The organism is Citrobacter sp. MGH110, assembly GCF_001037515.1.
In the GTDB taxonomy this organism is placed as follows: Bacteria; Pseudomonadota; Gammaproteobacteria; order Enterobacterales; family Enterobacteriaceae; genus Citrobacter; species Citrobacter portucalensis.
In genome coordinates this window covers 403,699-461,369 of sequence record NZ_KQ089831.1, presented here as the reverse complement: position 1 = coordinate 461,369, position 57,671 = coordinate 403,699, and the positions used below count along the sequence as shown (strand labels likewise).

At 53.1% G+C, this 57,671-nt stretch carries 53 protein-coding genes, 1 tRNA gene and 1 other RNA gene (2 of these 55 only partly in view); 39 read left to right on the top strand and 16 right to left on the bottom strand.

Going from position 1 to position 57,671, the window contains the following annotated elements:
* Positions 1-183 carry the final stretch of an agmatinase gene (gene speB / locus SK38_RS18255; RefSeq protein WP_003027056.1) on the top strand. Its footprint begins 738 nt before the window's first position, so only the last 183 of its 921 coding nucleotides appear in the window; its start codon lies off the left edge, out of view; the stop codon is at positions 181-183.
* Between the two features lie 186 nt (positions 184-369).
* Here speB and SK38_RS18250 read toward each other — a convergent pair whose 3' ends face one another.
* Positions 370-1,128, bottom strand: a complete 759-nt coding sequence (locus tag SK38_RS18250; RefSeq protein WP_032944921.1) for a metalloprotease LoiP — start codon at positions 1,126-1,128, stop codon at positions 370-372.
* 279 nt (positions 1,129-1,407) lie between these two features.
* Here SK38_RS18250 and tkt point away from each other — a divergent pair, with 279 nt between their 5' ends.
* The 8 genes from tkt (at position 1,408) to srsR (ending at position 11,156) form a co-directional block, all read left to right on the top strand.
* The gene (gene tkt, locus SK38_RS18245) at positions 1,408-3,399 is read left to right on the top strand and encodes a transketolase (RefSeq protein ID WP_003825453.1); all 1,992 of its coding nucleotides are present in this window, start codon (positions 1,408-1,410) and stop codon (positions 3,397-3,399) included.
* A gap of 491 nt (positions 3,400-3,890) precedes the next feature.
* Positions 3,891-4,919: an erythrose-4-phosphate dehydrogenase gene (gene epd / locus SK38_RS18240; RefSeq protein WP_008785759.1), complete on the top strand. Its 1,029-nt coding sequence runs from the start codon at positions 3,891-3,893 to the stop codon at positions 4,917-4,919.
* 39 nt (positions 4,920-4,958) lie between these two features.
* Positions 4,959-6,122 carry a phosphoglycerate kinase gene (gene pgk, locus SK38_RS18235; protein WP_003027032.1) on the top strand — a complete coding sequence of 388 codons (1,164 nt, stop codon included), beginning with the start codon at positions 4,959-4,961 and terminating at the stop codon, positions 6,120-6,122.
* A 214-nt stretch (positions 6,123-6,336) separates the two neighbouring features.
* Positions 6,337-7,416, top strand: a complete 1,080-nt coding sequence (fbaA, locus tag SK38_RS18230; RefSeq protein WP_003027029.1) for a class II fructose-bisphosphate aldolase — start codon at positions 6,337-6,339, stop codon at positions 7,414-7,416.
* Positions 7,417-7,607: 191 nt separating this feature from the next.
* Positions 7,608-8,468, top strand: a complete 861-nt coding sequence (locus SK38_RS18225; protein ID WP_003825461.1) for a small-conductance mechanosensitive channel MscS — start codon at positions 7,608-7,610, stop codon at positions 8,466-8,468.
* A gap of 192 nt (positions 8,469-8,660) precedes the next feature.
* A complete protein-coding gene (gene argO / locus SK38_RS18220; RefSeq protein ID WP_003027005.1) occupies positions 8,661-9,296 on the top strand; it encodes an arginine exporter ArgO in 636 nt (211 codons plus the stop codon).
* A 93-nt stretch (positions 9,297-9,389) separates the two neighbouring features.
* A complete protein-coding gene (locus tag SK38_RS18215) occupies positions 9,390-10,136 on the top strand; it encodes an oxidative stress defense protein (RefSeq protein ID WP_003825465.1) in 747 nt (248 codons plus the stop codon).
* A 123-nt stretch (positions 10,137-10,259) separates the two neighbouring features.
* A complete protein-coding gene (srsR, locus tag SK38_RS18210) occupies positions 10,260-11,156 on the top strand; it encodes a LysR family transcriptional regulator SrsR (RefSeq protein WP_003026999.1) in 897 nt (298 codons plus the stop codon).
* Here the strand turns inward: srsR and SK38_RS18205 are convergent.
* From SK38_RS18205 to argP, 5 genes are all read right to left on the bottom strand, one after another.
* A complete protein-coding gene (locus tag SK38_RS18205; RefSeq protein WP_048236730.1) occupies positions 11,153-12,619 on the bottom strand; it encodes a succinyl-CoA:acetate CoA-transferase ScpC in 1,467 nt (488 codons plus the stop codon). The two genes, srsR and SK38_RS18205, sit on opposite strands and share 4 nt — an antisense overlap.
* A 24-nt stretch (positions 12,620-12,643) precedes the next feature.
* Complete coding sequence (gene scpB, locus SK38_RS18200; RefSeq protein WP_048236729.1) at positions 12,644-13,429, bottom strand: methylmalonyl-CoA decarboxylase; 786 nt, start codon at positions 13,427-13,429, stop codon at positions 12,644-12,646.
* A gap of 10 nt (positions 13,430-13,439) precedes the next feature.
* Positions 13,440-14,435 carry a methylmalonyl Co-A mutase-associated GTPase MeaB gene (meaB, locus tag SK38_RS18195; protein WP_048236727.1) on the bottom strand — a complete coding sequence of 332 codons (996 nt, stop codon included), beginning with the start codon at positions 14,433-14,435 and terminating at the stop codon, positions 13,440-13,442.
* Positions 14,428-16,572 carry a methylmalonyl-CoA mutase gene (scpA, locus tag SK38_RS18190; RefSeq protein ID WP_048236726.1) on the bottom strand — a complete coding sequence of 715 codons (2,145 nt, stop codon included), beginning with the start codon at positions 16,570-16,572 and terminating at the stop codon, positions 14,428-14,430. Before scpA ends, meaB begins: the two co-directional genes overlap by 8 nt.
* 233 nt (positions 16,573-16,805) lie before the next feature.
* Positions 16,806-17,699, bottom strand: coding sequence for a DNA-binding transcriptional regulator ArgP (gene argP / locus SK38_RS18185; RefSeq protein ID WP_003825477.1), 894 nt, complete (start codon positions 17,697-17,699; stop codon positions 16,806-16,808).
* Positions 17,700-17,869: 170 nt separating this feature from the next.
* On the opposite strand from argP, the gene rpiA reads away from it, so the two are divergent.
* A complete protein-coding gene (gene rpiA, locus SK38_RS18180) occupies positions 17,870-18,529 on the top strand; it encodes a ribose-5-phosphate isomerase RpiA (protein ID WP_003825479.1) in 660 nt (219 codons plus the stop codon).
* Between the two features lie 271 nt (positions 18,530-18,800).
* A complete protein-coding gene (gene serA / locus SK38_RS18175) occupies positions 18,801-20,033 on the top strand; it encodes a phosphoglycerate dehydrogenase (protein ID WP_003825480.1) in 1,233 nt (410 codons plus the stop codon).
* A gap of 118 nt (positions 20,034-20,151) precedes the next feature.
* Here serA and SK38_RS18170 read toward each other — a convergent pair whose 3' ends face one another.
* The 3 genes from SK38_RS18170 to zapA form a co-directional block, all read right to left on the bottom strand.
* Positions 20,152-20,748, bottom strand: a complete 597-nt coding sequence (locus tag SK38_RS18170) for a 5-formyltetrahydrofolate cyclo-ligase (protein WP_048236724.1) — start codon at positions 20,746-20,748, stop codon at positions 20,152-20,154.
* A 19-nt stretch (positions 20,749-20,767) separates the two neighbouring features.
* A non-coding RNA gene (ssrS, locus tag SK38_RS24305) (6S RNA) lies at positions 20,768-20,951 on the bottom strand.
* Between the two features lie 41 nt (positions 20,952-20,992).
* Entirely contained in the window at positions 20,993-21,322 is a 330-nt protein-coding gene (gene zapA / locus SK38_RS18165) for a cell division protein ZapA (protein ID WP_003026980.1), read from the bottom strand.
* Positions 21,323-21,489: 167 nt separating this feature from the next.
* Here zapA and SK38_RS18160 point away from each other — a divergent pair, with 167 nt between their 5' ends.
* The 8 genes from SK38_RS18160 (at position 21,490) to SK38_RS18125 (ending at position 31,695) form a co-directional block, all read left to right on the top strand.
* A complete protein-coding gene (locus tag SK38_RS18160) occupies positions 21,490-22,068 on the top strand; it encodes a YecA/YgfB family protein (protein WP_003026978.1) in 579 nt (192 codons plus the stop codon).
* Positions 22,069-22,092: 24 nt separating this feature from the next.
* The gene (gene pepP / locus SK38_RS18155; protein ID WP_032944905.1) at positions 22,093-23,418 is read left to right on the top strand and encodes a Xaa-Pro aminopeptidase; all 1,326 of its coding nucleotides are present in this window, start codon (positions 22,093-22,095) and stop codon (positions 23,416-23,418) included.
* Positions 23,415-24,593 carry a 2-octaprenyl-6-methoxyphenyl hydroxylase gene (ubiH, locus tag SK38_RS18150; RefSeq protein ID WP_032944902.1) on the top strand — a complete coding sequence of 393 codons (1,179 nt, stop codon included), beginning with the start codon at positions 23,415-23,417 and terminating at the stop codon, positions 24,591-24,593. The genes pepP and ubiH overlap by 4 nt, the downstream gene beginning before the upstream one ends.
* 115 nt (positions 24,594-24,708) lie before the next feature.
* On the top strand, positions 24,709-25,911 hold the full coding sequence (ubiI, locus tag SK38_RS18145) for an FAD-dependent 2-octaprenylphenol hydroxylase (protein WP_008785748.1): 1,203 nt from the start codon (positions 24,709-24,711) through the stop codon (positions 25,909-25,911).
* 452 nt (positions 25,912-26,363) lie between these two features.
* Positions 26,364-27,458: a glycine cleavage system aminomethyltransferase GcvT gene (gcvT, locus tag SK38_RS18140; RefSeq protein ID WP_048215585.1), complete on the top strand. Its 1,095-nt coding sequence runs from the start codon at positions 26,364-26,366 to the stop codon at positions 27,456-27,458.
* A 25-nt stretch (positions 27,459-27,483) separates the two neighbouring features.
* Positions 27,484-27,873: a glycine cleavage system protein GcvH gene (gcvH, locus tag SK38_RS18135; protein ID WP_003026965.1), complete on the top strand. Its 390-nt coding sequence runs from the start codon at positions 27,484-27,486 to the stop codon at positions 27,871-27,873.
* Between the two features lie 127 nt (positions 27,874-28,000).
* Positions 28,001-30,874, top strand: coding sequence for an aminomethyl-transferring glycine dehydrogenase (gene gcvP / locus SK38_RS18130; protein ID WP_003825499.1), 2,874 nt, complete (start codon positions 28,001-28,003; stop codon positions 30,872-30,874).
* A gap of 77 nt (positions 30,875-30,951) precedes the next feature.
* Positions 30,952-31,695 carry an SDR family oxidoreductase gene (locus SK38_RS18125; RefSeq protein WP_032944898.1) on the top strand — a complete coding sequence of 248 codons (744 nt, stop codon included), beginning with the start codon at positions 30,952-30,954 and terminating at the stop codon, positions 31,693-31,695.
* A 93-nt stretch (positions 31,696-31,788) separates the two neighbouring features.
* On the opposite strand, the gene bglA is transcribed toward SK38_RS18125, so the two are convergent.
* Positions 31,789-33,222: a 6-phospho-beta-glucosidase BglA gene (bglA, locus tag SK38_RS18120; protein ID WP_048236723.1), complete on the bottom strand. Its 1,434-nt coding sequence runs from the start codon at positions 33,220-33,222 to the stop codon at positions 31,789-31,791.
* A gap of 120 nt (positions 33,223-33,342) precedes the next feature.
* Positions 33,343-34,071, bottom strand: a complete 729-nt coding sequence (locus tag SK38_RS18115; RefSeq protein ID WP_048236906.1) for a MurR/RpiR family transcriptional regulator — start codon at positions 34,069-34,071, stop codon at positions 33,343-33,345.
* 52 nt (positions 34,072-34,123) lie between these two features.
* On the opposite strand from SK38_RS18115, the gene yqfB reads away from it, so the two are divergent.
* Both yqfB and trhA read left to right on the top strand, forming a co-directional pair.
* Positions 34,124-34,435 (top strand): N(4)-acetylcytidine aminohydrolase, encoded by a 312-nt coding sequence (gene yqfB / locus SK38_RS18110; RefSeq protein WP_048225466.1) that lies wholly within the window; start codon positions 34,124-34,126, stop codon positions 34,433-34,435.
* A 163-nt stretch (positions 34,436-34,598) separates the two neighbouring features.
* Entirely contained in the window at positions 34,599-35,261 is a 663-nt protein-coding gene (trhA, locus tag SK38_RS18105) for a PAQR family membrane homeostasis protein TrhA (RefSeq protein WP_048236722.1), read from the top strand.
* 131 nt (positions 35,262-35,392) lie between these two features.
* Here trhA and ygfZ read toward each other — a convergent pair whose 3' ends face one another.
* Positions 35,393-36,376 (bottom strand): tRNA-modifying protein YgfZ, encoded by a 984-nt coding sequence (ygfZ, locus tag SK38_RS18100; RefSeq protein WP_048236721.1) that lies wholly within the window; start codon positions 36,374-36,376, stop codon positions 35,393-35,395.
* Between the two features lie 257 nt (positions 36,377-36,633).
* Between ygfZ and sdhE the strand changes: the two genes are divergently transcribed.
* Entirely contained in the window at positions 36,634-36,900 is a 267-nt protein-coding gene (sdhE, locus tag SK38_RS18095; RefSeq protein WP_003825514.1) for an FAD assembly factor SdhE, read from the top strand.
* Entirely contained in the window at positions 36,881-37,288 is a 408-nt protein-coding gene (locus SK38_RS18090) for a protein YgfX (protein WP_048236720.1), read from the top strand. The genes sdhE and SK38_RS18090 overlap by 20 nt, the downstream gene beginning before the upstream one ends.
* A 101-nt stretch (positions 37,289-37,389) precedes the next feature.
* On the opposite strand, the gene fldB is transcribed toward SK38_RS18090, so the two are convergent.
* Positions 37,390-37,911: a flavodoxin FldB gene (gene fldB, locus SK38_RS18085; RefSeq protein WP_003026933.1), complete on the bottom strand. Its 522-nt coding sequence runs from the start codon at positions 37,909-37,911 to the stop codon at positions 37,390-37,392.
* Positions 37,912-38,024: 113 nt separating this feature from the next.
* Between fldB and xerD the strand changes: the two genes are divergently transcribed.
* From xerD to lysS, 5 genes are all read left to right on the top strand, one after another.
* Positions 38,025-38,921 (top strand): site-specific tyrosine recombinase XerD, encoded by an 897-nt coding sequence (gene xerD / locus SK38_RS18080; RefSeq protein WP_003825519.1) that lies wholly within the window; start codon positions 38,025-38,027, stop codon positions 38,919-38,921.
* 23 nt (positions 38,922-38,944) lie between these two features.
* Positions 38,945-39,658, top strand: a complete 714-nt coding sequence (gene dsbC, locus SK38_RS18075) for a bifunctional protein-disulfide isomerase/oxidoreductase DsbC (protein ID WP_003825520.1) — start codon at positions 38,945-38,947, stop codon at positions 39,656-39,658.
* Positions 39,659-39,663: 5 nt separating this feature from the next.
* Positions 39,664-41,397 (top strand): single-stranded-DNA-specific exonuclease RecJ, encoded by a 1,734-nt coding sequence (recJ, locus tag SK38_RS18070; RefSeq protein ID WP_048236719.1) that lies wholly within the window; start codon positions 39,664-39,666, stop codon positions 41,395-41,397.
* A 91-nt stretch (positions 41,398-41,488) separates the two neighbouring features.
* Positions 41,489-42,587, top strand: a protein-coding gene (gene prfB, locus SK38_RS18065; RefSeq protein WP_100194817.1) for a peptide chain release factor 2 whose coding sequence is annotated in 2 segments (ribosomal slippage) — positions 41,489-41,563 and positions 41,565-42,587 — 1,098 coding nt in all. Because the reading frame shifts where the segments join, the coding sequence is not laid out codon by codon here.
* A gap of 9 nt (positions 42,588-42,596) precedes the next feature.
* Positions 42,597-44,114, top strand: coding sequence for a lysine--tRNA ligase (lysS, locus tag SK38_RS18060; protein WP_005123357.1), 1,518 nt, complete (start codon positions 42,597-42,599; stop codon positions 44,112-44,114).
* A gap of 77 nt (positions 44,115-44,191) precedes the next feature.
* Here the strand turns inward: lysS and idi are convergent, their stop codons facing one another.
* A complete protein-coding gene (idi, locus tag SK38_RS18055) occupies positions 44,192-44,746 on the bottom strand; it encodes an isopentenyl-diphosphate Delta-isomerase (protein WP_048236718.1) in 555 nt (184 codons plus the stop codon).
* Positions 44,747-44,912: 166 nt separating this feature from the next.
* On the opposite strand from idi, the gene actS reads away from it, so the two are divergent.
* Both actS and SK38_RS18045 read left to right on the top strand, forming a co-directional pair.
* A complete protein-coding gene (gene actS, locus SK38_RS18050; protein ID WP_048236903.1) occupies positions 44,913-45,671 on the top strand; it encodes an amidase activator ActS in 759 nt (252 codons plus the stop codon).
* A gap of 79 nt (positions 45,672-45,750) precedes the next feature.
* Positions 45,751-45,824: transfer RNA gene (locus tag SK38_RS18045), tRNA-Gly, on the top strand.
* A gap of 33 nt (positions 45,825-45,857) precedes the next feature.
* Here the strand turns inward: SK38_RS18045 and SK38_RS18040 are convergent.
* Entirely contained in the window at positions 45,858-46,394 is a 537-nt protein-coding gene (locus SK38_RS18040) for a GNAT family N-acetyltransferase (protein WP_032944886.1), read from the bottom strand.
* An 816-nt stretch (positions 46,395-47,210) separates the two neighbouring features.
* On the opposite strand from SK38_RS18040, the gene pgaA reads away from it, so the two are divergent.
* The 6 genes from pgaA to SK38_RS18010 all read left to right on the top strand — a co-directional run bounded on the left by pgaA (position 47,211) and on the right by SK38_RS18010 (position 54,135).
* Complete coding sequence (gene pgaA, locus SK38_RS18035; protein ID WP_048236717.1) at positions 47,211-49,673, top strand: poly-beta-1,6 N-acetyl-D-glucosamine export porin PgaA; 2,463 nt, start codon at positions 47,211-47,213, stop codon at positions 49,671-49,673.
* Between the two features lie 9 nt (positions 49,674-49,682).
* A complete protein-coding gene (gene pgaB, locus SK38_RS18030; protein WP_048215612.1) occupies positions 49,683-51,704 on the top strand; it encodes a poly-beta-1,6-N-acetyl-D-glucosamine N-deacetylase PgaB in 2,022 nt (673 codons plus the stop codon).
* Positions 51,701-53,035 carry a poly-beta-1,6-N-acetyl-D-glucosamine synthase gene (pgaC, locus tag SK38_RS18025; protein WP_048236716.1) on the top strand — a complete coding sequence of 445 codons (1,335 nt, stop codon included), beginning with the start codon at positions 51,701-51,703 and terminating at the stop codon, positions 53,033-53,035. Before pgaB ends, pgaC begins: the two co-directional genes overlap by 4 nt.
* Positions 53,032-53,538 (top strand): poly-beta-1,6-N-acetyl-D-glucosamine biosynthesis protein PgaD, encoded by a 507-nt coding sequence (gene pgaD, locus SK38_RS18020; RefSeq protein WP_003825542.1) that lies wholly within the window; start codon positions 53,032-53,034, stop codon positions 53,536-53,538. The genes pgaC and pgaD overlap by 4 nt, the downstream gene beginning before the upstream one ends.
* An 82-nt stretch (positions 53,539-53,620) precedes the next feature.
* On the top strand, positions 53,621-53,851 hold the full coding sequence (yjdI, locus tag SK38_RS18015; protein WP_003825544.1) for a 4Fe-4S mono-cluster protein YjdI: 231 nt from the start codon (positions 53,621-53,623) through the stop codon (positions 53,849-53,851).
* 11 nt (positions 53,852-53,862) lie between these two features.
* Positions 53,863-54,135, top strand: coding sequence for a GNAT family N-acetyltransferase (locus SK38_RS18010; RefSeq protein ID WP_003033869.1), 273 nt, complete (start codon positions 53,863-53,865; stop codon positions 54,133-54,135).
* A 42-nt stretch (positions 54,136-54,177) separates the two neighbouring features.
* Here SK38_RS18010 and SK38_RS18005 read toward each other — a convergent pair whose 3' ends face one another.
* The gene (locus tag SK38_RS18005; protein WP_003825551.1) at positions 54,178-55,107 is read right to left on the bottom strand and encodes a LysR substrate-binding domain-containing protein; all 930 of its coding nucleotides are present in this window, start codon (positions 55,105-55,107) and stop codon (positions 54,178-54,180) included.
* Between the two features lie 390 nt (positions 55,108-55,497).
* Between SK38_RS18005 and SK38_RS18000 the strand changes: the two genes are divergently transcribed.
* From SK38_RS18000 to fdrA, 3 genes are all read left to right on the top strand, one after another.
* Positions 55,498-56,103 carry an ankyrin repeat domain-containing protein gene (locus SK38_RS18000; protein ID WP_038633392.1) on the top strand — a complete coding sequence of 202 codons (606 nt, stop codon included), beginning with the start codon at positions 55,498-55,500 and terminating at the stop codon, positions 56,101-56,103.
* Positions 56,104-56,229: 126 nt separating this feature from the next.
* Positions 56,230-57,018, top strand: a complete 789-nt coding sequence (locus SK38_RS17995) for an oxamate carbamoyltransferase subunit AllH family protein (protein WP_048236715.1) — start codon at positions 56,230-56,232, stop codon at positions 57,016-57,018.
* Positions 56,996-57,671 carry the start of an acyl-CoA synthetase FdrA gene (gene fdrA, locus SK38_RS17990; protein ID WP_048236714.1) on the top strand. 872 nt of this gene lie beyond the right edge of the window, so the window shows 676 of its 1,548 coding nt (coding positions 1-676); the start codon lies at positions 56,996-56,998; the stop codon falls past the right edge of the window. Before SK38_RS17995 ends, fdrA begins: the two co-directional genes overlap by 23 nt.

Genomic DNA, 57,671 nt, shown 5'->3' with positions numbered 1-57,671 from the left:
ATTGGCGGTCTGACTTCCGATCGCGCGATCAAGCTGGTACGTGGTCTGAAAGATCTGAATATCGTCGGGATGGACGTCGTTGAAGTGGCTCCGGCCTACGATCAGTCAGAGATCACCGCGCTGGCGGCGGCTACGCTGGCTCTGGAAATGCTGTATATTCAGGCGGCGAAGAAAGGCGAATAATAGTCGGACTATTTTACTCGTCATTTTGGGTCCGGGCAGTGCTCGCCATCCTCACGTACTACGTGTACGCTCCGGTGGCTGTGCGCTGGCCGGGCCCAAACTGACTTCGCCAATTACGTCCGATAATGGGATGAAATCTGTAGGCCGGATAAGGCGTTCACGCCGCCATCCGGCAGTGTTCAAGGGTTATTTGATCCCGTCTGCGCTCATGCGATCGCGAATATGTTGCGCACGTTCAGCGGATGCCGGGTGATCGTCAAACATTGAGCTTTGACGTCCAGCTTCCAGTTTGGCCAGTTTCTCAAAGCTGGTGGCTAAACCTGCCGGATTGATCCCGCGTTTGCGCAACAAATCATACGAGTAATCATCCGCCTCGGATTCCTGACGCTGGGAGAACTGCGAGTTCACCAGTTTCTCGCCAAGATCGCCCAGTTGCGACTGCGACAGGCTGCCGACAATACCGCCAGCGGATGCCGCCGCTGCACGTACGGCGTTGGTACCCAGCGCAACCTGCATACCTTTTTTCACGTGACCCAGCGCGACGTGGCCCATTTCATGGCCGATCACCGCTTCGACTTCGTTGTCGGTCATCATATCCATCAGGCCGCTGTATACGCGGATACAGCCGTTTGCCATGGCAAAGGCATTCACATCTTTCGCCATATAGACTTTGTAGTTCACCGGCTGGCCGTTAATGTTATCGCCAAGCGCGGCGGATATTTTGCCAAGACGCGTTGCGTACTCGCTGCTGGCCGGGGCGATAGTAGCCTTGCTGTCCATATCTTTACAGGCCTGATCGCTCAGCGCTTTTACCTGAGCATCGCTCAGACTGTAGGCCTGAAAAGCCTCCGCGCCAGAAGAAAGCAGTCCGTTGGAGTCCATGTTCTGGCAGCCGGTCAATGCCGCAGCCATGCTCGTAGCAAGCAGTAAAGCGCGAATTTTCATTTTTTCTCTTCCGCACAAAGTCAGGATTATTCTAAAAATTACGTCGTTTGCAGGTGAACCGACGCTCGGCCTAAGTATAAAGAAAAGAACAATACGCGGGCGAGAAGATTGCGCAACTTGCGCGCATGATCCAGAGATTTCTGAAGCGGCAAAAGGATGCTCCATGTACATGACACGCGGCTTGGGTTACATTGTTGGCACTTTTTTCCGGCGTAGCCCAAAACGCGCTGTCGTCAAGTCGTTAAGGGCTCAGCCTTCATTATCCGATCTGGAGTCAAAATGTCCTCACGTAAAGAGCTTGCCAATGCTATTCGTGCGCTGAGCATGGACGCAGTACAGAAAGCCAAATCCGGTCACCCGGGTGCCCCGATGGGTATGGCTGACATTGCCGAAGTCCTGTGGCGTGATTTCCTGAACCACAACCCGACTAACCCGTCCTGGGCTGACCGTGACCGCTTCGTGCTGTCCAACGGCCACGGCTCCATGCTGATTTATAGCCTGCTGCACCTCACCGGCTACGATCTGCCGATGTCCGAGCTGCAGAACTTCCGTCAGCTGCACTCCAAAACTCCGGGTCACCCGGAAGTGGGTTACACCGCGGGTGTTGAAACCACTACAGGTCCTCTGGGTCAGGGCATTGCGAATGCAGTGGGTATGGCTATCGCTGAAAAAACGCTGGCGGCGCAGTTTAACCGTCCAGGTCACGACATCGTTGACCACTTCACCTATGCTTTCATGGGCGACGGCTGCATGATGGAAGGTATCTCTCACGAGGTATGTTCCCTGGCTGGTACGCTGAAGCTGGGCAAACTGGTTGCGTTCTACGATGACAACGGCATCTCTATCGATGGCCACGTTGAAGGCTGGTTCACCGATGACACCGCGAAGCGTTTTGAAGCTTACGGCTGGCATGTGGTTCGTGGTGTTGATGGCCACGATGCTGACGCGATTAAGCGCGCAGTTGAAGAAGCACGCGCAGTAACCGACAAACCGTCCCTGCTGATGTGCAAAACCATCATCGGTTTCGGTTCTCCGAACAAAGCGGGTACTCACGACTCTCACGGTGCACCGCTGGGCGATGCAGAAATCGCACTGACCCGTGAACAGCTGGGCTGGAAATACGCGCCGTTCGAAATCCCGTCTGAAATCTACGCGCAGTGGGATGCGAAAGAAGCCGGTCAGGCAAAAGAAGCTGCATGGAACGAGAAGTTCGCTGCTTATGCGAAAGCCTACCCGCAGGAAGCGGCTGAATTCACCCGTCGTATGAAAGGTGAAATGCCGTCTGACTTCGACGCCAAAGCGAACGAGTTCATTGCTAAGCTGCAGGCTAATCCGGCGAAAATCGCCAGCCGTAAAGCTTCTCAGAACGCGATTGAAGCCTTCGGTCCTCTGCTGCCTGAATTCCTCGGCGGCTCCGCTGACCTGGCACCGTCTAACCTGACGCTGTGGTCTGGTTCGAAAGCGATTAACGAAGATACTGCCGGTAACTACATCCATTACGGTGTGCGTGAATTCGGTATGACCGCTATCGCGAACGGTATCTCCCTGCACGGTGGTTTCCTGCCGTACACCTCCACCTTCCTGATGTTTGTGGAATATGCCCGTAACGCGGTGCGTATGGCTGCGCTGATGAAACAGCGTCAGGTCATGGTCTACACCCACGACTCCATCGGTCTGGGCGAAGACGGCCCGACTCACCAGCCGGTAGAGCAGGTTGCTTCTCTGCGTGTGACCCCGAACATGAGCACATGGCGTCCGTGTGACCAGGTTGAATCCGCCGTTGCGTGGAAATATGGTGTTGAGCGTCAGGACGGCCCGACCGCGCTGATCCTCTCCCGCCAGAACCTGGCACAGCAGGAGCGTACCGAAGAGCAACTGGCAAACATCGCTCGCGGTGGTTACGTGCTGAAAGACTGCGACGGTCAGCCGGAACTGATCTTCATCGCTACCGGTTCTGAAGTTGAGCTGGCTGTGGCTGCGTGGGACAAACTGACTGCCGAAGGCGTGAAGGCTCGCGTGGTTTCCATGCCGTCTACCGACGCGTTCGACAAACAGGATGCCGCTTACCGTGAGTCTGTGCTGCCGAAAGCGGTTTCCGCTCGCGTTGCAGTGGAAGCAGGTATCGCTGACTACTGGTTCAAATATGTGGGCCTGAACGGCGCAATCGTCGGTATGACCACCTTTGGTGAGTCTGCTCCGGCAGAGCTGCTGTTTGAAGAGTTCGGCTTCACCGTAGATAACGTTGTCGCGAAAGCTAAAGAACTGCTGTAATTTCGATTACAGGTGAAAACGGGTCGCTCAGGCGGCCCGTTTTTTTTTGCTTTTCCGGAACGCGCCGCGCGTTGCGCAATCGCACGGCTCAGTCTGCTATCCAGACCGTCTGCGGCATCATTGAAGGGCTCCGGGACTCGGACCTCGCGCTGGTGATTAGATGCAGGTTAGGGGGCTTTCTGATTTAAATCAGGGTGTGTAACACGACAATGAAATAATTTTGCTACGGTTATTCGTCATTCTGGAATATGGAATAAATTTAGCGTTGAAGGGCGTTAAAATGTGACGCAAGTCAGATAACTGTGTTCTGTTGCTGGACAATCATTCCTTTTATTCCTCGTTTCGCTTATTCTAGCTGAAGCGTTTCAGTCGATTAAATGTTCGACAATTAACCAATTAGTCGCAGTTTGCGACAGGTAAGGTTTCCCTGAGCGATTTGCTGCATTACTCTGTCTGCCACATCGTTTCTGAGAAATCCTTGCAGGAGACCTATGACCGTACGCGTAGCGATTAATGGTTTCGGTCGCATCGGACGCAACGTGGTTCGTGCTTTGTATGAATCCGGGCGTCGGGCGGAAATCACCGTGGTGGCAATCAACGAACTTGCGGATGCTGCAGGCATGGCGCATTTGTTGAAATATGACACCAGCCATGGACGTTTTGCCTGGGATGTTCGTCAGGAACGTGACCAGCTCATCGTTGGCGATGACGCTATCCGCATTCTGCATGAGCGAACACTCGATGCACTTCCATGGCGCGAACTGGGTGTCGACATCGTGCTGGATTGTACGGGGGTCTTCGGCAATCGCGAACACGGCGAGGCGCATATTGCCGCTGGTGCAAAAAAAGTGCTCTTTTCACATCCTGGTAGTCACGACATCGACGCAACCGTTGTGTATGGCGTTAATCAGGATCAGCTGCGCGCTGAGCACCGGATCGTTTCCAACGCTTCCTGCACCACGAATTGCATAATACCCGTCATTAAATTGCTGGATGATGCTTACGGCATTGAGTCTGGTACCGTCACCACGATCCACTCCGCGATGCACGATCAGCAGGTTATTGATGCTTATCATCCTGACCTGCGTCGCACGCGAGCGGCCAGCCAGTCGATTATTCCGGTTGATACCAAACTGGCGGCGGGCATCACGCGAATTTTCCCGCAGTTTAACGATCGTTTTGAAGCGATAGCGGTGCGTGTACCGACCATAAATGTGACGGCGATCGACTTAAGCGTGACGGTGAAAAAACCAGTAAAAGCCAGTGAAGTCAACCAGTTGCTGCAAAAAGCAGCACAAGGTGCATTTCATGGTATAGTTGACTATACGGAATTACCGTTGGTCTCTGTAGATTTTAACCACGACCCGCACAGCGCCATCGTTGATGGTACGCAAACGCGTGTGAGTGGCGCTCACCTGATCAAAACGCTGGTCTGGTGTGATAATGAATGGGGCTTTGCTAACCGTATGCTCGACACTACGTTAGCGATGGCTGCTATTGGTTTCAGGCTCGACGCTTGAGCGTCGACAAAACTTTATGAATCAACGAGAGGATTCACCATGTCTGTAATTAAGATGACCGATCTGGATCTGGCTGGTAAACGCGTTTTTATCCGTGCGGACCTGAACGTACCAGTTAAAGAAGGGAAAGTAACCAGCGATGCGCGTATCCGTGCTTCTCTGCCGACCATCGAACTGGCCCTGAAACAGGGTGCGAAAGTGATGGTAACTTCCCACCTGGGTCGTCCTACCGAAGGCGAGTACAACGAAGAATTCTCTCTGCTGCCGGTTGTTAACTACCTGAAAGACAAACTGTCTGCTCCGGTTCGCCTGGTAAAAGATTACCTGGACGGCGTTGAAGTCGCTGCCGGTGAACTGGTGGTTCTGGAAAACGTTCGCTTCAACAAAGGCGAGAAGAAAGACGACGAAGCACTTTCCAAAAAATATGCTGCGCTGTGCGACGTATTCGTAATGGACGCTTTCGGTACAGCTCACCGTGCACAGGCTTCTACTCACGGTATCGGTAAATTCGCTGATGTAGCTTGCGCAGGTCCGCTGCTGGCTGCTGAGCTGGATGCGCTGGGTAAAGCACTGAAAGAACCTGCTCGTCCGATGGTTGCTATCGTTGGCGGTTCTAAAGTTTCCACCAAACTGACCGTTCTGGATTCTCTGTCAAAAATCGCTGACCAGCTGATCGTTGGCGGTGGTATCGCGAACACATTCGTTGCCGCTCAAGGCCACAACGTGGGTAAATCCCTGTACGAAGCTGACCTGGTTGACGAAGCTAAGCGTCTGCTGACCACTTGCGACATCCCGGTCCCGACTGACGTTCGCGTAGCGACTGAATTCTCTGAAACTGCACCGGCTACTCTGAAGTCCGTTAGCGATGTGAAAGAAGACGAGCAGATCCTGGACATCGGCGACGCTTCTGCACAGCAGCTGGCTGACATCCTGAAAAATGCGAAAACCATTCTGTGGAATGGCCCGGTTGGCGTGTTCGAATTCCCGAACTTCCGCAAAGGTACTGAAATCGTTGCTAACGCTATCGCAGACAGCGAAGCGTTCTCTATCGCAGGCGGCGGTGACACCCTGGCAGCAATCGACCTGTTCGGCATTGCTGACAAAATCTCCTACATCTCCACTGGCGGCGGCGCTTTCCTCGAATTCGTGGAAGGTAAAGTACTGCCAGCAGTAGCTATGCTCGAAGAGCGTGCTAAAAAGTAAGAATCTAATGGGCAGGGAAACCTGCCCAATTATTAGCGCGCTTTAGAGCACGCTTCAATTCTTTACACAAAATCATTCGAGTTGCATCAAGGCGGCAACAGAGTGAGTTCCCGGGAGCTTACTTACGTAAGTAACCGGGGCGAGCGAGGGCAGCCAACGATGAGGCGGCTTGAAGGATGATGTGTACAACGGCCGAAGATACAGGATTCGTAATATGTCTAAAATTTTTGATTTCGTAAAACCAGGCGTAATCACTGGTGATGACGTACAGAAAGTTTTCCAGGTAGCTAAAGAAAACAACTTTGCTCTGCCAGCTGTTAACTGCGTTGGTACCGACTCCATCAACGCCGTTCTGGAAACCGCTGCAAAAGTTAAAGCGCCGGTAATCGTACAGTTCTCCAACGGTGGTGCTTCTTTCATCGCGGGTAAAGGCGTGAAGTCTGACGTTCCTCAGGGCGCTGCAATCCTGGGTGCTATCTCTGGCGCGCATCACGTTCACCAGATGGCTGAACACTACGGTGTTCCGGTTATCCTGCACACTGACCACTGCGCGAAGAAACTGCTGCCGTGGATCGACGGTCTGCTGGACGCGGGTGAAAAACACTTCGCAGCAACCGGCAAACCGCTGTTCTCTTCTCACATGATCGACCTGTCTGAAGAGTCTCTGGAAGAGAACATCGAAATCTGCTCCAAATACCTGGCGCGCATGTCCAAAATGGGCATGACCCTGGAAATCGAACTGGGTTGCACCGGTGGCGAAGAAGACGGCGTGGACAACAGCCACATGGACGCTTCTGCACTGTACACCCAGCCGGAAGACGTTGATTACGCATACACCGAGCTGAGCAAAATCAGCCCGCGTTTCACCATCGCAGCTTCCTTCGGTAACGTACACGGCGTTTACAAGCCGGGTAACGTTGTTCTGACCCCGACCATCCTGCGCGACTCTCAGGACTATGTTTCTAAGAAACATAACCTGCCGCACAACAGCCTGAACTTCGTCTTCCACGGCGGTTCCGGTTCTACTGCTCAGGAAATCAAAGACTCTGTAAGCTATGGCGTAGTGAAAATGAACATCGACACCGATACCCAATGGGCTACCTGGGAAGGTGTTCTGAACTACTACAAAGCGAACGAAGCTTACCTGCAGGGCCAGCTGGGCAACCCGAAAGGCGAAGATCAGCCGAACAAGAAATACTACGATCCGCGCGTATGGCTGCGTGCTGGTCAGGCAACCATGATCACCCGTCTGGAACAGGCTTTCAAAGAACTGAACGCGGTTGACGTTCTGTAATTTACGCCGTTCTACGTGACATGAGGCCCGCAAATGCGGGCCTTTTTTATTGCCATTTCAATATGCTGCTGGCAGAGAATTCTGTGATCTGTTTGGCAAAATCCAGGTTTATTGTTTACCCTTGTCAGATTGCCAGTCCCGTTGGGACGGCTTTATTTTTCCCATTTGGGTAAGCAAAAAAGGAATATTGAATGGAAGATTTGAATGTTGTCGACAGCATAAATGGTGCGGGCACCTGGCTGGTCCGCAATCAGGAGCTGCTGTTAAGCTATGCCGTCAACATCGTTGCGGCCATCGCCATTGTCATTATCGGTATGATTGTGGCGCGCATCGTATCAAACACCGTTAACCGCCTGATGGTGGCACGTAAAATTGATGCAACCGTTGCTGACTTCCTCTCCGCACTGGTGCGCTACGGGATTATCGCGTTCACGCTGATTGCCGCTCTGGGTCGCGTTGGGGTACAAACCGCTTCTGTGATTGCCGTTCTCGGTGCCGCAGGTTTAGCCGTTGGTCTGGCGCTGCAAGGTTCGCTGTCTAACCTCGCCGCTGGCGTGCTGCTGGTGATGTTCCGTCCGTTCCGCGCAGGTGAGTATGTAGACCTCGGCGGCGTAGCGGGAACCGTACTCAACGTGCAGATTTTCTCCACGACTATGCGTACCGTAGACGGTAAGATTGTTGTGATCCCAAACGGTAAAATCATTGCCGGGAACATCATTAACTTCTCTCGTGAGCCGGTTCGTCGTAACGAATTTATCATCGGCGTGGCTTACGACTCCGATATCGATCAGGTGAAAAAAATCCTCACCGATATCATTCAGTCTGACGAGCGTATCCTTAAAGATCGTGAAATGACGGTGCGCCTGAATGAGCTGGGCGCTTCCTCGATTAATTTTGTGGTACGCGTCTGGAGCAACAGTAGCGATCTGCAAAGCGTCTACTGGGACGTACTGGAGCGTATTAAACGCGAGTTTGACGCCAACGGTATCAGCTTCCCGTACCCGCAGATGGATGTGAACTTCAAGCGTGTGAAAGAGAGCGCGGCAGAGTAATCGCGTGCCCGGTGGCGCTATCGCTTACCGGGCCCACAGGTTTTGTAGGCCGGATAAGGCGTCAGCCGTCATCCGGCATTTCCCCACCCTTGGTATTAATTCTTCTTATCCCTGATTAAAATTATCCATTTCCGCTAATGTTTTCCCCGCGCTATAGTCTGCTCCTAAGAGAAACAGTTCGGGATGATTAACGTGTTATCGTATTATTTTCAAGGGCTTGCACTTGGTGCGGCTATGATACTTCCGCTCGGTCCGCAAAACGCCTTCGTGATGAATCAGGGGATCCGTCGCCAGTATCACATCATGATTGCTTTACTCTGCGCTATCAGCGACTTAGTGCTGATTTGCGCGGGGATCTTTGGCGGTAGCGCCTTGCTGATGCAGTCACCATGGCTGATGGCGCTTGTCACCTGGGGTGGGGTGGCATTTTTACTCTGGTACGGTTTCGGGGCGTTAAAAACGGCGATGAGCAGTAACCTGGAACTGGCCAGCGCCGAGGTGATGAAGCAGGGCCGCTGGAAAATTATCGCTACTATGCTGGCGGTGACATGGCTAAACCCCCATGTTTACCTGGATACCTTTGTGGTGCTGGGGAGTCTGGGAGGCCAACTGGACGTTGAGCCTAAGCGCTGGTTTGCGCTGGGTACCGTCAGCGCTTCGTTCCTGTGGTTCTTCGGCCTGGCATTGCTGGCGGCCTGGCTCGCTCCGCGTTTGCGCACTGCTAAAGCACAGCGGATCATCAATACCCTGGTAGGATTGGTGATGTGGTTTATCGCTTTTCAGTTGGCAAAAGAAGGTGTTGCGCACGTTCATGCGTTGTTCAACTAAGTGTTGTCTGATGGACAACGCAGCGAGATCGGCTAAGCTTGCCTGCATGTGCCCTGAGTTTCGGGGTAATTAATGAAACATGGAGGAACGACCGTGAAGTTCAAAATAATGGCCCTGGCGGCATTAGTCGGATTCAGCGCACTATCGGTACAGGCAAATGAGTTGCCAAATGGACCGCACATCGTGACTTCCGGAACGGCAAGCGTGGATGCGACACCAGACATCGCTACTCTGGCGATTGAAGTGAACGTTGCTGCAAAGGATGCGGCTTCAGCGAAGAAGCAGGCAGATGAGCGCGTGGCGCAATATCTGTCCTTCCTTGAACAGAACCAGATAGCGAAGAAAGATATTAGCGCGGCAAACCTGCGCACCCAGCCGGACTACGACTACCAGAATGGTAAAAGCGTCCTTAAAGGCTATCGTGCGGTACGTACCGTTGAGGTCACGCTGCGTCAGTTGGACAAACTCAACGCGCTGCTTGATGGTGCGCTGAAGGCCGGTCTGAATGAGATCCGTTCGGTATCGCTTGGCGTTGCCCAGCCGGATACTTACAAAGATAAAGCGCGTAAAGCAGCAATTGATGATGCTATTCATCAGGCTGAGCAGTTAGCTGCGGGCTTTAACAGCAAATTGGGGCCCGTTTACAGCGTGCGTTACCACGTTTCCAATTATCAACCGAGCCCGATGGTACGGATGATGAAAGCAGATGCAGCGCCTGCGACATCCGCTCAGGAAACCTACGAACAGCCGGTTATTCAGTTTGACGATCAGGTTGATGTGGTCTTCCAGATTGAGCCGACGGCGGGGCAGCCAGCAGCAACGCCAGCCAAAACCCAGTAATCATTGCAGACCCGGCTTTCCAGCCGGGTTTTTTCTGTGAGCAACTGTAAAAATGAGACCCCACATCCAGTCTTTTTTTTCGCCGTAATGAGGATAGGCCATAGCGATTTTTAAGGGGACGCTATGGATATTTTTATCTCGAAAAAGATGCGTAATTTCATTCTGCTGGCGCAAACTAATAACATCGCCAGAGCGGCAGAAAAAATACATATGACCGCATCGCCTTTCGGTAAAAGCATTGCCGCACTGGAAGATCAAATCGGCTATACGCTGTTTACCCGCAAAGATAACAACATCAGCCTGAATAAAGCCGGACAGGAGCTGTATCAGAAGCTGTTTCCCGTTTATCAGCGCCTTTCTGCCATTGATAACGAAATCCATAACGCCTCTCGCCGCTCGCGGGAAATCGTCATCGGGATCGACAATACCTACCCAACGATTATTTTTGACCAGTTGATTAGCCTTGGTGACAAGTATGACGGCGTGACGGCTCAGGCTGTTGAATTCAGCGAGAATGGGGTGATTGATAACTTGTTCGATCGCAAACTGGATTTTATTATCTCGCCGCAGCACGTTTCCCCCCGCGTCCAGGAACTGGAGAATCTGGCGATTAGCGAGCTGCCTCCGCTGCGTCTGGGGTTTCTCGTTTCCCGGCGCTACGAAGAAAAACAGCCGCAGGATCTGCTGCGCGAGCTGCCCTGGCTGCAAATGCGCTTCCAGAATCGCGCCAACTTTGAGGCGATGCTGGATGCATACATGCGGCCCTGCGGGATCAACCCGACGATTATCTACCGTCCGTACAGCTTTATGGCCAAGATCAGCGCGGTAGAGCGCGGGCAGTTTTTGACGGTGATTCCTCACTTCGCCTGGCGGCTGGTGAACCCGTCGACGCTAAAGTATTTCGATGCACCCGGCAGCCCCATGTATATGCAGGAGTTTCTCTATTCACTGAAAAATCATCGCTATACCGCCACCATGCTCCAGCATATTGCTGAAGATCGTGACGGTAGCGCAAGTTAACCGAGCATCGATCCTGTTTCGAGAAGATTACGATGCAGATCGAACGCATGGCTGAGATCGTGATGGATATGTCCGCCGGGTGCTTTCTCCAGATAGCGGTGCAGATAATCCCGGTAAAGAGGGTGCGCACAGTTATCGATAATCGTGTGCGCCCGCTGCATCGGAGATAGCCCACGCAGATCGGCAATCCCTTGTTCGGTCACGATCACTTTAACGCTATGTTCGCTGTGGTCGACATGGCTGCACATCGGTACGATGGTGGAGATTTTCCCGCCTTTGGCAATCGACGGCGCCATAAAGATAGACAGGTAGGCGTTGCGCTCGAAATCCCCGCTGCCGCCGATGCCATTCATCAGGTTCACCCCCGCAACGTGCGTGGAATTGGCATGGCCGTAGATATCAAACTCCAGACCGACGTTGAGCGCAATAACCCCCAGCCGACGGATGATTTCCGGGTTATTGGAGATCTCCTGCGGGCGCAGCACAATCCGACTGGCGAAGAAGTCCATGTTGTCGTAAATCTTCTGTAGCGACGGGGCTGAAATGGTCAGGCTGGAGGCGCTGGCACCTGTTATCTTGCCCGTTTCCAGCAGATGCACCACCGACTCCTGCAACACCTCCGAATACATCATAAAGGGCGGGATATCCGGGTTCTCGCCCAGTCGCGCCATTACCGCGTTGTTGATATTGCCCACGCCGCTTTGTAAGGGTAGAAACTCAGCTGGAATACGTTTGTGATCCATTTCTGCCAGCAGGAAAGTGACGACGTTATCGGCAATTTGCTGGCTGACCGGATTGGTTTTATCCGCCGCATTTCCGGCATCGGGCAGCTCGGTATCCACCACCGCAACCACCTTTTTGGGGTCTATCTGTACGCACTGACTGCCTACGCGATCCATGGTATGAAAAATGGGTACGCTGTTACGCCGCGGCGGCGCACCGGGTATCACGATGTCGGCAAACTCCGCCACGCGCGGATTATGGTAATGATTCAATTCAATGATCACTTTTTTCGCCCGCAGCAGCCAGGTCGGCGCATTACCAATACCGCTGGAAAGCCAAATCCGGCCATCTGGCGCGATAGCGGAGGCTTCAATGACTGCAACATCGATCTCGCCAAAAAAGCCGTAATTAACCATTTGCGCCACTTCACTCAAATGGAGATCGACAAACCTCACCTGGCCCTGATTAATTTTCTCGCGCAGGCCCGATGACGTTTGATAAGGCGCCCGCCAGGAAACGGCATCCGCCGCGGATAGAACATCATCAGCGGCGGCGCCAATTGATGCTCCGGTCAGCAGGCGGATCTGAAAAGGCTGCCCGTTCTGATGCCGTTCGCAGGCGCGTTGGGCAATTGCGCTGGGTAACGCTTTGGGTGAACCCGCAGGGGTAAAGCCGCTAAACGCCACCATATCATCGTGCTGGATAATTTCTGCCGCCTGTTCGGCGCTCATCCGTTTCATGGCCGTCTCCTTCCTCGGACGTGATTAATGGCCAACAAAATTTGGTTTACGTTTTTCCATAAACGCGTTCATCCCTTCCTGATAATCCTCGCTGTCGTACACCGCGCGGCGCATGCCCTGAATACGCTCGAACTCATCGGAATTCATGGTGTGCGCTTCACCCAGCACGCGCAGTTCTTCTTTGATGACGGCGATGGCCAGCGGCGCTTTTTCCGAGATGTGGTGCGCCATTTGCAGAGTGAAATCTTCCAGTTCCTCGACGGGCACGACATGGTTAAGGATCCCGACCGCCATGGCGCGTTGAGCGGTGATGGGCGAAGCGGTAAAAATCAGCTCTTTCACGATGTGAAAACCAGCGTCGCGGGTCAGGTTGTGGATGCCTACCAGGTTATACGGCACACCGAGGTTGACCGGGGTCATCGAGAAAGTGGAGGTACTGGCTGCAATGATCAGATCGGAACTCATGATCATCTCAAACGCGCCGCCCCAGACGCTGCCTTCGACCATGGAGATCACCGGCTTCGGGTATTTTTGGATCATACGGGTTATCTGACGCAGCGGATCGTCATAAGAGAGCGGATCGCGACGTCCGGTCGGGAGTTCATGAATATCATGCCCGGCAGAAAACACTTTGGCCCCGCTTGGAGCGCGCAGAATGATGCAGCGAATGTCTGCACGATTGAGATCGCTCAGCGCCTGCATCAGATCGTCAATAAACATTTTACTCAGGGCATTGAGCTTGCGGGCGTAATTGAACTCAATAACCGCGACTTTCTGGATGATGACCACGTTGACGTATTGATAAGACATAATGTTCTCTTTATTGAAAGTAATGATGCTGAATAAATTCGCTGATGTGCCGCAGACCGGTGCGCGGCGAAAGATCATTGTTTTTGACGGCCTGTAGCGTCTGCTGGAAATAGTGGTCGAAATCAGTGCGGGCAAACAGCAGATGCAGGGCTTCTTCTTCAGCCTGCTGGTGTAACCAGTCCACCGCCTGCTGCTGGCGAACTTTTTCCAGTCGACCGCTGGCGGTCAGGCACGTTTTAAAGTCGCTAATCGCCTGCCAAACTTCCTCGATACCGCGTTTTTCCAGGGCGCTACAGGTCAGAACCCGCGGCTGCCACTCGTCATATTTGCGGCGCAGAATATGCAGGGCGGACTCGTACATATGGCGGGCAATGGCAACGCTGGTATGGTTATCACCGTCGTCCTTATTGATGACGACCAGATCCGCCATTTCCATCAGGCCTTTTTTGATGCCCTGTAAATCGTCGCCACCGCCAGCGATTTGCAGTGAGATAAAGCAATCCACCATGCCTGCGACTTCGGTTTCTGACTGCCCAACGCCGACGGTTTCCACAATCACCACGTCAAAGCCAGCCGCTTCGCACAGCAGCATTAATTCGCGGGCACGCTGGCTGGCACCGCCTAAATGACCGCAGGAAGGGACCGGGCGAATAAACGCAGATTCGGCGCGGGCCAGCTCCGTCATGCGGGTTTTATCGCCAAGAATGCTGCCGCCGCTGACCGGGCTGCTGGGATCGACGGCGATCACCGCTACCCGTAATCCGTGGTGGATAAGCAGCATGCCGAATGCTTCCAGGAAAGTGCTTTTGCCCGCGCCCGGCGTACCGGTGATCCCCAAGCGCAGGGCGTTACCGGTGAACGGCATAATCGCGTCTAGCAATTGCGTACTCAGCGGCTGGTGGCGCGGGTGGTTGCTTTCGACCAGCGTCATCGCCTGGGCGAGCGTAGCCCGTTCACCGAGTCGCAAACGGCGGACGGTATCTTCAAGCGTGGCGGCGTTAATCATGATGCTGACTGATACGGGTTAACACATCGCGGACGCTGTCGAGCATTGGCGTGCCGGGACCATAAATGGCTGCCACGCCATGTTCGTGCAGGAAGGCGTAATCCTGTGGCGGAATAACGCCTCCTGCTACCACGCAGATATCTTCACGCCCCCATTTTTTGAGTGCGGTAACCAACTCAGGAATCAGCGTTTTATGGCCCGCCGCCAGTGACGATGCGCCTATTACATGCACATCGTTTTCTACCGCCAGACGGGCGATCTCTTCCGGAGTGGAGAACATCGGGCTGAGATCGACATCGAAACCGAGATCGGAATAGGCGCTGGCGATTACCTTCGCGCCGCGATCATGGCCGTCCTGGCCCATCTTGGCGATCAGAATACGCGGGCGGCGGCCATTTTCCGCGAGGAACTGTTCGGTTTGCGCAACGATGGTATCGAACTCATCGGCGGATTTGTCTGACTGGTGATAGCTTTGCGCAATCACGCCGGTGACGCAGTGGCTGGGAACCAGATACCGATCAAAAGCGACTTCCAGCGCGTCGGAGATTTCACCGAGCGTGGCGCGAACGCGGGCGGCGCTGACGGCGGCGGCCAGCAGGTTTTCATTATGCTGCGCGGCGTGGGTCAGCGCGGATAGCGCGGCCTTGACAGCATCGTTGTCGCGGGTGTTGCGGATATGTTTCAGCGAGGCAATCTGCTCGTTGCGCACCTTCACGTTGTCGATCTCCAGTACCGACGTCTCGTCTTCTTTATCCAGCTTGTACTTATTGACGCCGACGATAACGCGCTTACCCTGGTCGATCAGCGATTGTTCGCGCGCGGAAGCTTCTTCGATCATCCGTTTAGGCAGCCCGGCTTCGATCGCCTTCGCCATGCCGCCTGCCTCATCAATCTGTTTGATGATCGTGCGCGCCTGCTTCACGATTTGATCGGTGAGTGACTCGACGTAATACGATCCGGCCAGCGGATCAACGGTGCGGCAGATCTCTGATTCTTCCTGAATGATGATCTGCGTATTACGCGCAATACGGGCGGAGAAATCGGTGGGCAGACCGAGCGCTTCATCAAAAGCATTGGTATGCAGCGACTGGGTGCCGCCAAGCGTAGCGCCGAGTGCTTCAATAGTGGTTCGTACCACGTTGTTGTACGGGTCCTGCTCGGTCAGGCTCCAGCCGGACGTCTGGCAGTGGGTACGCAGAGCGAGAGATTTCGGGTTGGTCGCGCCAAAGCTGCTGACCGCTTCACTCCACAAATAGCGCGCCGCGCGCAGCATGGCGACGTTCATAAACAGATCCATGCCGATGCCGAAGAAGAACGACAGGCGCGGGGCAAAATCATCAATTTTCAGTCCGGCGGAGAGTGCAGCTTTGATGTATTCAATACCGTCTGCCAGCGTAAACGCTACCTGCTGCACGCAGTTCGCTCCGGCTTCACCCATGTGATAGCCGCTGATGCTGATGGTGTTAAAGCGCGGCATGTTGCCAGAGCACCAGGCGATGATGTCGGCGATAATGCGCATGGACGGTTTTGGGGGATAAATGTAGGTGTTGCGGCACAGGTACTCTTTCAGAATATCGTTCTGAATGGTCCCGGTGAGTTGTTCCGGCGCTACGCCTTGTTCTTCTGCAGCGACGATATAAAACGCCAGCACAGGTAGAACCGCGCCGTTCATGGTCATCGATACTGACATCTTATCCAGCGGGATCTGGTCGAACAGTATCTTCATATCTTCGACGGTATCGATCGCCACGCCCGCTTTGCCGACGTCACCCGCCACGCGCGGGTTGTCAGAGTCGTAGCCACGATGGGTGGCAAGGTCAAAGGCGACGGAAAGCCCTTTTTGCCCGGCGGCGAGGTTGCGGCGGTAAAAGGCGTTGGACTCTTTGGCGGTAGAGAAACCAGCGTACTGACGAATGGTCCACGGCTGCGCGGTATACATGGTGGCGCGCGGGCCACGCACGTAAGGCGGCAGGCCGGGAAGGGTGCCCGTGACTTCCAGATTATCGAGGTCTTCTTCGGTGTACAGCGGCTTGATGGCAATCCCTTCCGCCGTCTGTCTTTCCAGCGACTCGACGGTTTTTTCCCGTCGACTGAGTTCTTTATTGGCGAGTGTTTGCCACTCCTGCACGTTTGCCATTTTTTGCTCCGTATTACGCAATAAGTTGAATCTTTGCGAATACGGTGAGCTTTTTCATTTGGCTTGTCGCCAGCAAAAAATAGCCAACAGGGCGTCGTTTTTTGCCGCGTGGCGTGTTTGATTTTGTGATTTATTTCAAAGACGTGGCGGGAATAGCATGAAAAGAGGGTAAAAGGCTTGTCGGCCGGATAGGGCGTTACGCCACCATCCGGCACTCAGAGGTTATGAGCGGTTTAATCCTGACGCAGTACGTTGTGACCATAGGCCAGCAGCGCATCGGTGACGTTGCGCATCATGCGGCTTTCCGGTGCAAAACGGTGCCAGTACAGCATCCGGCGCTGGAACAGGCCCGGTGTTAAGTCGATAAGTTCGCCGCTTTCCAGTTCTTTCTCAATCTGCAAGTGGGGGATCATGCAGCAGGTCGTTCCCTGACGCGCCAATTGAACAAAGGCTTCAGACGAGTTAACGATATGGCACGGCACGCTGCCCGGTGGCAGGTCGAAGTTTTGTTGCAGGAACGCCTGGTGCATATCATCAAGATGGTCAAACGCTACCGCTGGGGCTTTCAGCAGGGCAGAGCGGGTGACGCCGTTAGGGAAATAGCGCTCGGCGAAAGGTTTGGATCCAACAAACAGGTAGTCCAGCGCGCCGAGTTTATCCACCAGACAGCTTGGCAGCGCCTGATGCTGAATACTCACCGCACCGACCACCTCACCACGACGTAGACGCTCCTGAGTGCGCGTTTCATCCTCAACCTGCAGGTTCAGACGAATCGGTGAATTGGCCAGTACCGGAGCCAGCGCCGGAAGCAACCAGGTCGCCAGACTGTCGGCGTTCACCGCCAGTGAGAGCAGCAGCGGCGTCGAGCCGGTTTGTTCATCACCCAGCCACTCGTCTTCCAGCAGTTCAACCTGACGCAAAAGCGCCAGTAGTTTCTGCCCCTGTTCGGTTGGGCGTGGTGGTACGGTACGCACCAGCAGCGGTTGTCCGAACATATTCTCAAGCTGTTTTATGCGCTGTGAAACCGCGGATTGCGTGATGCACAGCTTTTGCGCCGCGCGCTCAAATCCTCGTTCACGAATAACCGCATCCAGTGCTTGTAGTGTTCTGTAGTCCGGACGTTTCATTGCTTTGACGCACTCCTGAAAATTTTGCTTGTTCTGCACTATGACACAAATTTAGGTTGGGTAAAGACGAAATCCGCCGCTTGCGAGCGGGTGTGGGAACATTTTTCTGCACAATGTTCTATAATGCGCGTGAATTTTCCCACCATATTCACACCACAGGCGAAACGATCATGACGCAGGATGAACTGAAAAAAGCAGTAGGATGGGCGGCACTTCAGTATGTACAGCCCGGTACCATTGTGGGCGTAGGTACAGGTTCAACAGCCGCACACTTTATTGATGCGCTGGGCACAATGAAAGGTCAGATTGAAGGTGCGGTATCCAGTTCGGACGCTTCAACCGAAAAACTCAAAAGCCTCGGTATCCACGTGTTCGATCTTAATGAAGTGGACAGCCTCGGCGTATACGTTGACGGCGCGGATGAAATCAACGGCCACATGCAGATGATCAAGGGCGGCGGCGCTGCGTTGACCCGTGAAAAAATTATTGCTTCCGTGGCGAAGAAATTTATCTGCATTGCCGACGCGTCCAAAGAAGTCGATATTCTCGGTAACTTCCCGCTGCCGGTTGAAGTGATCCCAATGGCGCGCAGCGCTGTGGCTCGCCAGTTGGTGAAGCTGGGCGGTCGTCCTGAATACCGTCAGGGCGTAGTGACGGACAATGGTAACGTGATCCTTGATGTACACGGTCTGGAGATCCTCGATGCCATCGCGATGGAAAACGCCATCAATGCGATTCCGGGCGTGGTAACCGTCGGTCTGTTTGCCAACCGTGGTGCGGATGTTGCGCTGATCGGTACGCCAGACGGCGTGAAAACTATCGTAAAATGATCTGACGGGAGTGTCTTCTCCCGTTAAAAAAATTTTGGCAGGGCAAATTTGGTGACTTGTGTCACGTTTATAATATTGTCCTGCCGATCTCTCCAAAGAAAAAGTTATCGCCAGTATTTTCCTCTGACATTTCTCTCTGAATGACATTTCTTCAGCACGGCGACGCAAACGTTCATATTGCCGCAATATTATTTTTTGATATGTTGAAGAGACGGATGAAAATCCCACACACAACACATCAGTTTGAACAAAAAAAGACAGGGTCGGGGAAATGGCAAAGGTATCACTGGAGAAAGATAAGATTAAATTTCTGCTGGTTGAAGGCGTGCATCAAAAAGCGCTCGAAAGCCTTCGTGCAGCAGGTTATACCAACATCGAGTTTCATAAAGGCGCTCTGGACACTGAACAACTGAAAGAGTCCATCCGTGATGCCCACTTCATTGGCCTGCGATCCCGTACCCATCTGACTGAAGATGTGATTGACGCCGCAGAGAAACTGGTCGCGATTGGCTGCTTCTGTATCGGCACCAACCAGGTTGATCTCAGCGCTGCGGCAAAGCGCGGTATCCCCGTGTTTAACGCACCATTCTCTAACACACGTTCCGTTGCGGAACTGGTGATTGGCGAACTGCTGCTGCTGCTACGCGGCGTACCCGAAGCAAACGCCAAAGCACACCGCGGCGTGTGGAATAAACTGGCTACCGGCTCGTTTGAAGCACGTGGCAAAAAACTGGGGATCATCGGCTACGGCCACATTGGTACTCAGCTGGGCATTCTGGCGGAATCGCTGGGGATGCACGTCTATTTCTATGATATTGAAAATAAACTCCCGCTCGGCAACGCCACGCAGGTGCAGCATCTTTCCGACCTGCTCAATATGAGCGACGTGGTCAGTTTGCACGTACCGGAAAATGCCTCCACCAAAAATCTGATGGGCGCGCGTGAGATTGCGTTGATGAAACCAGGCGCGCTGCTGATTAACGCCGCACGCGGTACAGTTGTTGATATTCCTGCGCTGTGCGACGCGTTAGCGACCAAGCACCTGGCAGGGGCAGCAATCGACGTATTCCCAACCGAGCCGGCAACCAACAGCGATCCTTTCACTTCGCCGCTGTGTGATTTCGACAACGTGATCCTGACGCCGCACATTGGTGGTTCAACGCTGGAAGCACAGGAAAACATCGGTCTGGAAGTGGCTGGGAAACTGACCAAGTATTCCGACAACGGCTCTACGCTGTCTGCTGTTAACTTCCCGGAAGTTTCGCTGCCGCTGCACGGCGGTCGTCGTCTGATGCACATTCACGAAAACCGTCCGGGCGTACTGACTGCGCTGAACCAGATTTTTGCCGAGCAGGGCGTCAACATTGCCGCGCAGTATCTGCAGACTTCCGCACAGGTAGGTTACGTGGTTATTGATATTGAAGCGGATGAAGATGTGGCAGAGAAAGCGTTGCTGGCGATGAAAGCCCTTCCGGGAACCATTCGCGCTCGTCTGCTGTACTGATTTCCTCTACATGGGCAGGCGATGACCTGCCCATCTTTCCTCTGATTTCCCGGCCTCAAAATCTCTTCCTGTCACGCATACATTCTGTTTTCGAGCCTTGCCGCAATTGGTAAAAAAGCTACCACTCCCAGATTTTGGACGGCGTCACCACCGCAGGCAGCGGGATATCCCATTCTTCGACAGGTAGCTTTTCCACTCGCTGACAATCGTGCGCGTAGCCTACGGGCTGGATCTTATGCTGCTGCCAGTTTTGAAGCGTCCGATCGTAAAATCCGCCGCCCATACCCAGGCGTTGCCCGACCTCATCAAACGCCACTAACGGCGTAATCAGTACATCCAGCTGTGAGAGCGGCAATACGTCACGTACATCAAGTCGTGGTTCCTGGATCTTTAAGCGATTGGTTACCAGGTCGCTGTGCGGATGATAGTGCAGGAACAGCAGGTTGCCAGGGCTGAAGGGATGAAGAACCGGAAGATAGACGCGCTTGCCCGCTCGCCACAGCTGATCTATTAGCGGCTGGGTATCGAGTTCGCCATCGAACGAGAGGAATACCGCCACGGTATGAGCGAGTACAACAGGGGGATAACTGAGCATTCGGGTCGCGGCTTGCTGACCGTATTGTCGTTGCTGTTCGGAAGTAAGCGCGCGACGACGCTGCCGAATTAGTTGACGGATTTCTTGCCGGGATAAAGGGAGTTCAGAATGTAATGTCATGGCTGTTGCCAGGTAGAAGGGAATCTCCGAGATGCCGCCGCAGGCTGTAACCCTTGAACCCTTGGTTCAAGGTGAATGCGTCGTCACAGTTTTAAGGCTTCTCGGACGGGCCGAGCATGCTCACCAACCGTGGAGCGCCACATTCTTGTGGTATGAAATATCGGCTCAGGGGACTGGCCCGCTTGCAAACATCTCAGAGAAATTTTGTCTTCACGGTCACTCTACCACAGTAAACCGAAAAGTGTTATTCAAAGTTTTGGCCCGTTTTTTCGGTTATGCGACCCTGATCAAGCAACGCCTGTTCGATGGTCTGTTGTAGCATCCGAATACGTTGTTCCATGCTCGCCGCGTACTCACGCGTCTTCGCTTTTTCCTGAGTTAATTCATAGCTGATGTTCAACGCGGCGATGAAAACCAACTGCTCAGTATTTGTGACTCTAGTGCGAACTTTCAGATCTTGCAATCGCTGATTGAGATCGTCCGCAGCCTGATTCAACGCATCCCTTTGTTCAGGCGGGCAATTCACTCGCAGTGAACGGCCAAATATTTGGATATCGACGGGTTGTGCAGACATGCCACCTTCCTGCTGATTGACTGCGCTGCCTTCGTCTCCAGACCGTGGGTCCGCGAAGGGGCGACACTATAGCTACCCTGGTATCAAGATACAAGCCCTTTTCTGGTCCACCAGGGTCCAAAGTGGTAGCATACCATGAATATTCCTCCCTTTGATGACGAATGCTTATGTCTATACAGAACGAAATGCCTGGTTACAACGAAGTTAGCCAGTTTTTGAACCAACAAGGGGCTGGATTAACCCCGGCCGAAATGCACGGCTTGATAAGCGGAATGATTTGCGGCGGAAACAACGACAGCTCATGGCAGCCGCTGCTGCACGACCTGACGAACGAAGGTCTGGCCTTTGGTCACGAGCTGGCTCAGGCGCTGCTGAAAATGCACTCTGCCACCAGTGATGCCCTCGAAGACGACGGCTTCCTTTTTCAGCTTTATCTGCCTGAAGGGGATGACGTCAGCGTGTTCGATCGCGCCGATGCGCTGGCGGGATGGGTAAACCACTTTTTACTGGGCCTTGGCGTCACGCAGCCGAAGCTCGACAAAGTGACCGGCGAAACCGGGGAAGCGATTGACGACCTGCGCAATATCGCTCAGTTGGGATATGACGAAGACGAAGATCAGGAAGAGCTGGAAATGTCGCTCGAAGAGATCATCGAATACGTGCGCGTAGCCGCCTTGCTGTGCCATGACACGTTTACGCGTCAGCAGCCGACCGCGCCGGAAGTCCGTAAACCGACTCTGCACTAAGAACGAAACGCAAAGGAGAGTGTGATGAGCGAGATATCTCAGCAAGAATTCCAGCGTCGTCGCCAGGCTTTACTGGCACAAATGCAGCCCGGCAGCGCCGCGCTGATTTTTGCCGCACCGGAAGCGACGCGTAGTGCGGACAGTGAATACCCTTACCGCCAAAGCAGTGATTTCTGGTACTTCACCGGTTTTAACGAACCTGAAGCCGTGCTGGTGCTGATTAAAAGTGATGACACTCATAACCACAGCGTTTTGTTCAATCGGGTTCGCGATCTGACGGCGGAGATCTGGTTTGGCCGCCGTCTGGGCCAGGATGCTGCCCCGGCAAAACTTGGCGTTGACCGGGCGCTGGCCTTCAGTGAAATCAATCAACAGCTGTATTTGCTGCTCAATGGTCTGGACGCGGTATACCACGCTCAGGGCGAGTATGCCTGGGCCGACGAGATTGTGTGCACGGCGCTGGATAAACTGCGCAAAGGCTCCAGACAAAATCTGCACGCGCCTGCCGCGATTATCGACTGGCGTCCGATGGTGCATGAAATGCGCCTGTTCAAATCACCGGAAGAAATTGCGGTCATGCGTCGTGCCGGAGAAATCACCGCACTGGCGCATACCCGCGCGATGGAAAAATGCCGTCCGGGAATGTTTGAATACCAGTTAGAAGGGGAGATTCACCATGAATTTACCCGTCATGGCGCGCGTTATCCGTCCTATAACACGATTGTCGGCAGCGGTGAAAACGGCTGTATTCTGCATTACACCGAAAATGAAAGTGAAATGCGCGATGGCGATCTGGTGCTGATTGACGCTGGCTGTGAATACAAAGGCTATGCGGGCGACATTACGCGGACCTTCCCGGTAAACGGTAAATTTACCCCAGCACAGCGTGAAATCTACGATATCGTACTGGAATCCTTAGAGACCAGCCTGCGTCTGTATCGTCCCGGAACGTCCATTCAGGAAGTCACTGGCGAAGTGGTGCGCATCATGATTACGGGCCTGGTGAAGCTTGGCATTCTGCACGGTGATGTCGATCAGTTGATTACCGAAAATGCGCACCGCCCATTCTTTATGCATGGTCTAAGTCACTGGCTGGGTCTGGATGTGCACGACGTCGGCGTTTATGGTCAGGACCGCTCACGTATTCTTGAGCCGGGAATGGTACTCACCGTCGAACCGGGACTGTATATCGCGCCGGATGCCGATGTACCACCAGCCTATCGTGGTATCGGTATTCGTATTGAGGATGACATCCTCATCACCGAGGACGGCAATGAAAACCTGACCGTCAGCGTAGTGAAGAAAGCCGATGACATTGAAGCTTTAATGGCTGCGGCGCGACTGCAATGAGCGTGATTATCGTTGGTGGTGGTATGGTCGGTGCGACGCTGGCGCTGGCCATTTCCCAGCTCAGTCATGGGACGCTGCCAGTTCATCTGATAGAAGCGAGCGAACCTGAAACTGACCGTCATCCTGGGTTTGACGCCCGGGCGATCGCGCTGGCGGCAGGTACCTGCCAACAGCTGGCGCGAATTGGCGTATGGCAGGCGATTGCCGATTGCGCAACGGCCATTAAAACGGTTCACGTCAGCGATCGCGGCCATGCTGGATTTGTGACGCTGGATGCGCAGGAATACCGTATTCCGGCTCTGGGTCAGGTGGTAGAACTGCACGACGTCGGGCTGCGTCTGTTTGCGCTGCTGCGCAAAGCACCTGGCGTCACATTGCACTGCCCCGACCGCGTAGCCAGCGTGTCGCGCACGCAGGAGCGCGTTGAAGTGACGCTGGAGAATGGCGAGATGATTACCGGTCGCCTGCTGGTGGCTGCTGACGGCACGCGTTCCGCACTGGCGACTGCCTGCGGTGTTGACTGGCTGCAACAGCCTTATGAGCAACTGGCGGTGATTGCCAACGTCACGACCTCTGTACCGCACGACGGGCGAGCGTTTGAACGCTTCACGCAATATGGTCCGCTGGCAATGCTGCCAATGTCTGACGGTCGCTGCTCGCTGGTGTGGTGCCATCCGCTGGAGCAGCGTGATGAGATCATGGCCTGGTCCGACGAACAGTTTTGCCGTGAACTGCAAACCGCTTTTGGCTGGCGACTGGGACGTATTACCCAGGCTGGTAAACGCAGCGCTTATCCGCTTTCGTTAACTACGGCGCTGAAAGCGATTACCCATCGTACCGTGCTGGTAGGGAACGCCGCCCAGACGCTGCATCCCATTGCCGGGCAAGGTTTCAACCTTGGCCTGCGCGATGTAATGAGCCTTGCTGAGACGTTGACGCAGGCGCAGAACGGCGCGGAAGATGTGGGTGATTATGCGGTGCTGGCACGCTATCAGCAGCGCCGCGAGCGCGATCGCGAGACGACGATTGGTGTGACCAACAATTTAGTGTATTTGTTTGCCAATCACTGGGCCCCGCTGGTTGTTGGGCGCAATGTCGGGTTGATGGCGATGGAATTATTCACCCCTGCGCGCGATGCGCTGGCGGAGCGGACCCTGGGTTGGGTTGCACGATAAATATGACCTGTAGGCCGGATAAGGCAACGCCGACATCCGGCAAGGGTCCCCGCAAAAATGCCTGATGGCACTGCGCTTATCAGGCCTACGGATTACAGGTTTCGAGGTATAAACAGTGCAAAGTGTTGATGTAGCAATTGTTGGTGGCGGCATGGTGGGACTGGCGGTTGCCTGCGGCCTGCAGGGCAGTGGGTTGCGCGTTGCTGTATTAGAACAACATGTTCCGCAGCCGTTGGCGGCGGATGCACCTCCTCAGCTTCGCGTTTCGGCCATTAATGCAGCCAGCGAAAAACTGCTTACCCGTCTTGGCGTCTGGTCCGACATTGTTGCTCGTCGCGCTTGCTGCTACCACGGCATGGAAGTCTGGGACAAAGACAGCTTTGGACGTATTGAATTTGATGACCAGAGCATGGGCTACAGCCATTTGGGTCACATCGTTGAAAACTCAGAAATCCATTATGCGCTGTGGCAAAAGGCTCAGCGTTCAGCGGATATTACGCTGATGGCGCCAGCTGAAATACAGCAGGTGGCCTGGGGCGAGAACGAGGCATTTCTGAGCCTCAAAGATGGTGCAATGCTGACGGCGCGTCTGGTCGTCGGTGCCGATGGTGCTAATTCCTGGCTGCGCAATAAAGCGGACATTCCGCTCACCTTCTGGGACTACCGTCATCATGCGCTGGTGGCGACTATCCGCACGCAGGAAGCTCACGGTGCGGTTGCGCGTCAGGCGTTTCATGGTGAGGGGATCCTGGCATTCCTGCCACTCAGCGATCCACACCTGTGTTCTATTGTCTGGTCGCTCTCGCCGCAGGAAGCAGAACGTATGCAGCAGGCAAGCGTTGACGAGTTTAATCAGGCGCTGAATATCGCCTTTGATAATCGTCTGGGGCTGTGCAGCCTTGAAAGCGAACGTCAGGCGTTTCCGCTGACGGGACGTTATGCTCGCCAGTTCGCGGCCCATCGTCTGGCGCTGGTGGGGGATGCGGCGCATACCATCCACCCGCTGGCGGGTCAGGGGGTTAACCTTGGCTTTATGGATGCGGCGGAACTGATCGATGAGCTTAAGCGGCTACAGCGTCAGGGCAAAGATATTGGGCAGTATCTCTATTTACGCCGCTACGAGCGCAGCCGTAAGCACAGCGCAGCGCTGATGCTGGCGGGGATGCAGGGTTTCCGTGAACTGTTTGCAGGCGAGAATCCGGCGAAAAAACTGCTACGCGATATTGGGCTGAAACTGGCCGATACCCTCCCGGGTGTAAAACCACAACTCATCCGTCAGGCGATGGGACTGAACGATCTTCCCGAGTGGTTACGTTAGTGTCCGTAAGGACAATCTTAAGAGTTTGAGACCCGTCACACTTTCCTCTCCCGGCCTTCGCGCCGGGGTGCTTCTCTCATTTGAAATAATCTAATTCCACGCCTTTTTTCGCATTAGTTTTTCTAATATTACGTTTTTTTCATAACGCCATTTTTGACATTTTTTCCACATTTAATGTGGATTGATGCTGTAATTTTGCGCTTATCTTTGTTTGTTGTTCTGATTGATTGCTATATGTATGGAGTTTTATTCTGTTAGTGATCTGGCTGTTTTTCGCCATAAGCTAATGTGATGGTTAATTTTGACTTATGGTTTAGCGTCTGTTTCGGTGGTAAGTTCAGGACAAAGAGAACGTTTGCGTCGTAGCCCCTGGAGCGGCTGCGGTGCTGGGTTTCGTGGCGAAAATTTCACCGCGAAAGAGTTGGTAGCCCCGCTTATTCAACGAGGAAAAGATGGCTCAACAGACTCCTTTGTACGAACAACACACGCTATGTGGCGCGCGCATGGTCGATTTCCATGGCTGGATGATGCCACTGCATTACGGTTCTCAGCTCGATGAACACCATGCTGTTCGCACCGACGCCGGAATGTTTGATGTGTCGCATATGACCATCGTCGACCTGCGCGGTAGCCGCACCCGGGAGTTCTTGCGTTATCTGCTGGCAAACGACGTCGCGAAGCTAACGAAGACGGGTAAAGCCCTCTACTCCGGGATGCTCAACGCTTCGGGCGGCGTGATAGATGACCTGATTGTCTACTACTTCACTGAAGATTTCTTCCGCCTCGTTGTAAACTCCGCCACCCGCGAAAAAGACCTATCCTGGATTACCCAACACGCTGAACCTTACGCCATCGACATCACCGTTCGTGACGACCTGTCGCTGATTGCGGTGCAGGGGCCAAACGCGCAGGAAAAAGCAGCCACGTTGTTTACTGACGAACAGCGCCATGCGGTAGAAGGTATGAAGCCGTTCTTTGGCGTTCAGGCGGGTGATTTGTTTATCGCAACCACCGGTTATACCGGCGAAGCAGGCTATGAAATCGCCATGCCGAATGAAAAAGCGGCTGATTTCTGGCGTGCGCTGGTACAGGCTGGTGTCAAACCTTGTGGTCTCGGCGCGCGTGACACCCTGCGTCTGGAAGCGGGTATGAACCTGTATGGTCAGGAGATGGACGAAGGGATTTCTCCGCTGGAAGCCAATATGGGTTGGACCATTGCGTGGGAACCTGCCGACCGCGACTTTATTGGTCGTGAAGCACTGGAAATGCAGCGCGAAAAAGGCCACGAACAGCTGGTCGGGCTGGTGATGACTGAGAAGGGCGTGCTGCGGAATGAACTGCCGGTGCGTTTCACCGATGCTTCTGGCAACCAGCATGAAGGCATTATCACCAGTGGCACATTCTCCCCAACCCTGGGTTACAGCATCGCGTTGGCGCGCGTGCCTGCGGGTATCGGTGAGACTGCGATCGTACAGATCCGTAACCGTGAAATGCCGGTAAAAGTGACTAAACCTGTTTTTGTGCGTAACGGCAAAGCCGTCGCGTAATTCATCCTTTTTTGGAGATTGATTGATGAGCAACGTACCTGCAGAACTGAAATACAGCAAAGAACACGAATGGCTGCGCAAAGAAGCTGACGGCTCTTACACCGTTGGTATCACCGAACACGCTCAGGAGCTGTTAGGTGACATGGTTTTCGTTGACCTGCCAGAAGTTGGCGCCACCGTCAGCGCGGGCGATGATTGCGCCGTTGCGGAGTCCGTAAAAGCGGCATCCGATATCTATGCGCCAGTAGGCGGTGAGATTGTTGCGGTTAACGATGCGCTCAGCGACTCCCCGGAACTGGTCAACAGCGAACCGTATGCGGGCGGCTGGATTTTCAAAATCAAAGCCAGCGATGAAAGCGAAATTGAATCGCTGTTGGATGCCACTGCGTACGAGGCATTACTGGAAGACGAATAAGATTGTGCCGGATGGCACTGCGTTTATCCGGCCTACGGTTTTATGTAGGCCCGGTAAGCGTCAGCGCCACCGGGCAATTGAGTTAGAGACAATCACGATTCACTGCACGTTTCAGGAACCATCGCCCATGACACAGACGTTAAGCCAGCTTGAAAACAGCGGCGCTTTCATTGAACGCCACATCGGACCGGACGCCGCGCAGCAGCAAGAGATGCTGAATGCGGTTGGCGCCGAGTCGTTAAACGCGCTGATCGGCCAGATTGTGCCGAAAGACATTCAGCTCGCAACCCCGCCACAGGTGGGCGAGGCGGCGACCGAATACGCTGCGCTGGCTGAATTAAAAGCCATCGCCGGGCGTAACAAGCGCTTCACGTCCTACATTGGCATGGGCTACACCGCCGTGCAGTTGCCACCGGTTATTCTGCGTAACATGCTGGAAAACCCAGGTTGGTACACCGCATATACGCCGTATCAGCCGGAAGTATCCCAGGGACGACTGGAAGCTCTGCTGAACTTCCAACAGGTCACGCTGGACCTGACGGGCCTGGATATGGCTTCTGCTTCTCTGCTGGACGAAGCCACTGCGGCTGCTGAAGCCATGGCGATGGCCAAACGTGTCAGCAAACTGAAAAATGCTAACCGTTTCTTTGTGGCGGCGGATGTTCACCCGCAAACGCTGGACGTGGTTCGCACCCGTGCAGAAACCTTTGGCTTTGACGTCATTGTTGATGACGCGGCGAAAGCACTGGATCACCAGGATGTGTTTGGCGTGCTGTTGCAGCAGGTTGGCACCACCGGTGAAGTGCATGACTACAGCAAACTGATTGCCGAGCTGAAATCCCGTAAAGTTGTGGTCAGTGTCGCTGCCGACTTTATGGCGCTGGTACTGCTGACTGCGCCGGGCAAACAGGGCGCGGATATTGTTTTCGGCTCTGCGCAACGCTTCGGCGTACCGATGGGTTACGGCGGCCCACACGCGGCATTCTTCGCCGCTAAAGACGAATTCAAACGCTCCATGCCAGGCCGTATTATCGGCGTATCGAAAGATGCGGCGGGCAATACCGCACTGCGCATGGCGATGCAGACTCGCGAGCAGCATATCCGCCGCGAGAAAGCGAACTCCAACATCTGTACCTCGCAGGTTCTGCTGGCCAACATCGCCAGCCTGTATGCCGTTTATCATGGTCCGGTTGGCCTGAAACGTATCGCTAATCGCATCCACCGCCTGACTGATATTCTGGCGGCCGGTCTGCAACAGAAAGGGCTGAAGCTGCGCCATGCGCACTACTTCGACACTCTGTGTGTTGAAGTGGCCGACAAAGCGGCTGTTCTGGCGCGTGCCGAAGCGGCAGAAATCAACCTGCGTAGCGATATCCATAACGCGGTAGGTATTACGCTCGATGAAACCACCACCCGTGAAAACGTGGTGCAGTTGTTCAATGTTCTGCTGGGCGACAGCCACGGTTTGAATATCGATACGCTGGATAAAGATGTGGCGCTCGACAGCCGTTCCATTCAGGACAGCATGCTGCGTGACGATGCGATCCTCAGCCATCCGGTGTTTAATCGCTATCACAGCGAAACCGAAATGATGCGCTACATGCACTCGCTGGAGCGCAAAGATCTGGCGCTGAACCAGGCAATGATCCCGCTGGGTTCTTGCACCATGAAGCTGAACGCTGCCGCCGAGATGATCCCTATCACCTGGCCGGAATTCGCTGAACTTCACCCGTTCTGCCCGCCAGAGCAGGCAGAAGGTTATCACCAGATGATCGGCCAGCTTTCCGAGTGGCTGGTAAAACTGACCGGTTATGACGCCGTCTGCATGCAGCCGAACTCCGGCGCGCAGGGCGAGTATGCGGGTCTGCTGGCGATTCGTCACTATCACGAAAGCCGTAACGAAGGCCATCGCGATATCTGTCTGATCCCGGCTTCTGCCCACGGCACCAATCCGGCATCTGCACAGATGGCGGGGATGCAGGTTGTGGTTGTCGCGTGTGATAAGAACGGCAACATCGACCTGGACGATCTGCGAGCAAAAGCAGAACAACATGCTGCGAATCTCTCCTGCATCATGGTGACCTATCCGTCTACTCACGGCGTGTATGAAGAAACGATCCGTGAAGTGTGCGACGTTGTGCACCAGTTTGGCGGCCAGGTTTACCTTGATGGCGCGAACATGAACGCTCAGGTTGGGATCACCACGCCGGGCTTTATCGGCGCAGATGTCTCGCACCTCAACCTGCATAAAACATTCTGCATTCCGCACGGCGGCGGCGGCCCAGGTATGGGACCGATTGGCGTCAAATCACATCTGGCACCGTTTGTACCGGGTCACAGCGTAGTGCAGATTGAAGGAATGCTCACCCGTCAGGGCGCAGTTTCAGCGGCGCCGTTCGGTAGCGCATCCATTCTGCCAATCAGCTGGATGTACATCCGTATGATGGGTGCAGAAGGTCTGAAGCAGGCAAGCCAGGTAGCTATCCTTAACGCTAACTACATTGCCAGCCGTCTGAAAGATGCTTATCCGGTACTGTATACCGGTCGCGATGGTCGCGTGGCGCATGAATGCATTCTCGATATTCGCCCACTGAAAGAAGAGACCGGCATCAGCGAACTGGATATTGCCAAGCGTCTGATCGATTACGGTTTCCATGCGCCGACTATGTCATTCCCGGTCGCGGGTACCCTGATGGTTGAACCGACTGAATCTGAAAGCAAAGTGGAACTTGATCGCTTTATCAATGCGATGCTGGCAATCCGCGCTGAAATCGATCGCGTGAAAGCCGGTGAATGGTCACTGGAAGATAACCCGCTGGTTAACTCACCGCACACGCAAAACGAGCTGGTCGCGGAGTGGAATCACGGTTATAGCCGCGAAATCGCCGTCTTCCCGGCTGGTGTGGCGAACAAATACTGGCCGACCGTGAAACGCCTTGATGATGTTTACGGTGACCGTAACCTGTTCTGCTCCTGCGTGCCGATGAGCGAATATCAGTAACTTTTCCGCGCAGTAAAGCTTTTGTAGGCCGGGTAAGGCGAAGACGCCTCCCGGCTTTTTCATATCTGGAGGTATCCATGGGAATCGCATTGGTTACTGGCGGCAGTCGCGGCATCGGGCGGGCAACCGCGCTGCAGTTAGCGCAAGAGGGTTACACGGTTGCGGTTAACTTTCATCACAATATCCGTGCAGCAACGGAGGTGGTGAATACCATTGCCGCTACCGGGGGAAAGGCGTTTGCTCTACGGGCTGATATCAGCAATGAAAGCCAGGTTGTGGCAATGTTTGAATGCATTGACCGCGAAGGGGAACCACTGACCGCGTTAGTGAATAATGCCGGGATTTTGTTTGAACAGAGCACGGTGGAAAGCTTAACCGCCGAAAGAATTAACCGCGTGCTGGCGACCAATGTTACCGGCTATTTTTTGTGTTGTCGGGAAGCGGTAAAGCGCATGTCGTTCAAACACGGAGGGCAAGGCGGGGCGATTGTGAATGTGTCTTCGGTGGCATCGCGGCTTGGTGCGCCATTCGAATATGTTGATTACGCGGCCTCAAAAGGCGCTGTGGACACGCTCACCACCGGCCTTGCGCTGGAGGTTGCGGCGCAAGGGATCCGCGTAAACTGCGTGCGACCTGGTCTTATCTACACTGAAATGCACGCTTCAGGCGGCGAGCCGGGAAGGGTCGATCGCGTGAAATCGATGTTGCCTATGCAGCGCGGCGGACAACCGGAGGAGGTCGCGCAGGCGATTACCTGGCTGCTGAGCGAGAAGGCGTCGTACGTAACGGGCAGTTTTCTGGAACTGGCTGGCGGGAAGTAGGGTTTAATCGCCGGTTGGCGCTACGCTTATCCGGCCTACGGGAATTTAATCTGTAGGCTGGATAAGGCGTTTACGCCGCCATCCGGCAAAAAATCAAAGTTTCTCGCCGTTGCTGGCAATCACCGCTTTGTACCAGTTAAAACTTTTCTTGCGTGAACGCGACATATCGCCGGTGCCGTCGTCGTGTTTGTTCACGTAGATAAAGCCGTAGCGCTTGCTGTACTGACCGGTGGTGAACGAGACACAGTCGATGCAGCCCCACGGAGTGTAGCCCATCAGGTCTACGCCATCATAGGTTACCGCTTTCATCATCTCTTCAACGTGGGCGCGCAAATAGTCGATGCGATAGTCGTCGTTGATGCTGCCGTCTTCTTCCACTTTGTCGTAGGCACCAAATCCGTTTTCTACGATAAATAGCGGTTTCTGATAGCGCTCATACAGTTCGCATAAGGCGTAACGCAGACCGACCGGATCAATCTGCCAGCCCCAGTCGGACGCTTTTACGTGCGGGTTCGGTACGCTGCCCTCAAAACCAGAAATGGCATCGCCGCTGCCGCCTTCCGCTTTTACCGCGTTGGTCATGTAGTAACTGAATCCGAGATAGTCACAGGTGCCTTCACGCAGGATTTGCTCATCTCCGGCTTCCATTCGGATGTTGAATTCGCGGCGTTCCCACTCGTTCAGTACATATGATGGATAGTAGCCGCGCAGTTGAACGTCGGTGAAAACGTAGCGCTCACGCATCGATTCCTGCGCGAACATCACATCTTCAGGCTTACAGGAGAACGGGTACAGTGGCACCATCGCCAGCATGCAGCCGACTTTCATTTCCGGGTTGATGCGGCGTGCGGCTTTCACTGCCAGAGCGCTGGCCACGAACTGGTGATGCAGCACCTGGTACATGGTTTCTTCCGGGTTTTCATGCTCGGTATACACCACGCCGGAGCAGCAATAACCAAACAGCGGTGCGCGCCAGTTGCGCTGGTTGTTGATCTCGTTAAAGGTCATCCAGTATTTGACCTTGTGCTTGTAGCGCTCAAAAACGACTTCAGCAAATCGGACAAAGAAATCGACGACTTTACGATTGGTCCAGCTACCGTATTGTTGAACCAGGTGCAGCGGCATTTCAAAGTGGGAAAGGGTGATGACCGGTTCGATGTTGTACTTCAGCAGTTCATCGAACATGTCGTCGTAGAACTTTAGCCCTTCTTCATTCGGCTGGCTTTCATCCCCTTTGGGGAAGATACGCGTCCAGGCGATTGAGGTACGGAAGCATTTGAAGCCCATCTCGGCAAACAGCTTAATGTCTTCTTTGTAATGACCGTAAAAATCGACGGCTTCGTGGTTGGGGTAGTACTTACCGGGCACAACTTCCTGAGTGATTTCTCGCGGAACGCCGTGCGCACCACCGGTCAGTACATCGCAAATACTGGGGCCTTTGCCACCTTTGTTCCAGCCGCCTTCAACCTGGTGCGCCGCAACCGCGCCGCCCCATAAAAAATCTTTTGGTAAGGTAAGTTTTTTCATCTGCGCTCAGTCTCAAATTAATACAATCTGATTTTGAGTCTAACAAAGGAAAGATAAATGTCACGATATAACAAAATAGCGCTAATGTGATTTGTTACATCCAAAAAACAGATTGTTTTTTTACGCTATTCTTTTCGCCAGCTTGCGGCCGAGTGACTCCAGAATATAAATAACAGGGATCTGTGTGGTTATATCGTATACCCCGGCAATGCGCGTCTGTGGAACGTGCCAGGAGAGATTAAAGTCAGCCAATTTGGCCAGCCGCGAATGTTCATGACTGGTGACAGACAGGACCCTACAGTTATGCAGGCTGAACTGGCTGGCAAAACGCAGGATCTCTTCTGTTTCACCGGAAACGGAAAGCACGATCGCCAGCGCGTTTCTGGCCATGTCATTCGTTACCGGGAAATAAGGATCATCAATGTGATTACTGAATTTTCCAACGTTTGAGAAAAAACGTGCGCCATATTTGGCTAAGGCTCCGGATGTTCCCGCTCCGACGAATATAATACGTTCGGAAGATAATATAATATCAACAGCCTGATCGAGCAGGTTATCGAACTCATCATTATTAACGCCTTTAAAGAAGCTGATAATTTCGCTGGCACCGAAATTAGCCTGTTGCGGTTCATTCTGCTCTAAATATAATTTGAAGCGCACGCGAAATTCTGAGTAACCTTCACACTTAAGCTTGCGGCAAAAGCGCAGTACGGTGGTAGTGGAAACACCCACGGCATCGGCCAGTTCGCGAATGGTCATGTACATGACTTTGTCACGGTTTTTGATGACATAGATGTAGACCAGCATCTCAAGATTGTTGAGACTGGCGATGGCAGCGTGGGAGAACATACTCACAATGGCAAAACTCACTCATCAGACTTCATCTACAGGGAATAATAACATGCAGCCAAATGACATCACTTTTTTTCAGCGTTTCCAGGATGACATTCTGGCCGGACGCAAGACCATCACTATTCGTGACGAGTCTGAATCACACTTCAAAGCCGGGGACATTTTACGGGTTGGGCGCTTCGAAGATGACGGTTACTTCTGCACGATTGAGGTTGTTGGCACCTCAACCGTCACGCTGGATACGCTGACGGATAAACATGCTCAGCAGGAAAATATGACGCTTGAAGAACTTAAACATGTCATTGCCGAGATTTACCCGGATCAGACGCAATTTTATGTGATTGATTTTAAATGCCTTTGATTTTAATGGTACGCATGTTAGCTGAAATTTAAAAACTAACACCATGATTTTTAATGGTAAATATTTATCTGGTAATTATTTTAGCTAACAGGTGTTCACTGGAACCATTCTCAGTTACGCTAGAGGAGCAATCACGATAGGGTTCGTTTCTCGGGAGTAAGTTATGGTTCAGAAGCCATTAATCGCGCAGGGATATTCGCTGGCAGAGGAAATAGCCAACAGCATCAGTCACGGTATCGGGCTGGTGTTTGGGATTGTCGGACTGGTGTTGTTGCTGGTTCAGGCAGTGGATACCAATGCCAGCGCTATGGCGATTACCAGCTATAGCCTGTACGGCGGCAGCATGATCCTGCTGTTCCTCGCCTCAACCTTGTATCACGCGATCCCCCATCAGAGAGCGAAAGTCTGGCTGAAAAAGTTCGACCACTGTGCGATTTATCTGCTGATTGCCGGGACCTACACGCCATTTCTGCTGGTGGGGCTTGATTCGCCGCTGGCACGTGGACTTATGATTGTTATCTGGAGCCTGGCGCTGATCGGTATTTTATTCAAACTGACCATCGCACACCGGTTTAAAATTCTGTCGCTGGTGACTTACCTGACAATGGGCTGGCTTTCGCTGATTGTGGTGTATCAACTGGCGGTGAAGTTGGCGACGGGAGGCGTGACGTTGCTGGCTGTTGGCGGTGTAGTGTATTCGCTGGGCGTAATTTTCTACGTCTGTAAGCGTATTCCTTATAACCATGCGATCTGGCACGGCTTTGTGCTGGGCGGCAGCGTTTGCCACTTCCTGGCGATCTATCTGTACGTGGGGCAAAACGCATAGATTCAGTGCAACCCCGGGGGCGGCGTAAACGCCTCGCCCGGGCTGTATTTTGTTGGCCGGACGAGGCAATGCCGCAATCCGGCGGCCTGCGCCGAATTGCCTAATGGCGCTGCGCTTATCAGGCCTACCAATTACTCTTCGTCTAACGAATATGGCAGCGGTACGATACGCAGCGTTTTTGCGTCGTCACGGACGCGGAACACGCTGTCGGCCTCCATGTCGTTATTCATCACAACCTGCACCAGTACCTGACCATCGGCCAGTTGTACTGCGGCAAGTACGGTACCAGTACGACGCCAGTTCTCGCCCATTTTTAATTCAAGGTCTTCGCCAGCTTCCGGTACTCGACCGGCGGCACCCGCCAAAGTCCACATGGCGCGTTTGTTGGCTCCGCGGAATTTTGCACGAGCCACCATTTCCTGACCGGTGTAGCAGCCTTTTTTAAAGCTGATCCCGCCCAGAGCCTGCAGATTGGTAGCCTGTGGAATAAACTGTGCACTGTTGGCTGTATCAATAACGGGGATACCCGCTTCGATATCCAGCGCCAGCCACTGCTGGCTGTTATTTAACTCAGCTTCGCCACGCAGCTTTTCAACCAAGGTTTCTGCTGTGGTGGCATCAACGATCAGCAGAAAACGTTCGGCAGGGTGTTCGAACCACAATACCGTGGAGGCACCTTCGGTAATGACCTGCTTATCACTGTTCGGTAATTCGCTAAAGAGATTGGCCAGCGCTGCACGTGCCTGGAATCCCGCTACGCCCAGCAAGACGCGCTCGTCGTCTGGGGCGATCGCCACCTTCGAGAAGACCGCGTATTTTTTCAGCTCAGTGAGCTGCGCATCACGCAGGCTACGGCGCTCAAGCCATGCAAAACCGTCACCCCGGCGGAACAGACGCAGGTTGCTCCACATTTTACCTTTGGCGTCACAATGTGCAGCCAACAGGTGCTGATGCTCGGTCATCTGGCTGACATCCGCCGTGACCTGACCCTGAATATACTTCTCACTGTCGACACCAGTGATGGTGGCGAGCGCCCAGTCATCGAGCGTCATTAGCGTCAGAGGTAAACGCGTTGACGCAAAAGGCTGGCGAGGAGGAAAAGATGTAAAAGCCATAATAATGTCCTGATTTGCTTAACGCAGTGATGATGACTAATGGTAAAAGAGCTATGGCCCATTGCAAGCGGTTTAAACAGGCTATTTGTGCCATATATTGTGCTTTGCGAGGAGACATCCAAAATTGGTGAATCCTTTGGCTTAATAAGGTTTTATTTAGCGAGCGAGCTTCAGTTTACTGATATTCCCGTAAAAAGAGCGGGAAAAACACGTTACAATAGCGGGATACTTCGTTTTCGCGAGACAGGGAGAAGAACATGGATATTAACAACAAAGCACGTATTCATTGGGCATGCCGCCGCGGTATGCGCGAGCTGGACATCTCGATCATGCCGTTTTTCGAACATGAATATGACAGCTTAAGTGACGAAGAAAAACGTATCTTTATCCGTCTGCTAGAATGTGATGATCCAGATTTATTTAACTGGTTGATGAATCATGGGAAACCAGCTGATGAGCAGCTGGAACAGATGGTGCGACTTATCCAGACACGGAATCGGGAACGTGGTCCAGTGGCAATCTGATTTACGCGTATCATGGCGCGCGCAGTGGCTTTCACTGCTAATTCATGGGCTGGTCGCGGTGTTTATTTTATTGATGCCCTGGCCATTGAGCTACACCCCATTATGGCTGGTTTTACTCTCTCTGGTGGTGTTCGATAGCGTTCGCAGTCAGCGTCGAATCAACGCCTGTCAGGGTGAGATTCGGCTATTGATGGATGGCCGTCTGCGCTGGCAAGGGCAAGAGTGGTCTATCGTTAGCGCCCCCTGGATGGTTAAAACAGGTATGATGCTACGCTTGCGATCTGAGGCCGGAAAACGTCAACATTTGTGGCTGGCAGCAGACAGTATGGATGATGCAGAGTGGCGGGATTTACGGCGGTTGATGCTGCAAAAGGCGAAGCAAGGGTAACGCATGACACATGCCTGATGGCGCGCAGCTTGAAAGCCAACAGTTAGGTGCGTCATGCAGGCCGGATAAGGCATTTACGCCGTCATCCGGCAAATCGGTTATCAGGACCAGTGCTCGGCCATTTCCCCAAGAATTTGCTCGCACCAGGCCTGAATGCGTTCATCGCTGAGATCGTACTGGTTCGTCTCATCCAGCGCCAGGCCAACAAACAGCTGTCCATCAGCAATGACGGGTTTATCGCTGGTGAATTCGTAGCCTTCTGTGGGCCAGTAGCCGACAAACTTTACACCTTTGGTGATCAGTTTATCGTGCAGCATACCCAACGCATCCAGGAACCATTCGCCGTATCCCAACTGATCGCCCATACCGTAAAGCGCGACAATCTTGCCCTCCAGGTTGAGGTCGTCCAGTTGCTCCCAGACCGCTTCCCAGTCCTCCTGAATTTCACCGAAATCCCAGGTTGGGATGCCCAAAATGAGCACGTCATATTGCTCCATTAGGGTCGGAGAATCGTCTTTGAGGTTGTGCAGTGTCACCAGTTCGGGACCCAGGATATCGCGGATTTTTTCTGCTGCCATTTCGGTGTAGCAGGTGCTGGAACCGTAAAAAAGACCCATGTTCATGACGTAAACATCTCAATTCTGCTGTAGCGTTGCGGGTAGTGTAACAGAATCGCCGCATTCACGGCACAATGAGGCATAATGCATCAAAAATGAGAGTGGAATAAGGGGCGCGAGTGGAACAGGATCTGGCGCGCATCGAGCAGTTTCTTGATGCCCTGTGGCTGGAACGAAATCTGGCGGAAAACACATTAAGTGCGTATCGTCGCGATCTGACCATGCTTGTGGAGTGGTTACATCACCGCGGCGCTTCGCTTGCGACCGCGCAAAGTGATGATCTGCAAGCCTTGCTGGCTGAGCGGATGGATGGAGGGTATAAAGCCACCAGTTCCGCACGTTTGCTCAGTGCGACGCGACGTTTTTTTCAGCATCTGTACCGCGAAAAATATCGCGAAGATGACCCCAGCGCCTCGCTTGCATCACCTAAACTTCCGCAGCGCCTGCCTAAAGATCTCAGCGAAGCGCAGGTTGAGCGGCTGCTACAAGCGCCGCTTATTGAGCAACCGCTGGAGCTACGCGACAAAGCCATGCTGGAAGTGCTGTATGCAACAGGCCTGCGCGTGTCTGAACTGGTAGGACTGACGATGAGTGACGTCAGCCTGCGTCAGGGTGTGGTACGGGTGATCGGTAAAGGTAACAAAGAGCGCCTTGTCCCGTTGGGTGAGGAGGCTGTGTACTGGCTGGAAACTTACCTGGAGCATGGGCGTCCATGGTTGCTCAACGGTGTATCGATTGATGTGCTGTTTCCTAGTCAGCGGGCGCAACAGATGACCCGTCAGACCTTCTGGCATCGTATCAAACATTATGCTGTGTTGGCGGGAATTGACAGCGAAAAGCTGTCACCGCATGTCCTGCGGCACGCGTTTGCCACGCATCTGCTTAACCATGGCGCAGACCTGCGCGTGGTGCAGATGCTACTGGGGCATAGCGATCTCTCGACAACGCAAATTTATACTCATGTCGCAACGGAGCGCTTGCGGCAACTACATCAACAGCATCACCCGCGAGCGTGAGTGCTGACAGGATAGGATAGGCTATGAAAAAACGTTTTATGATGTTCACCCTTCTGGCGACGGCGTTTTCCGGCATGGTACATGCAGACGACGCGGCAATTCGTCAGTCATTAGCAAAGCTGGGTGTGCAGAGCACCGAGATTCAACCTGCTCCGGTTGCGGGCATGAAAACCGTACTGACCAATAGCGGCGTGCTGTACGTAACTGAAGACGGTAAACATATTATTCAGGGACCGATGTACGACGTGAGCGGCGCAAGTCCGGTGAATGTCACCAACCAACTGCTGATGAAGCATCTGAACGCGCTGGAAAAAGAGATGATCATCTACAAAGCGCCGCAGGAAAAACACGTCATTACCGTTTTCACCGACATCACTTGTGGTTACTGCCACAAGCTGCATGAAGAGATGAAAGATTACAATGCGTTGGGGATCACCGTTCGTTATCTGGCCTTCCCACGTCAGGGGCTGGACAGCCAGGCTGAGCAGGACATGAAGTCTATCTGGTGTGCTAAGGACAAAAACAAAGCCTTTGACGACGCGATGACTGGCAAGGGCGTGAAAGCGGCGACCTGTGATGTGGATATCGCTAACCACTATGCGCTGGGCGTACAGTTTGGCGTCAGCGGTACACCGGCGATTGTGCTGAGCAATGGCTATGTCGTACCTGGTTATCAGGGCCCGAAAGAGATGAAAGAATTCCTCGACGCACATGCAAAACAGACCAGCGGTAAATAATTCGCGTGAAACAACAGATACAACTTCGTCGGCGTGAAGCCGACGAGACAGCCGAGCTGCCTGATGACTTGCCGCCATTGTTGCGTCGTTTATACGCCAGTCGCGGTGTACGTAGCGCGCAGGAGCTTGAGCGTAGCGTCAAAGGAATGCTGCCGTGGCAGCATTTAAACGGTGTGGAAAAGGCGGTTGAGATCCTCTACAACGCCTTTCGTGCGGGAACTCGTATCATCGTTGTCGGCGATTTCGATGCCGATGGCGCGACCAGCACGGCGCTAAGCATCCTGGCGATGCGCGCGTTGGGCTGCAGTAACGTTGACTACCTGGTGCCAAATCGTTTTGAGGACGGTTATGGTTTAAGCCCGGAAGTCGTTGATCAGGCCCATGCCCGTGGTGCTCAGCTGATTGTTACCGTAGACAACGGCATCTCGTCTCACACGGGTGTCGAACATGCCAGAACGTTGGGGATCCCGGTCGTTGTGACCGATCACCACCTGCCAGGGGATACGCTGCCGGGCGCAGAGGCGATCATCAATCCTAACCTGCACGACTGTGAGTTCCCGTCGAAATCGCTGGCAGGCGTTGGTGTAGCCTTCTATCTGATGCTGGCGCTGCGCACTTTCCTGCGTGATAAAGGCTGGTTTGATGAGCGAGGCATTGCACCGCCGAACCTGGCGGATTTGCTCGATCTGGTTGCGCTTGGCACGGTGGCGGACGTGGTCCCGTTGGATGCCAATAACCGCATTCTGACGTGGCAAGGCTTAAGCCGTATCCGCGCCGGAAAATGCCGCCCAGGTATTAAAGCGCTGCTGGAGATTTCCAATCGCGACCCCCTAAAGCTGGCAGCCAGTGATTTAGGTTTTGCCCTCGGGCCACGGCTGAATGCGGCGGGGCGTCTGGACGATATGTCCGTTGGCGTAGCGCTGTTGCTGTGCGACAACATTGGTGAAGCGCGCGTGCTGGCCAATGAGCTGGACGCACTCAACCAGACGCGCAAAGAAATTGAGCAGGGTATGCAGGCCGAAGCGCTGACCCTGTGTGAAAAGCTGGAACGCAATAGCGATACGCTTCCGGGCGGCCTGGCAATGTATCATCCCGAGTGGCATCAGGGCGTTGTGGGGATTCTGGCATCGCGTATTAAAGAGCGATTCCATCGCCCGGTGATAGCGTTTGCCCCGGCAGGTGACGGTACTCTTAAAGGCTCCGGGCGTTCGATTCAGGGGCTGCACATGCGCGATGCGCTGGAGCGCCTGGACACCCTTTATCCGGGCATGATCCTCAAGTTTGGCGGTCACGCCATGGCTGCGGGCTTATCGCTTGAAGAGGCACAGTTTGAGCTTTTCCAGCAGCGTTTTGGTGAACTGGTAACCGAGTGGTTGGATCCCGCCTTACTGCAAGGTGAAGTGGTGTCGGATGGCCCACTGAACGCGTCTGAGATGACCATGGAAGTCGCACAGATGCTGCGCGATGCCGGACCGTGGGGACAAATGTTCCCGGAACCGCTGTTTGACGGACATTTCCGTTTGCTACAGCAGCGTCTGGTCGGCGAGCGTCATCTGAAGGTGATGGTCGAGCCTGTTGGCGGCGGCCCACTGCTGGACGGTATTGCGTTTAACGTCGATACCACCTGCTGGCCGGACAACGGCGTGCGCGAAGTTCAGCTTGCCTACAAACTGGATATTAACGAGTTTCGCGGCAACCGTAGTTTGCAGATTATAATCGACAATATCTGGCCACTTTAGCGTCACTAATCGCTATAAAAAAGGGCGTGGATTAGTTACAATCCCGCTCTTATCACCGCATTTTGACTAGTCCAATAAAAGAAATCAGACAATGTTTGAAATTAATCCGGTAAATAACCGCATTCAGGACCTCACGGAGCGCTCTGACGTTCTTAGGGGGTATCTTTGACTATGATGCCAAGAAAGAGCGTCTGGAAGAAGTAAACGCCGAGCTGGAACAGCCGGACGTATGGAACGAACCCGAACGCGCGCAGGCGCTGGGTAAAGAGCGTTCTTCTCTTGAAGCCATCGTTGATACGCTCGATCAGATGAGCCAGGGCCTGGAAGATGTCTCCGGCCTGCTGGAACTGGCTGTAGAAGCCGACGACGAAGAAACCTTTAACGAAGCCGTAGCAGAACTCGACACGCTGGAAGATAAGCTGGCCCAGCTGGAATTCCGTCGTATGTTCTCCGGTGAATATGACAGCGCAGATTGCTATCTCGATATTCAGGCAGGTTCTGGCGGTACGGAAGCGCAGGACTGGGCAAGCATGCTGATGCGCATGTATCTGCGTTGGGCTGAAGCGCGCGGCTTTAAGACTGAAATTATTGAAGAGTCTGAAGGTGAAGTGGCGGGTATTAAATCCGTAACCATCAGAATTGCTGGCGAATATGCGTACGGTTGGCTGCGTACTGAAACCGGCGTACACCGTCTGGTTCGTAAGAGTCCGTTCGACTCCGGCGGACGTCGCCATACGTCGTTCAGTTCTGCGTTTGTTTATCCGGAAGTTGATGATGATATTGATATCGATATCAACCCGGCGGATCTGCGTATTGACGTTTACCGTGCCTCCGGTGCGGGTGGTCAGCACGTTAACCGTACGGAATCTGCGGTGCGTATTACCCACATCCCGACTGGGATTGTGACGCAGTGTCAGAACGACCGTTCCCAGCACAAGAACAAAGACCAGGCCATGAAGCAGATGAAAGCGAAGCTTTATGAACTGGAAATGCAGAAGAAGAATGCCGAGAAACAGGCGATGGAAGACAACAAGTCAGATATCGGCTGGGGTAGCCAGATTCGTTCTTATGTCCTTGATGACTCCCGCATCAAAGATCTGCGTACCGGGGTTGAAACCCGTAACACGCAGGCGGTGCTGGATGGCAGCCTGGATCAATTTATCGAAGCAAGTTTGAAAGCAGGGTTATGAGGAACCAACATGTCTGAACAACACGTACAGGGCGCTGACGCGGTAGCCGACCTTAACAATGAACTGAAAACGCGCCGTGAGAAGCTGGCGAGCCTGCGTGAGCAGGGGATCCCGTTCCCGAACGATTTCCGTCGCGATCATACCTCAGACCAACTGCATGCTGACTTCGACGCGAAAGAAAACGAAGAGCTGGAAGCGCTGAACATTGAGGTATCCGTTGCTGGCCGTATGATGACCCGTCGTATTATGGGTAAAGCATCATTCGTTACGCTGCAGGACGTTGGCGGCCGTATTCAGCTGTACGTTGCTCGCGATGACCTGCCTGAAGGCGTCTACAACGAGCAGTTCAAAAAATGGGATCTGGGCGATATCCTTGGCGCGAAAGGTAAGTTGTTCAAGACCAAGACCGGTGAGTTGTCTATCCACTGCACCGAACTGCGTCTGCTGACCAAAGCGCTGCGCCCGCTGCCGGACAAATTCCACGGTCTGCAGGATCAGGAAGCGCGCTATCGTCAACGTTACCTGGATCTCATCTCTAACGATGAATCCCGCAATACCTTTAAAGTGCGTTCACAAATTATGGCTGGCATCCGTCAGTTCATGGTGGGTCGCGGCTTTATGGAAGTGGAAACCCCGATGATGCAGGTGATCCCTGGCGGTGCCGCTGCGCGTCCGTTCATCACCCATCATAACGCGCTGGATCTGGATATGTACCTGCGTATCGCGCCGGAACTGTACCTCAAGCGTCTGGTGGTTGGCGGCTTCGAACGCGTATTCGAAATTAACCGTAACTTCCGTAACGAAGGCATCTCTGTTCGCCATAACCCAGAGTTCACCATGATGGAACTCTACATGGCTTATGCGGACTACAAAGATCTGATCGAACTGACCGAATCGCTGTTCCGTACGCTGGCGCAGAACGTTCTGGGAACGACTGAAGTGCCTTACGGTGAAGAAGTCTTCGACTTCGGTAAACCGTTCGAAAAACTGACCATGCGCGAAGCGATTCAGAAATACCGTCCGGAAACCAACATGGCCGATCTGGATAACTTCGACTCTGCAAAAGCGATTGCTGAATCTATCGGCATCAAAGTTGAGAAGAGCTGGGGTCTGGGCCGTATCGTGACCGAGATCTTTGAAGAAGTTGCGGAAGCGCACCTGATTCAACCGACCTTCATTACCGAGTACCCAGCAGAAGTTTCTCCGCTGGCGCGTCGTAATGACGAAAATCCGGAAATCACTGACCGTTTCGAATTCTTCATCGGCGGACGTGAAATCGGTAACGGTTTCAGCGAGCTGAACGATGCGGAAGATCAGGCGCAGCGTTTCCAGGATCAGGTTAACGCTAAAGATGCGGGTGATGACGAAGCAATGTTCTATGACGAAGACTACGTTACCGCTCTGGAACACGGTCTGCCGCCGACTGCGGGTCTGGGCATTGGTATCGACCGTATGGTTATGCTGTTCACCAACAGCCACACTATCCGCGACGTGATCTTGTTCCCGGCGATGCGCCCGGTTAAGTAAGATGTGAAATGCCGGATGGCGGCTGACGCCTTATCCGGCCTACGATTCGTTATGTAGGCCAGATAAGCGTAGCGCCATCAGGCAATAATTTGTTGGCAGTAATTCCGCAACAGCGCACGCGCTTCTTTGTCTGCAACCTGCATTACCATCCACGGGCTAAAAGCCCACGGCGTCGCGTCAATCCCGCTTAAGACATCCTCAAGACTGCCCCACTGGCAATCCATCACTTCATCTGGGTTTAGCTGTAGCGGACTCACGATATGTGCGGCATAAACCGGGCACACTTCGTTTTCCACAATTCCACTCGGGTCAGTAGCGCGATAACGAAAGTCAGCATACACGGGGCTGAGCGAGTCGATGTCTGCACCCAGTTCGAAGCGAGCCCGGCGAACAATAGCGGCTTCGTGGGTTTCACCCAGCTGCGGGTGACCGCAGACAGAGTTGGTCCAGACACCTGGCCAGGCTTTTTTGTGCAGCGAGCGGCGGGTGACCAGCAGTTGGCCCTGCTCGTTAAATATCCAGCACGAGAAAGCGGAATGCAGGGGGGTTGTGGCGGTATGCGCCGCATATTTTTCCAGCGTTCCGCAGGGTTGGTCCTGCTCATTCAATAAAATGACATGTTCCTGTCGCATAGCGTCCACCATCAATCTTAAGCATCCATATTATATGCTTAATTAAGTCAGATTGATTAACAGAGGGTGTGAAATGCCAGGGCCGACGGTTCGTTGCGCGATATGATTTGGCATCCGGTTTCTGGCTGCTATGATAAAGCGTCTGAAAATGTTGCGAGGTATTGTTTTGAGTGCAGGACGCCTGAAGAAAAATGGCCTGGGTATCGTGATGTTGCTGTGTGTCGGTCTGCTGTTAGCAGGGTGTTCCGGGAGCCAGTCGTCTGATACAGGAAGTTATTCCGGCTCCGTGTATACCGTGAAGCGGGGAGATACGCTATACCGTATTTCGCGCGCTACCGGGACCAGCGTGAAAGAAATTGCCCGCCTGAATAATATTTCACCGCCCTATACCATTGAAGTAGGGCAAAAACTGAAGGTCAGCGGTGGCGCGAAAACCAGTTCTAACTCTGGCAAAACAACCAAGAAATCCTCAACCAAAACGGCAGCGGCCAGACCGTCTTCGTCCGTACCGCAGTCTTCCTGGCCTCCGGTAGGGCAACGTTGCTGGCAGTGGCCTGCCAGCGGTAAGGTGATCCTGCCTTATTCAACCGCGGACGGCGGCAATAAAGGCATTGATATCTCGGCTGCGCGCGGTACACCGATTTATGCCGCCGGAGCCGGGAAGGTGGTTTACGTCGGTAATCAGCTGCGGGGCTATGGTAATCTCATCATGATTAAGCACAGTGAGGACTACATCACTGCGTATGCGCATAATGACACCATGCTGGTGAACAACGGTCAAAACGTGAAGGCCGGGCAGAAAATCGCGACGATGGGCAGCTCGGATGCGACTACGGTGCGGCTGCATTTCCAAATCCGCTACCGGGCGACGGCTATCGATCCGTTGCGTTATTTACCGCCGCAGGGCAGTAAACCAAAATGCTGACGGTGATTTAATCGCCAGTCAGTCGGTTAGTCCCTTGCCAAGAAGAGCGTAAGGTTTATAATCCCTTACGCACTTCGATGCGGGCGTAGTTCAATGGTAGAACGAGAGCTTCCCAAGCTCTATACGAGGGTTCGATTCCCTTCGCCCGCTCCAAAATTCTCTCCCTGTAGTTAATCCTTAAAAACGTTAGATAGCGACACCGGAATCCGGTGGTAGCGTGCCGTTACCTTCACCCAGATTACGTTGTAGCAATACCGTGTCGAGCCATAGCCCATGTTTGAAGCCAATGTTTTTCAGTGTGCCGATTTGCGTAAATCCGGCCTGCTGATGGACTTTTAACGATCCCTGATTATTGCTGTCGCCGACGATGGCAATCAGTTGCCGATAACCCTGTGCTTCAGCCCAGCCAATCACATGACGCAGTAAGGCTTTTCCTACACCCTGACGCTGAGCCGTTGGAGCAATATAAATCGAATCCTCAAGGGTATAGCGGTAGGCATAGCGCTCGCGGTAGCGGGTGAGGTAGCAATACCCGATGACCTTATCTTCCTGCAGAGCGACGACCCACGGCAGCCCGAGGCTGCGGATTTTTTCCAGACGAGCAAGCATCTCGTGTGCATCCGGCGGGTCGGTTTCAAAGCTGCCGGTACCGTGAAGAACATGATGTGCATAGATATCGCGTATGGCGGGGATGTGCTTTTCTTCTGCGTTAACGATTTTCATTGACCGGCTCCCATTGGCGTCTTTGCCCAGATTACCTGAAAGTCTGAGGGGAAGGTAAGTGCAAAAAATTATGCTTCTATCAGTTGCTTGTAATGCAAATAGGCTTTCATATTGTAAGGGGAAATAATTGATTGTGGTTGATATTGTCAATAGTACGCAAGGTTGGTAAATATATTAACAGGTAGAGTAATACACAATTATTCACGCATGTATTTGATTGAGTTTCCAAATACCAATTATGGTAGGTTTCGAAAAATGATAAATAAAGTTGTTTGATTTCAACGTATTGTTACTGTATCTAATTCTTCTTGCGCCTGTACCCTTATTTTCATTTCATTGGCCCTGTTTGAGCCCTAAAAATTAAGTTATATTTTGTTGTTAGCAGAGAGCCTATTATCAGATTTTTCTCTATTCATCTCTCAAAATAGTTACCATGCAAACAGTTGCGCGGTGTAGCTATGCTAACCAGCAATAGTAAGCATCGTCACATGATGTCACCGGGCAAACTTTGTTTAAATCCAGAATTCAATCCCAAGAGTATTAGGATTATTTAGTCTAAAATACTTTTTTGCCTAAGACTTTTCTTATTGCGTAGCCACGAACTACATGGAGTGATAAAATTCCCGAGTTTATGCCCCCTGTCCAACGATTAGAGGACGCGGTGCGGGTAGTCAATAAGACGAAAGAATTAATTGCTTCATAACCCTATTACGAAATAAGCGGCAGTGCATCTTACATGGTCGGCAACTGTCAGGGATTGACCGTAAATTATTGAAAACGCTTATTTTTACTCTGATGTAAGATATAAGGGCAGATATGTTCAGTATGCGTCGACATGCCAACTTCATTAAACGTTTTAAGTCTGTAAGCTGTTTATTTACGGCAAGCATTCTTTTCCCTATGCAAATCTCTGCTGCGGTATCAGATTATGATGCTTTGGTTATTGAAGCGCGGGGGGGGAATAGTGCGCCACTATTGCGCTACCTTGAGGATCAGGGAAAGAAAAGTGCGCTAACGCCAAATCAGGTTGCCGACTGGCTGCAAGTTTCTGGTTGGGTTGAGAACAACGATAAAACAACCATTGAAATCTGGCAGCGGTATCGTGGGCAGATGGATGTGCCTGCGCGCGGCAAAGTCGCCGCTGCACGTGCGTACCGTAACCAGAAAAACTGGAATGATTCATTGGCGGTGTGGGAAAGCGTTTTACAGGAAGAGCCTGATAACGTGGATGTACGCACCGGCTGGATAATGACGTTGGCGGATGCGCGCTACAACCAACAAGCCCTTACTGAAGCGAATAAATGGGCGCAGGCGCATCCGGGCGCAGACTCCGACGCACTGCTTGCCTACGTATATCATTCTCAGGGGAAAAACTGGGATGCACTGTTGGTTGCCAGCCAGGCGGATGATGTTGATCCAGGCAACAAAAATGCAAAATCCACGCTGCTATCTGCGCTGTCGGCGAACCGCGTTTCCGGACCCGCTTTAAATATGGCGGAGGTCGTTCCCACGGCTGATCCAGTGAAGCGCCGTCTTGAGCTTGATGCGGCGGCTGAAATGGTACGCTCCTCTTATACGTCCGCACGTAATGAAGAAGAACGTTTTATCGTGGCCGATAAAGCGCTGGCCCGTTATGACCAACTGTTGGCGGCCTGGAAAGATGAGCCGTCTGCGCAGAATGATGTCCGTCGGGCGAGAATTGACCGTATGGGTGCCTTGTTGGTGCGTAAGCGTACTGCCGAAGTGATTGATGAGTATGAGTCCCTTTCTGCAAGCGGCGAAGTACCAAACTATGCAAAACGCTGGGTGGCATCAGCATGGTTAAGCGAACGTCAGCCGGAAAAAACCGAAGCGATGCTGGCGAGCATCTACTACCCGAATGGACCTATCCCGGTGACGCCGCTCAGTCCTGAGGATCAACAAGATCTGTTCTACGCGCACATTGATAATGAAAACTTCGATGCTGCCAAAAAACAAGTCGATGATTTGATCAAAGAGAGTCCGTATCTGCGGCGTATCTATGGCTCGCCAACGCCGCAGCCTAACGATAACTGGCTGCTCGGACAGTCGCTACTGACGCAATATCATATCGCTGCCAATGAACTGCCAGAGGCAGAAAAGCTCGCAGAGCATCTGGCACGAACAGGCTCTGGTAACCAGGGATTGCGCATATCTTATGCCTCTGTGCTTGAAGCGCGTGGATTGCCGCATGCGGCGGAGAAAGAGCTTAAGCTGGCGGAAGTCATTGAGCCAAGCAACCTGGAGCTGGAACGTCAGCAGGCTTACGTTGCACTGGATCTTCAGGAGTGGAAACAGGCAGATGAACTGACGGATGACGTTATTGCCCGTAGCCCGGATGATGAAGCGACGCTGCGCCTCGCGCGTATTCGTGATGTCCACAAAATGTCGGAAGTGCGCATTAGCGGTACGCAGGGGATCTCGTCCGATAGCCCGGTCAGCGGTAAGAATGACTTCAACATCAACACGGCTATTTACAGTCCGCCAATTAATGACAACTGGCGACTGTTTACCGGATTCAACTTTGCTACCGGTGAATTTGAGGAAGGGAAGGGCATCAGCCGCGATCTGGCGGCGGGTGCAGAATGGACTTCCCGCGATTACTGGGCGGAAATGGAAGTGTCAGGCCGAAATTATGGCGATGGTCAGAAGATTGGCGGGCGTCTATCCGGCTGGCATGACTTTAATGACAACTGGCGCGTTGGTGGGTCGGCCGAACGCCTCTCTCGCAATACCCCGTTGCGCGCGCTGCGTAGTGGCGTGTATGCCAACGGCGGCGATATGTTTGTTCGCTGGTATCAAAACGAACGACGTGAATATCAACTGTCGTTTGCCGCATCACATTTCTCGGACGGTAACGATCGCATCGAATATGGACTCAGCGGAAAAGAGCGCATGTGGACCACGCCACGCTTCACGCTGGACTTTACGCCGGGTATCGGCGGGAGCACCAACACCAAAGAGAATGTGCCGTATTACAATCCGAAGAGTGATTTTTCCGTTGTCCCTGGCTTGAGCGCGGAGCAGGTTCTTTACCTCCACTATGATACCGTCTGGACGCAGCAAGGCCTGGCAGGCGTAGGTGGCTACTGGCAGCAAGGTGAAGATGCAGGTGCTATCGTCCAGGTGGGATACGGCCAACGGCTTAAATGGAACAACGTCGTAGATGGCGGGGTGATGCTGATTTGGGATAAACGCCCCTATGACGGTAAACGTGAGCGGAATATCTCCCTCGCTTTCGATTTAAATGTCAGGTTTTAAGGATTGTTCATGCTGAAAAGATGCCTGTGGCTTAGCGCATTAATCGCTGGCTGGTTGATGATTACCGCGTGCAGCAGCGCGCACAATACAACGCCTCGCTATGTTCCTCCCGCAGAGAGAACACCGCTGACGGCGGATCATCCGTGGCCGAAAAATAGCTTTCTGGTGCTCGGCTACCATGATGTGGAGGATGGTGCAGCCGACCAGCGCTACCTCTCTGTTCGTACCAGCGCGTTGAGCGACCAAATGGCCTGGCTGCGTGATAATGGCTATCAGCCGATCAGCGTGCAGCAAATTCTGGACGCCCATGACGGTAAAATTGTACTGCCGGAAAAAGCGGTATTACTCACCTTTGACGACGGATATAGCAGTTTTTATACCCGCGTCTGGCCATTGCTGAAAGCCTACAACTGGCCTGCGCTCTGGGCACCAGTAGGCAGTTGGGTTGATGCGCCAGCCAACAAAAAAGTCGATTTTGGCGGCTTAATGACCGCGCGAGACAAATTCGCCACCTGGAAAATGGTCGAAGAAATGGGCAAGTCGCCGTTGGTAGAAGTCGGTGCGCACACCTGGAACTCGCACTTTGGCGCTGAGGCCAACCCGCAGGGGAGTAAAGAGCCCGCTGTGGCGAACCGCCTGTATGATAAGAAAACCGGCACTTACGAAACGGACGAACAGTACACGCGACGTATAAACACGGATATCTCTCTGATCACTAACAAGATCAAAGCGGTGACCGGCAAATCGCCGCGCGCGTGGGTATGGCCTTACGGCGCAGCCAACGGTACAACGTTAAACTTGGCCAAAGAGCATGGCTATAAGATGGCCTTTACGCTTAATGAAGGGTTGGCAAATGCCGCGTTTCTCGATGATATTCCGCGCGTGCTGATTTCTGATAACCCATCCCTTAAGCGCTTTGCCAGTCAGGTCGCTCAGGTCCGTGAACCACAGACGATGCGCGTGATGCATGTCGATCTGGATTACGTGTATGACAAAGACCCTGCTCAGCAGAAGCGAAATATCGATAAGCTGATCCAGCGCGTTTATGACATGCGTATTTCTCATGTCTTCCTGCAGGCGTACGCCGATCCGCAGGGCGACGGGAATATTCGCGAACTCTATTTCCCCAACCGCTGGCTGCCGATGCGTGCCGATCTCTTTAACTATATCTCCTGGCAGTTACAAACGCGGGCAGGGGTGACGGTGTATGCCTGGATGCCGGTTCTGGCTTTCGATCTCGACGCGTCCATTCCACGCGTAACCGCATGGGATCCGAAAACGGGACGCACTGCTATCAATCACGAGAACTATGTTCGTCTCTCGCCCTGGGACAGCGAAGCGCGCAAACGCATCACTGAAATCTATGAAGACCTGGCGAAGCACGCCAGCTTCAAAGGTATTTTGTTCCATGACGATGCTTTCCTGACGGATTTTGAAGATGCGTCACCGGAGGCGTTAGCCGCCTACCGTGCCGCAGGGCTTCCGGGCAGTATCGAGCAAATACGTAATAATCCTCAGGCGTTCGAGCGCTGGACTCGCCTGAAAAGTAAGATGCTGATTGACTTCACCAAACAACTGACCCGGACGGTGCGTAATATTCGCGGTCCACAGGTGCAAACTGCGCGCAATATTTACGCCATGCCGGTACTGGAGCCTGAAAGTGAAGCCTGGTTTGCACAAAACCTGAATGATTTCCTCAATACCTATGACTGGACGGCGCCGATGGCGATGCCATTCATGGAACAGATCCCGGCCAATGATGCCAACGCATGGCTTGACCGACTGGTGAATGCCGTTGCACAAACCCCTGGGGCGCTGGATAAAACCGTGTTTGAACTGCAGGCACGAGACTGGCGTAAATCCGGGGATCAGGCTGAAATCAGCGGAAAACAAATAGCCGAATGGATGCGCCAGCTGAAATTAAGCGGTGCAGGTAACTACGGCTATTACCCGGATGATTTCATCAGCGACAAACCTGAGATGTCAGAGATTCGCTCGACGTTCTCCTCATACTGGTATCCGCAAAAATGACCGATCGCATTATTGCTTTCCTGATACTTTGCCTGATGTTCAGCCTGCCGTTTGGTGTGGCTGTCATCTTTACAGGTGAAGTGATGTTGAACTTCGTCTTCTTCTGGCCTTTATTCATGTCTGGCTTATGGATAAGCGGCGGAGTCTATTTCTGGTTTTACCGTGAACGTCACTGGAAATGGGGAGATGACACTCCACCACCGACATTGCAGGGGAATCCACTGGTTTCCATTCTGATCCCCTGTTTTAACGAAGGGATCAATGCGCGTGAAACCATTGAGGCAGCACTGGCCCAGCGATATAAGAATATCGAAGTGATCGCCATCAACGATGGTTCGACGGATGACACTCACGACGTGCTGGAACAACTGGCAGTGGAATACCCCAGCCTGCGGGTGATTCATCTGGCTGAAAACCAGGGCAAAGCGCTGGCGCTCAAGACCGGTGCGGCCGCGGCGCGCAGCGATTATCTGGTGTGTATTGATGGCGATGCGTTACTGGAACGCGATGCCGTCGCTTATATGGTGGCTCCGCTGATCCAGTTCCCGCGCGTTGGTGCAGTGACGGGGAACCCGCGAATTCGAACCCGCTCTACGTTAATCGGTCGTGTGCAGGTCGGTGAGTTCACTTCCATTATCGGCTTGATTAAGCGTACTCAGCGAGTCTATGGGCAGATCTTTAGTGTTTCAGGTGTGGTTGCGGCGTTTCGTCGTCGCGCGCTGGCCGAGGTCGGTTACTGGAGCCCGGACATGATCACCGAAGATATCGATATCAGCTGGAAGCTGCAATTGCGCCACTGGTCGGTATTCTTTGAGCCGCGCGCACTGTGCTGGATCCTGATGCCTGAAACCTTAAGAGGGCTGTGGAAGCAGCGTTTGCGCTGGGCGCAGGGTGGTGCAGAGGTGTTTATCGTTAACATGCGTCGTTTGTGGTCGTGGGAGTTCCGCCGCATGTGGCCGCTGTTTCTTGAGTTCTGTTTTTCTACCGCCTGGGCATTTGCCTATGCGATCAGTATCGTGCTGTTCCTGTTAGGACTGATGATCCCGATGCCGGACTCGCTGTATGTACAGCATCTGTTCCCACCGGCCTTTACCGGGCTTATCCTCGGCGTGGTGTGCTTGCTGCAGTTTGCGGTGAGCCTGATGATTGAACGACGCTATGAAAAAAATATTGGCGCTTCATTGTTCTGGATTATCTGGTTCCCGGTGGTGTACTGGATGCTAAGCCTGTTCACCACGCTGGTGTCATTCCCGAAAGTGATGCTCAAACGCAAACGTGGCAGAGCGCGTTGGGTGAGTCCTGATCGCGGTATTGGGAGGATCGAATCATGAACCAGCCACTGATCTTCACGGAGCGGCGTTTGCTGCCGCGCATCATCGATGTGTTGTTGACGGCCATCGCATGGGTTGGATTTATCTATTTGATCTATAAAGGGCTGATCACAGCCCTGGCGCATTCACCGTATATGGGGGTGCGACCCTTTTTCACCACGCTGGATACGGTCACGTTTTATATCCTTGTCGCCCTGGTCAACGGCCTGGTGTTGATTGGCTGGGCGAAGTACAACCAGTTTCGTTTTCGGGTCGAACGCCGCAGTCGCAGACCCGGGCTTGAAGACCATGAGCTGGCAGAAAGTTTGCGTATTACCCGGGAGCTGGTTACGGAACTGAACAAGGCGAGGGTGCTGACGGTCCACCATCATGAGAATGGCGAAATCAGTCATATCGATGTGGACAGGGATATTGCCGATAACCGCCTCCCGCCGCCGACGCCTGCGATGCTGGAGTATTTGCCGCCAGAGCCGCAGCCGTCGATACAGAAAAAGCCTGAATGATATTTCTGCTTTCAGCCGCTTCCTTCAGCCTCGCATAGGTCTATGATTAGACCCAGACAATAAAAAAATGCGAGGCAATGTCGTGGATAAGGAACTACTGGATGCAGGTTACCGGGCCTATACCGGCGAGAAGATTGACGTCTACTTCAACACGGCGATGTGTCAGCATTCGGGCAATTGCGTGCGGGGAAGCGCGAAGCTGTTTAACCTGAAACGTAAACCGTGGATTATTCCGGATGAAGTGGACGTTGCCACGGTCATCAAGGTCATCGATACCTGTCCGAGCGGTGCTCTGAAATATCGCCAAAAATGAGTGAGGGAAGCATGGAAATTCTTGCAGGCCACAACAAATTTTATGTCAACGATGCCGAAGGCAATCAGGTTGCCGAGATTGTTTTCGTGCCGACGGGCGAGCATCTGAGTATCATTGAACATACCGATGTTGACCCCAGTCTGAAAGGTCAGGGCGTCGGCAAACAGCTGGTGGCGAAAGTGGTAGAGAAGATGCGCGCTGAAAACCGCAAAGTGATTCCGCTGTGCCCGTTTGCCAAACATGAATTTGATAAAACCCGCGAGTACGACGATATCCGCGCCTGATTATCTTATATGCACCGGAAGGTATAACAGCCATCCGGTGCATCACGCCCGATGCAGTAAATCCTGATAAATCCCCGTCAGTATCCCTTGTGGGCCAAACTCTTTTTTAATCCACTGAGTGACACGACCGGTTGCCGAATGCTGGGTTGCCAAAAGCATTCGTGAATCCTGACGTGGGTTGTGGATCTGCCGTGTCACCAGCAATGACTTTTCCATCGCCTCGCGCACCATATAGTCTGGCAGAAAACCGATGCCCTCCCCCAGGATCTGGCACTGGCACTTGGTATTAAAATCGGGAACCAGAATCGACTCTTGACCGTGTAACAGCCAACCGACTTTTTTGTTGATGGTGTGTGCGGTGTCTTCCACCATGATGTTCGGGTACAGGCGCAGTTGGCTCTCAGAGATGGGTTCAGGCATAAACGCCAGCGGATGATCCGGAGCAATCGCGAACGACCAACGGATCGCGCCGATCTCGGTGTAATCAATTCCGCCGCCGTCCAGTAATGTATCGGGCGCGCCAATGGCGATATTGGCCAGGTTATTGATGATCGAATCCCAGACGCCGTTATACACCTCTGTAGTGACGGTTATCTGGCAGGTTGGAAACTGTTTCTTGAGTACCTGCAGCAGCCGCGCCGTATGTTGAGGGGTATACAACAGCTGGTTAATGCAGATGCGCACCCGAGCCTCAATTCCCTGAGCGATGGTATCAATGCTGCGCTTGATGGCGTGGAAATCGTTGAGCAGGTCGGTCGCCTTGCGAAACAGGTAACGCCCGGACTCGGTCAGCTCAATGCTGCGAGTACTGCGGGTAAACAGCACCACGTCGAGACCCATTTCCATGCGCTTAATGGTGTAACTAATTGCCGATGTGGTTAAGCCAAGCTCCTCCGCTGCCTTGCTGAAACTGCTATAGCGGGCAGCCATCGTAAATGCCAGTAGGTTTTCCTCGGTAAATATTGAATTCATCTTTCTCCCCTCCGGCGACAATGCGCATCCGCAACACGATGATTGTTGAATGTATTTGTAATCCTTATACAGAGCAATCAGTTTTGAACAGAATTTAACACTAGTTTTACATTTGATTTGAAGGCAATCACACTTCTGTATTTTAATTACAGGCCGCTATCCGTGCAGCATACCGCCTGATTTCCCGGACTACTGATTAGTGGCTAAAAGGGGCCCAGCCATAAGGGAAAGATTGCACTACAGCACGTTTTGTCCTCATTGTTAAAATTGATTCAATAATCGATGCGCTAACGATGAATGACATTTAAGCGGATGTTATTCTCTGCACTCTATTGCTATTCTCAGGTTATCGGATATTTAAAAAGTCTAAAAAACTGCAGGAGAGCGATTATGTCAGAGAAAGAACTCATTACTGAATTTCTGCTGGCGGCAGAACAGGGCAATGCCGATGGATTAAAATCCTGTCTGGCAAAAAATGTGGATATTAACGCCACTAACCGCCAGGGGCGTACTGCCATTATTATTGCCAGCCTGAATAAACATTATGACTGTGTTTCTTTATTGATTGCTGCGGGTGCCGATATTAATAAACAAGATCAAACTTGTTTTAACCCCTTCCTGATTAGCTGCCTGACGAATGATTTAACGCTGTTGCGTACGGTATTACCGGCTAACCCCGACCTCAATTGCCTGAGCCGTTTTGGCGGCGTTGGTATTACACCTGCCAGCGAAAAAGGTCATGTCGAGATCGTGCGCGAGCTGCTGCTGCGTACCGATATCAATGTCAACCATACTAATTTTGTTGGCTGGACGCCGCTTCTGGAAGCCATCGTGCTGAATGACGGCGGTGCGAAGCAGCAGGAGATCGTTAAGCTGCTGCTCGACCATGGCGCAAACCCGCACATGACGGATAAATACGGCAAAACCCCGCTGGAACTGGCGCGAGAGAAAGGGTACCACGAAATTGCCGAGCTGCTGATTGCGGCCGGAGCCTGACACAGGAGCGCCATTATCGCTACGCCATCACGGCGATGCGTACGGGCGCTAACCGCAGACAGCGCGTTTCTCACTTTCCGGGGAACGGGACGGGTTGAACAGGTTTTTTCTCACGCGGTAAACCTGTTGATACCCGAACAGCAGCGGCTGTTGACGTTACTGAGTGAGGATTGTGATAACGCACCTAACAGCTGTCGGTTGGCGCTGACGCATTGTGAAGACCTGTTTCACCCCGCTGAGCGGGTCAATTTTAGCGGGTCGGGAATAGTTGTTGGCAATGATAAATGGATAGAAACCGCCGGTTGCCTGCTGTGGCGAATACCACGGTGGACATCTGATGCAGCAAGCCTTGCCGCAGTCGGCTGGCAGCATTGGGAAGAGGTTATCCGCCAACAGCTAAAAAGCGACGACACATTATTTCTGTACCAGGGTGACAATCCGTTTTATCAGGAAATCACCCGTCAATTACTCAACCGCCGACAAACATTACTGATGGCGTTGCGTACAGGAGAAAATATTACTACGGCGGTCAGCCATTTAATTGGTTTGGGGATAGGGCTGACGCCCTCATCGGATGATTATTTAGTAGGCTTAAGCACCATTTTATTTATTCCCGGACATCCGCTGAGGAAATATCGAGATGATTTTTTAGCAGCATTGCAACGTGCAGGAAATAATACAACGCTACTTAGCAAAATAACGCTAGAGGAAGCATTTAATCAGCGTTATCGGGAAAGCATCGGCCGGCTGCTGAACCAATTTATTACTGAGCAACAACTCGTTTCTACGCAATATATTACTGACATTAAAAATATCGGTTCAAGTTCTGGCTGCGACATGCTGTATGGCATGGCGGATGCCTGCGCCCTGAGCCACAGGTCCGGAGGGAATTATGTCGATCAGGATAGTTGTTAAAAAGAACACGTATTTTGATTCTGTCTCACTGATGTCTATCTCCACGCGCGCAAATAAGCTCGATGGCGTTGAGCAGGCGTTTGTGGCTATGGCGACAGAGATGAATAAGGGCGTACTGAAGAATCTCGGCCTGCTGACGCCTGAGCTGGAAGAGGCGAAAAGTGGCGATCTGATGATTGTCATTAAAGGCACCAGCGAGGCGGCGAACGACCAAACGCTGATGGCGATTGACGATCTGTTTACGCATAAAGAGCAGGGTGGCCAGCATGAAGCGCGCTATGCCACGCTTGCCAGCGCGAAGAAGCATGTTCCTGAGAGCAATCTGGCGGTGATCTCGGTCAATGGCCTGTTTGCCGCGCGTGAAGCGCGCCAGGCGCTGCAAAATAACCTCAATGTGATGCTGTTCTCTGACAACGTCTCTCTTGAGGACGAGCTGGCGCTTAAGCAGCTGGCGCATGAAAAAGGGCTGCTGATGATGGGGCCAGATTGCGGAACCGCCATCATTAACGGCGCTGCGCTGTGTTTTGGCAACGCGGTGCGTCGCGGCAACATCGGAATTATTGGTGCCTCCGGTACCGGCAGCCAGGAGCTGAGCGTACGCATTCACGAATTTGGCGGCGGAATTTCCCAGTTGATTGGCACAGGTGGACGCG

Bases quoted from the DNA above. Each gene is read 5' to 3' on its own strand.
- SK38_RS18250 (WP_032944921.1), bottom strand. From the start codon at position 1,128: ATGAAAATTCGCGCTTTACTGCTTGCTACGAGCATGGCTGCGGCATTG.
- tkt (WP_003825453.1), top strand. From the start codon at position 1,408: ATGTCCTCACGTAAAGAGCTTGCCAATGCTATTCGTGCGCTGAGCATG.
- epd (WP_008785759.1), top strand. From the start codon at position 3,891: ATGACCGTACGCGTAGCGATTAATGGTTTCGGTCGCATCGGACGCAAC.
- pgk (WP_003027032.1), top strand. From the start codon at position 4,959: ATGTCTGTAATTAAGATGACCGATCTGGATCTGGCTGGTAAACGCGTT.
- fbaA (WP_003027029.1), top strand. From the start codon at position 6,337: ATGTCTAAAATTTTTGATTTCGTAAAACCAGGCGTAATCACTGGTGAT.
- SK38_RS18225 (WP_003825461.1), top strand. From the start codon at position 7,608: ATGGAAGATTTGAATGTTGTCGACAGCATAAATGGTGCGGGCACCTGG.
- srsR (WP_003026999.1), top strand. From the start codon at position 10,260: ATGGATATTTTTATCTCGAAAAAGATGCGTAATTTCATTCTGCTGGCG.
- SK38_RS18205 (WP_048236730.1), bottom strand. From the start codon at position 12,619: ATGAAACGGATGAGCGCCGAACAGGCGGCAGAAATTATCCAGCACGAT.
- scpB (WP_048236729.1), bottom strand. From the start codon at position 13,429: ATGTCTTATCAATACGTCAACGTGGTCATCATCCAGAAAGTCGCGGTT.
- meaB (WP_048236727.1), bottom strand. From the start codon at position 14,435: ATGATTAACGCCGCCACGCTTGAAGATACCGTCCGCCGTTTGCGACTC.
- scpA (WP_048236726.1), bottom strand. From the start codon at position 16,572: ATGGCAAACGTGCAGGAGTGGCAAACACTCGCCAATAAAGAACTCAGT.
- argP (WP_003825477.1), bottom strand. From the start codon at position 17,699: ATGAAACGTCCGGACTACAGAACACTACAAGCACTGGATGCGGTTATT.
- rpiA (WP_003825479.1), top strand. From the start codon at position 17,870: ATGACGCAGGATGAACTGAAAAAAGCAGTAGGATGGGCGGCACTTCAG.
- serA (WP_003825480.1), top strand. From the start codon at position 18,801: ATGGCAAAGGTATCACTGGAGAAAGATAAGATTAAATTTCTGCTGGTT.
- SK38_RS18170 (WP_048236724.1), bottom strand. From the start codon at position 20,748: ATGACATTACATTCTGAACTCCCTTTATCCCGGCAAGAAATCCGTCAA.
- zapA (WP_003026980.1), bottom strand. From the start codon at position 21,322: ATGTCTGCACAACCCGTCGATATCCAAATATTTGGCCGTTCACTGCGA.
- SK38_RS18160 (WP_003026978.1), top strand. From the start codon at position 21,490: ATGTCTATACAGAACGAAATGCCTGGTTACAACGAAGTTAGCCAGTTT.
- pepP (WP_032944905.1), top strand. From the start codon at position 22,093: ATGAGCGAGATATCTCAGCAAGAATTCCAGCGTCGTCGCCAGGCTTTA.
- ubiH (WP_032944902.1), top strand. From the start codon at position 23,415: ATGAGCGTGATTATCGTTGGTGGTGGTATGGTCGGTGCGACGCTGGCG.
- gcvT (WP_048215585.1), top strand. From the start codon at position 26,364: ATGGCTCAACAGACTCCTTTGTACGAACAACACACGCTATGTGGCGCG.
- gcvH (WP_003026965.1), top strand. From the start codon at position 27,484: ATGAGCAACGTACCTGCAGAACTGAAATACAGCAAAGAACACGAATGG.
- gcvP (WP_003825499.1), top strand. From the start codon at position 28,001: ATGACACAGACGTTAAGCCAGCTTGAAAACAGCGGCGCTTTCATTGAA.
- SK38_RS18125 (WP_032944898.1), top strand. From the start codon at position 30,952: ATGGGAATCGCATTGGTTACTGGCGGCAGTCGCGGCATCGGGCGGGCA.
- bglA (WP_048236723.1), bottom strand. From the start codon at position 33,222: ATGAAAAAACTTACCTTACCAAAAGATTTTTTATGGGGCGGCGCGGTT.
- SK38_RS18115 (WP_048236906.1), bottom strand. From the start codon at position 34,071: ATGTTCTCCCACGCTGCCATCGCCAGTCTCAACAATCTTGAGATGCTG.
- yqfB (WP_048225466.1), top strand. From the start codon at position 34,124: ATGCAGCCAAATGACATCACTTTTTTTCAGCGTTTCCAGGATGACATT.
- trhA (WP_048236722.1), top strand. From the start codon at position 34,599: ATGGTTCAGAAGCCATTAATCGCGCAGGGATATTCGCTGGCAGAGGAA.
- ygfZ (WP_048236721.1), bottom strand. From the start codon at position 36,376: ATGGCTTTTACATCTTTTCCTCCTCGCCAGCCTTTTGCGTCAACGCGT.
- sdhE (WP_003825514.1), top strand. From the start codon at position 36,634: ATGGATATTAACAACAAAGCACGTATTCATTGGGCATGCCGCCGCGGT.
- fldB (WP_003026933.1), bottom strand. From the start codon at position 37,911: ATGAACATGGGTCTTTTTTACGGTTCCAGCACCTGCTACACCGAAATG.
- dsbC (WP_003825520.1), top strand. From the start codon at position 38,945: ATGAAAAAACGTTTTATGATGTTCACCCTTCTGGCGACGGCGTTTTCC.
- lysS (WP_005123357.1), top strand. From the start codon at position 42,597: ATGTCTGAACAACACGTACAGGGCGCTGACGCGGTAGCCGACCTTAAC.
- idi (WP_048236718.1), bottom strand. From the start codon at position 44,746: ATGCGACAGGAACATGTCATTTTATTGAATGAGCAGGACCAACCCTGC.
- SK38_RS18040 (WP_032944886.1), bottom strand. From the start codon at position 46,394: ATGAAAATCGTTAACGCAGAAGAAAAGCACATCCCCGCCATACGCGAT.
- pgaA (WP_048236717.1), top strand. From the start codon at position 47,211: ATGTTCAGTATGCGTCGACATGCCAACTTCATTAAACGTTTTAAGTCT.
- pgaB (WP_048215612.1), top strand. From the start codon at position 49,683: ATGCTGAAAAGATGCCTGTGGCTTAGCGCATTAATCGCTGGCTGGTTG.
- pgaC (WP_048236716.1), top strand. From the start codon at position 51,701: ATGACCGATCGCATTATTGCTTTCCTGATACTTTGCCTGATGTTCAGC.
- pgaD (WP_003825542.1), top strand. From the start codon at position 53,032: ATGAACCAGCCACTGATCTTCACGGAGCGGCGTTTGCTGCCGCGCATC.
- SK38_RS18010 (WP_003033869.1), top strand. From the start codon at position 53,863: ATGGAAATTCTTGCAGGCCACAACAAATTTTATGTCAACGATGCCGAA.
- SK38_RS18005 (WP_003825551.1), bottom strand. From the start codon at position 55,107: ATGAATTCAATATTTACCGAGGAAAACCTACTGGCATTTACGATGGCT.
- SK38_RS18000 (WP_038633392.1), top strand. From the start codon at position 55,498: ATGTCAGAGAAAGAACTCATTACTGAATTTCTGCTGGCGGCAGAACAG.